Origin of the sequence: Microcoleus sp. PH2017_12_PCY_D_A, from assembly GCF_020738565.1 — a bacterium.
In the GTDB taxonomy this organism is placed as follows: domain Bacteria; phylum Cyanobacteriota; class Cyanobacteriia; order Cyanobacteriales; family Microcoleaceae; genus Microcoleus.
Genome location: NZ_JAEQCI010000034.1, coordinates 1 through 54,633, shown reverse-complemented (window position 1 = coordinate 54,633; position 54,633 = coordinate 1). Strand labels below are relative to the sequence as shown.

The 54,633-nt window shown below is 45.6% G+C and carries 64 protein-coding genes (1 of these 64 only partly in view); 27 read left to right on the top strand and 37 right to left on the bottom strand.

The window, feature by feature from the left end; genetic code table 11:
* From radA to JGK39_RS10745, 7 genes are all read left to right on the top strand, one after another.
* Positions 1 to 1,556, top strand: the 3' portion of a protein-coding gene (gene radA / locus JGK39_RS10775; protein ID WP_293296287.1) for a DNA repair protein RadA. Its footprint begins 1 nt before the window's first position; the window shows 1,556 of its 1,557 coding nt (coding positions 2-1,557); the start codon is cut by the window's left edge — 2 of its three bases fall inside, at positions 1 to 2; the stop codon is at positions 1,554 to 1,556.
* A 45-nt stretch (positions 1,557 to 1,601) separates the two neighbouring features.
* Positions 1,602 to 1,835 carry a type II toxin-antitoxin system prevent-host-death family antitoxin gene (locus JGK39_RS10770; RefSeq protein WP_293322158.1) on the top strand — a complete coding sequence of 78 codons (234 nt, stop codon included), beginning with the start codon at positions 1,602 to 1,604 and terminating at the stop codon, positions 1,833 to 1,835.
* Positions 1,836 to 2,018: 183 nt separating this feature from the next.
* The gene (locus JGK39_RS10765; protein WP_293296284.1) at positions 2,019 to 2,396 is read left to right on the top strand and encodes a hypothetical protein; all 378 of its coding nucleotides are present in this window, start codon (positions 2,019 to 2,021) and stop codon (positions 2,394 to 2,396) included.
* Positions 2,397 to 2,930 (top strand): hypothetical protein, encoded by a 534-nt coding sequence (locus JGK39_RS10760; RefSeq protein WP_293296283.1) that lies wholly within the window; start codon positions 2,397 to 2,399, stop codon positions 2,928 to 2,930.
* 27 nt (positions 2,931 to 2,957) lie between these two features.
* Entirely contained in the window at positions 2,958 to 3,179 is a 222-nt protein-coding gene (locus JGK39_RS10755) for a hypothetical protein (RefSeq protein ID WP_293296282.1), read from the top strand.
* A gap of 238 nt (positions 3,180 to 3,417) precedes the next feature.
* The gene (locus JGK39_RS10750; protein WP_293296280.1) at positions 3,418 to 4,275 is read left to right on the top strand and encodes a TIGR02587 family membrane protein; all 858 of its coding nucleotides are present in this window, start codon (positions 3,418 to 3,420) and stop codon (positions 4,273 to 4,275) included.
* Positions 4,272 to 4,688 (top strand): TIGR02588 family protein, encoded by a 417-nt coding sequence (locus JGK39_RS10745; protein ID WP_293250382.1) that lies wholly within the window; start codon positions 4,272 to 4,274, stop codon positions 4,686 to 4,688. Before JGK39_RS10750 ends, JGK39_RS10745 begins: the two co-directional genes overlap by 4 nt.
* Positions 4,689 to 4,979: 291 nt before the next feature.
* Here the strand turns inward: JGK39_RS10745 and JGK39_RS10740 are convergent, their stop codons facing one another.
* The 9 genes from JGK39_RS10740 to JGK39_RS10700 all read right to left on the bottom strand — a co-directional run bounded on the left by JGK39_RS10740 (position 4,980) and on the right by JGK39_RS10700 (position 11,821).
* Complete coding sequence (locus tag JGK39_RS10740; RefSeq protein ID WP_293250379.1) at positions 4,980 to 5,573, bottom strand: CPBP family intramembrane glutamic endopeptidase; 594 nt, start codon at positions 5,571 to 5,573, stop codon at positions 4,980 to 4,982.
* A gap of 32 nt (positions 5,574 to 5,605) precedes the next feature.
* Positions 5,606 to 6,799 carry a DUF3326 domain-containing protein gene (locus tag JGK39_RS10735; protein WP_293250376.1) on the bottom strand — a complete coding sequence of 398 codons (1,194 nt, stop codon included), beginning with the start codon at positions 6,797 to 6,799 and terminating at the stop codon, positions 5,606 to 5,608.
* On the bottom strand, positions 6,796 to 6,987 hold the full coding sequence (locus JGK39_RS10730; protein ID WP_293180527.1) for a hypothetical protein: 192 nt from the start codon (positions 6,985 to 6,987) through the stop codon (positions 6,796 to 6,798). Before JGK39_RS10730 ends, JGK39_RS10735 begins: the two co-directional genes overlap by 4 nt.
* A 65-nt stretch (positions 6,988 to 7,052) precedes the next feature.
* Positions 7,053 to 7,370, bottom strand: a complete 318-nt coding sequence (locus JGK39_RS10725; RefSeq protein WP_293250373.1) for a 2Fe-2S iron-sulfur cluster-binding protein — start codon at positions 7,368 to 7,370, stop codon at positions 7,053 to 7,055.
* Positions 7,371 to 7,907: 537 nt separating this feature from the next.
* Positions 7,908 to 8,447, bottom strand: coding sequence for a Uma2 family endonuclease (locus JGK39_RS10720; RefSeq protein ID WP_293296291.1), 540 nt, complete (start codon positions 8,445 to 8,447; stop codon positions 7,908 to 7,910).
* Positions 8,448 to 8,726: 279 nt separating this feature from the next.
* On the bottom strand, positions 8,727 to 9,908 hold the full coding sequence (locus tag JGK39_RS10715) for a GTPase (RefSeq protein ID WP_293250367.1): 1,182 nt from the start codon (positions 9,906 to 9,908) through the stop codon (positions 8,727 to 8,729).
* A 355-nt stretch (positions 9,909 to 10,263) separates the two neighbouring features.
* Positions 10,264 to 10,848 carry a Uma2 family endonuclease gene (locus tag JGK39_RS10710; RefSeq protein ID WP_293250364.1) on the bottom strand — a complete coding sequence of 195 codons (585 nt, stop codon included), beginning with the start codon at positions 10,846 to 10,848 and terminating at the stop codon, positions 10,264 to 10,266.
* A 126-nt stretch (positions 10,849 to 10,974) separates the two neighbouring features.
* The gene (locus JGK39_RS10705) at positions 10,975 to 11,286 is read right to left on the bottom strand and encodes a hypothetical protein (RefSeq protein WP_293250361.1); all 312 of its coding nucleotides are present in this window, start codon (positions 11,284 to 11,286) and stop codon (positions 10,975 to 10,977) included.
* Positions 11,287 to 11,377: 91 nt separating this feature from the next.
* The gene (locus tag JGK39_RS10700) at positions 11,378 to 11,821 is read right to left on the bottom strand and encodes a hypothetical protein (RefSeq protein WP_293250358.1); all 444 of its coding nucleotides are present in this window, start codon (positions 11,819 to 11,821) and stop codon (positions 11,378 to 11,380) included.
* Positions 11,822 to 12,036: 215 nt separating this feature from the next.
* Here JGK39_RS10700 and JGK39_RS10695 point away from each other — a divergent pair, with 215 nt between their 5' ends.
* Positions 12,037 to 12,249: a helix-turn-helix transcriptional regulator gene (locus JGK39_RS10695; RefSeq protein ID WP_293250355.1), complete on the top strand. Its 213-nt coding sequence runs from the start codon at positions 12,037 to 12,039 to the stop codon at positions 12,247 to 12,249.
* 52 nt (positions 12,250 to 12,301) lie between these two features.
* Positions 12,302 to 12,514 (top strand): helix-turn-helix transcriptional regulator, encoded by a 213-nt coding sequence (locus tag JGK39_RS10690; RefSeq protein ID WP_293250352.1) that lies wholly within the window; start codon positions 12,302 to 12,304, stop codon positions 12,512 to 12,514.
* 64 nt (positions 12,515 to 12,578) lie between these two features.
* On the opposite strand, the gene JGK39_RS10685 is transcribed toward JGK39_RS10690, so the two are convergent.
* The 3 genes from JGK39_RS10685 to JGK39_RS10675 all read right to left on the bottom strand — a co-directional run bounded on the left by JGK39_RS10685 (position 12,579) and on the right by JGK39_RS10675 (position 13,434).
* Complete coding sequence (locus JGK39_RS10685; RefSeq protein WP_293250349.1) at positions 12,579 to 12,953, bottom strand: hypothetical protein; 375 nt, start codon at positions 12,951 to 12,953, stop codon at positions 12,579 to 12,581.
* Between the two features lie 16 nt (positions 12,954 to 12,969).
* Positions 12,970 to 13,173: a hypothetical protein gene (locus tag JGK39_RS10680; protein ID WP_293180368.1), complete on the bottom strand. Its 204-nt coding sequence runs from the start codon at positions 13,171 to 13,173 to the stop codon at positions 12,970 to 12,972.
* Positions 13,174 to 13,248: 75 nt separating this feature from the next.
* Positions 13,249 to 13,434, bottom strand: a complete 186-nt coding sequence (locus JGK39_RS10675) for a hypothetical protein (RefSeq protein ID WP_293197044.1) — start codon at positions 13,432 to 13,434, stop codon at positions 13,249 to 13,251.
* Positions 13,435 to 13,622: 188 nt separating this feature from the next.
* Here JGK39_RS10675 and JGK39_RS10670 point away from each other — a divergent pair, with 188 nt between their 5' ends.
* Positions 13,623 to 15,197, top strand: a complete 1,575-nt coding sequence (locus JGK39_RS10670; RefSeq protein ID WP_293250346.1) for a hypothetical protein — start codon at positions 13,623 to 13,625, stop codon at positions 15,195 to 15,197.
* Positions 15,198 to 15,243: 46 nt separating this feature from the next.
* Positions 15,244 to 18,432, top strand: coding sequence for a CHAT domain-containing tetratricopeptide repeat protein (locus JGK39_RS10665; RefSeq protein WP_293250343.1), 3,189 nt, complete (start codon positions 15,244 to 15,246; stop codon positions 18,430 to 18,432).
* Between the two features lie 134 nt (positions 18,433 to 18,566).
* On the opposite strand, the gene JGK39_RS10660 is transcribed toward JGK39_RS10665, so the two are convergent.
* The 12 genes from JGK39_RS10660 to JGK39_RS10605 all read right to left on the bottom strand — a co-directional run bounded on the left by JGK39_RS10660 (position 18,567) and on the right by JGK39_RS10605 (position 28,501).
* Entirely contained in the window at positions 18,567 to 19,166 is a 600-nt protein-coding gene (locus JGK39_RS10660; RefSeq protein WP_293250340.1) for a hypothetical protein, read from the bottom strand.
* Positions 19,163 to 19,294, bottom strand: a complete 132-nt coding sequence (locus JGK39_RS10655) for a hypothetical protein (RefSeq protein ID WP_293296279.1) — start codon at positions 19,292 to 19,294, stop codon at positions 19,163 to 19,165. The genes JGK39_RS10660 and JGK39_RS10655 overlap by 4 nt, the downstream gene beginning before the upstream one ends.
* A 234-nt stretch (positions 19,295 to 19,528) precedes the next feature.
* Positions 19,529 to 20,479, bottom strand: coding sequence for a F0F1 ATP synthase subunit gamma (locus JGK39_RS10650; RefSeq protein WP_293250337.1), 951 nt, complete (start codon positions 20,477 to 20,479; stop codon positions 19,529 to 19,531).
* A gap of 307 nt (positions 20,480 to 20,786) precedes the next feature.
* Positions 20,787 to 22,304 (bottom strand): F0F1 ATP synthase subunit alpha, encoded by a 1,518-nt coding sequence (gene atpA / locus JGK39_RS10645; protein ID WP_293250334.1) that lies wholly within the window; start codon positions 22,302 to 22,304, stop codon positions 20,787 to 20,789.
* A 318-nt stretch (positions 22,305 to 22,622) separates the two neighbouring features.
* Complete coding sequence (gene atpH / locus JGK39_RS10640) at positions 22,623 to 23,168, bottom strand: ATP synthase F1 subunit delta (protein WP_293250331.1); 546 nt, start codon at positions 23,166 to 23,168, stop codon at positions 22,623 to 22,625.
* A gap of 3 nt (positions 23,169 to 23,171) precedes the next feature.
* Positions 23,172 to 23,699, bottom strand: a complete 528-nt coding sequence (locus tag JGK39_RS10635) for a F0F1 ATP synthase subunit B (protein WP_293154906.1) — start codon at positions 23,697 to 23,699, stop codon at positions 23,172 to 23,174.
* A gap of 87 nt (positions 23,700 to 23,786) precedes the next feature.
* A complete protein-coding gene (locus tag JGK39_RS10630) occupies positions 23,787 to 24,254 on the bottom strand; it encodes a F0F1 ATP synthase subunit B' (protein ID WP_293250328.1) in 468 nt (155 codons plus the stop codon).
* A gap of 27 nt (positions 24,255 to 24,281) precedes the next feature.
* Positions 24,282 to 24,527, bottom strand: coding sequence for an ATP synthase F0 subunit C (gene atpE / locus JGK39_RS10625; protein WP_193972048.1), 246 nt, complete (start codon positions 24,525 to 24,527; stop codon positions 24,282 to 24,284).
* Positions 24,528 to 24,708: 181 nt separating this feature from the next.
* Complete coding sequence (atpB, locus tag JGK39_RS10620; protein ID WP_293250325.1) at positions 24,709 to 25,464, bottom strand: F0F1 ATP synthase subunit A; 756 nt, start codon at positions 25,462 to 25,464, stop codon at positions 24,709 to 24,711.
* A gap of 39 nt (positions 25,465 to 25,503) precedes the next feature.
* A complete protein-coding gene (locus JGK39_RS10615; RefSeq protein ID WP_293250426.1) occupies positions 25,504 to 25,863 on the bottom strand; it encodes an ATP synthase subunit I in 360 nt (119 codons plus the stop codon).
* Between the two features lie 553 nt (positions 25,864 to 26,416).
* Positions 26,417 to 27,706, bottom strand: a complete 1,290-nt coding sequence (locus tag JGK39_RS10610) for a hypothetical protein (protein WP_293250322.1) — start codon at positions 27,704 to 27,706, stop codon at positions 26,417 to 26,419.
* A gap of 342 nt (positions 27,707 to 28,048) precedes the next feature.
* Positions 28,049 to 28,501 carry a nitrate reductase associated protein gene (locus JGK39_RS10605; protein ID WP_293250319.1) on the bottom strand — a complete coding sequence of 151 codons (453 nt, stop codon included), beginning with the start codon at positions 28,499 to 28,501 and terminating at the stop codon, positions 28,049 to 28,051.
* A 160-nt stretch (positions 28,502 to 28,661) separates the two neighbouring features.
* On the opposite strand from JGK39_RS10605, the gene moaA reads away from it, so the two are divergent.
* The gene (gene moaA / locus JGK39_RS10600; protein ID WP_293250316.1) at positions 28,662 to 29,651 is read left to right on the top strand and encodes a GTP 3',8-cyclase MoaA; all 990 of its coding nucleotides are present in this window, start codon (positions 28,662 to 28,664) and stop codon (positions 29,649 to 29,651) included.
* Here the strand turns inward: moaA and JGK39_RS10595 are convergent.
* Positions 29,648 to 30,238 (bottom strand): Uma2 family endonuclease, encoded by a 591-nt coding sequence (locus tag JGK39_RS10595; RefSeq protein ID WP_293250313.1) that lies wholly within the window; start codon positions 30,236 to 30,238, stop codon positions 29,648 to 29,650. The genes moaA and JGK39_RS10595 overlap by 4 nt on opposite strands.
* 73 nt (positions 30,239 to 30,311) lie before the next feature.
* Positions 30,312 to 30,614: a helix-turn-helix domain-containing protein gene (locus JGK39_RS10590; protein ID WP_293180413.1), complete on the bottom strand. Its 303-nt coding sequence runs from the start codon at positions 30,612 to 30,614 to the stop codon at positions 30,312 to 30,314.
* Positions 30,615 to 30,734: 120 nt separating this feature from the next.
* Here JGK39_RS10590 and JGK39_RS10585 point away from each other — a divergent pair, with 120 nt between their 5' ends.
* Positions 30,735 to 30,959: a hypothetical protein gene (locus JGK39_RS10585; RefSeq protein WP_293180416.1), complete on the top strand. Its 225-nt coding sequence runs from the start codon at positions 30,735 to 30,737 to the stop codon at positions 30,957 to 30,959.
* Positions 30,952 to 31,419: a hypothetical protein gene (locus tag JGK39_RS10580; RefSeq protein WP_293250310.1), complete on the top strand. Its 468-nt coding sequence runs from the start codon at positions 30,952 to 30,954 to the stop codon at positions 31,417 to 31,419. Before JGK39_RS10585 ends, JGK39_RS10580 begins: the two co-directional genes overlap by 8 nt.
* A 178-nt stretch (positions 31,420 to 31,597) precedes the next feature.
* Here JGK39_RS10580 and JGK39_RS10575 read toward each other — a convergent pair whose 3' ends face one another.
* The 3 genes from JGK39_RS10575 to JGK39_RS10565 form a co-directional block, all read right to left on the bottom strand.
* The gene (locus JGK39_RS10575) at positions 31,598 to 32,413 is read right to left on the bottom strand and encodes a class I SAM-dependent methyltransferase (RefSeq protein WP_293250307.1); all 816 of its coding nucleotides are present in this window, start codon (positions 32,411 to 32,413) and stop codon (positions 31,598 to 31,600) included.
* A gap of 52 nt (positions 32,414 to 32,465) precedes the next feature.
* Positions 32,466 to 32,888: a GNAT family N-acetyltransferase gene (locus JGK39_RS10570; RefSeq protein ID WP_293250304.1), complete on the bottom strand. Its 423-nt coding sequence runs from the start codon at positions 32,886 to 32,888 to the stop codon at positions 32,466 to 32,468.
* Between the two features lie 497 nt (positions 32,889 to 33,385).
* Positions 33,386 to 34,609 (bottom strand): class I SAM-dependent methyltransferase, encoded by a 1,224-nt coding sequence (locus JGK39_RS10565; protein WP_293250301.1) that lies wholly within the window; start codon positions 34,607 to 34,609, stop codon positions 33,386 to 33,388.
* Positions 34,610 to 34,846: 237 nt separating this feature from the next.
* On the opposite strand from JGK39_RS10565, the gene JGK39_RS10560 reads away from it, so the two are divergent.
* The 4 genes from JGK39_RS10560 (at position 34,847) to JGK39_RS10545 (ending at position 39,056) form a co-directional block, all read left to right on the top strand.
* On the top strand, positions 34,847 to 35,113 hold the full coding sequence (locus JGK39_RS10560; protein WP_293250298.1) for a hypothetical protein: 267 nt from the start codon (positions 34,847 to 34,849) through the stop codon (positions 35,111 to 35,113).
* A gap of 130 nt (positions 35,114 to 35,243) precedes the next feature.
* A complete protein-coding gene (locus JGK39_RS10555) occupies positions 35,244 to 38,024 on the top strand; it encodes a phycobilisome rod-core linker polypeptide (protein ID WP_293250295.1) in 2,781 nt (926 codons plus the stop codon).
* A 290-nt stretch (positions 38,025 to 38,314) separates the two neighbouring features.
* Entirely contained in the window at positions 38,315 to 38,548 is a 234-nt protein-coding gene (locus JGK39_RS10550) for a hypothetical protein (protein ID WP_293206199.1), read from the top strand.
* Positions 38,541 to 39,056, top strand: a complete 516-nt coding sequence (locus tag JGK39_RS10545; RefSeq protein WP_293250292.1) for a hypothetical protein — start codon at positions 38,541 to 38,543, stop codon at positions 39,054 to 39,056. Before JGK39_RS10550 ends, JGK39_RS10545 begins: the two co-directional genes overlap by 8 nt.
* 141 nt (positions 39,057 to 39,197) lie before the next feature.
* Here JGK39_RS10545 and JGK39_RS10540 read toward each other — a convergent pair whose 3' ends face one another.
* On the bottom strand, positions 39,198 to 40,082 hold the full coding sequence (locus JGK39_RS10540; protein WP_293296277.1) for a LysR family transcriptional regulator: 885 nt from the start codon (positions 40,080 to 40,082) through the stop codon (positions 39,198 to 39,200).
* A 407-nt stretch (positions 40,083 to 40,489) separates the two neighbouring features.
* Between JGK39_RS10540 and JGK39_RS10535 the strand changes: the two genes are divergently transcribed.
* On the top strand, positions 40,490 to 41,170 hold the full coding sequence (locus JGK39_RS10535) for a type 1 glutamine amidotransferase domain-containing protein (RefSeq protein ID WP_293250288.1): 681 nt from the start codon (positions 40,490 to 40,492) through the stop codon (positions 41,168 to 41,170).
* Positions 41,171 to 41,261: 91 nt separating this feature from the next.
* Here JGK39_RS10535 and JGK39_RS10530 read toward each other — a convergent pair whose 3' ends face one another.
* Positions 41,262 to 41,456, bottom strand: a complete 195-nt coding sequence (locus JGK39_RS10530; protein ID WP_293250286.1) for a hypothetical protein — start codon at positions 41,454 to 41,456, stop codon at positions 41,262 to 41,264.
* A gap of 423 nt (positions 41,457 to 41,879) precedes the next feature.
* On the opposite strand from JGK39_RS10530, the gene JGK39_RS10525 reads away from it, so the two are divergent.
* The 4 genes from JGK39_RS10525 (at position 41,880) to JGK39_RS10510 (ending at position 45,376) form a co-directional block, all read left to right on the top strand.
* Positions 41,880 to 43,256: a P-loop NTPase fold protein gene (locus JGK39_RS10525; protein WP_293250284.1), complete on the top strand. Its 1,377-nt coding sequence runs from the start codon at positions 41,880 to 41,882 to the stop codon at positions 43,254 to 43,256.
* Between the two features lie 392 nt (positions 43,257 to 43,648).
* Entirely contained in the window at positions 43,649 to 44,626 is a 978-nt protein-coding gene (locus tag JGK39_RS10520; RefSeq protein WP_293250282.1) for a shikimate dehydrogenase, read from the top strand.
* A 131-nt stretch (positions 44,627 to 44,757) separates the two neighbouring features.
* Positions 44,758 to 45,189, top strand: a complete 432-nt coding sequence (locus JGK39_RS10515; protein ID WP_293250280.1) for a hypothetical protein — start codon at positions 44,758 to 44,760, stop codon at positions 45,187 to 45,189.
* Positions 45,190 to 45,217: 28 nt separating this feature from the next.
* Positions 45,218 to 45,376: a hypothetical protein gene (locus tag JGK39_RS10510; RefSeq protein ID WP_293296275.1), complete on the top strand. Its 159-nt coding sequence runs from the start codon at positions 45,218 to 45,220 to the stop codon at positions 45,374 to 45,376.
* A gap of 119 nt (positions 45,377 to 45,495) precedes the next feature.
* Here JGK39_RS10510 and JGK39_RS10505 read toward each other — a convergent pair whose 3' ends face one another.
* The 3 genes from JGK39_RS10505 to JGK39_RS10495 all read right to left on the bottom strand — a co-directional run bounded on the left by JGK39_RS10505 (position 45,496) and on the right by JGK39_RS10495 (position 46,841).
* Positions 45,496 to 45,783 carry a YggT family protein gene (locus JGK39_RS10505; protein WP_293250278.1) on the bottom strand — a complete coding sequence of 96 codons (288 nt, stop codon included), beginning with the start codon at positions 45,781 to 45,783 and terminating at the stop codon, positions 45,496 to 45,498.
* A 209-nt stretch (positions 45,784 to 45,992) separates the two neighbouring features.
* Positions 45,993 to 46,316 (bottom strand): hypothetical protein, encoded by a 324-nt coding sequence (locus JGK39_RS10500; protein WP_293250276.1) that lies wholly within the window; start codon positions 46,314 to 46,316, stop codon positions 45,993 to 45,995.
* A gap of 156 nt (positions 46,317 to 46,472) precedes the next feature.
* Positions 46,473 to 46,841 (bottom strand): YkgJ family cysteine cluster protein, encoded by a 369-nt coding sequence (locus JGK39_RS10495; protein ID WP_293250274.1) that lies wholly within the window; start codon positions 46,839 to 46,841, stop codon positions 46,473 to 46,475.
* 328 nt (positions 46,842 to 47,169) lie between these two features.
* Here JGK39_RS10495 and JGK39_RS10490 point away from each other — a divergent pair, with 328 nt between their 5' ends.
* From JGK39_RS10490 to JGK39_RS10480, 3 genes are all read left to right on the top strand, one after another.
* Positions 47,170 to 47,454, top strand: coding sequence for a hypothetical protein (locus tag JGK39_RS10490; protein ID WP_293250272.1), 285 nt, complete (start codon positions 47,170 to 47,172; stop codon positions 47,452 to 47,454).
* Between the two features lie 36 nt (positions 47,455 to 47,490).
* Positions 47,491 to 48,144 carry a Uma2 family endonuclease gene (locus JGK39_RS10485; protein ID WP_293250269.1) on the top strand — a complete coding sequence of 218 codons (654 nt, stop codon included), beginning with the start codon at positions 47,491 to 47,493 and terminating at the stop codon, positions 48,142 to 48,144.
* A 178-nt stretch (positions 48,145 to 48,322) separates the two neighbouring features.
* Entirely contained in the window at positions 48,323 to 48,463 is a 141-nt protein-coding gene (locus JGK39_RS10480; RefSeq protein ID WP_293180474.1) for a photosystem II reaction center protein Ycf12, read from the top strand.
* A gap of 506 nt (positions 48,464 to 48,969) precedes the next feature.
* Here JGK39_RS10480 and recJ read toward each other — a convergent pair.
* Positions 48,970 to 51,045, bottom strand: coding sequence for a single-stranded-DNA-specific exonuclease RecJ (recJ, locus tag JGK39_RS10475; RefSeq protein ID WP_293250266.1), 2,076 nt, complete (start codon positions 51,043 to 51,045; stop codon positions 48,970 to 48,972).
* A 32-nt stretch (positions 51,046 to 51,077) separates the two neighbouring features.
* Entirely contained in the window at positions 51,078 to 51,236 is a 159-nt protein-coding gene (locus JGK39_RS10470) for a hypothetical protein (protein WP_293250263.1), read from the bottom strand.
* Between the two features lie 41 nt (positions 51,237 to 51,277).
* Between JGK39_RS10470 and JGK39_RS10465 the strand changes: the two genes are divergently transcribed.
* The gene (locus JGK39_RS10465) at positions 51,278 to 52,183 is read left to right on the top strand and encodes a bestrophin family ion channel (RefSeq protein ID WP_293250260.1); all 906 of its coding nucleotides are present in this window, start codon (positions 51,278 to 51,280) and stop codon (positions 52,181 to 52,183) included.
* Positions 52,184 to 52,582: 399 nt separating this feature from the next.
* Here JGK39_RS10465 and lnt read toward each other — a convergent pair whose 3' ends face one another.
* Positions 52,583 to 54,373: an apolipoprotein N-acyltransferase gene (lnt, locus tag JGK39_RS10460; protein ID WP_293262682.1), complete on the bottom strand. Its 1,791-nt coding sequence runs from the start codon at positions 54,371 to 54,373 to the stop codon at positions 52,583 to 52,585.
* Positions 54,374 to 54,633 lie beyond the last annotated feature (260 nt).

The following is a 54,633-nucleotide window of genomic DNA, read 5'->3' as shown; positions in this document are numbered from 1 at the left end:
TGCCTAAACCTCGAATACAATATATTTGTCGGGAATGCGGCTATGATTCACCACAATATTTTGGCAGGTGTCCTAGCTGTCAGAAGTGGGATTCTTTTGACGAGCAGGTAGAGCAGTCTACTGCTGGTGTGCCACGGGGTGGTTTAACTGGGGTGACAACTAAGACAGTTGGCGGTTCGCCTCCTGATAAGTCGAAGGGTCAACCAAGGGTATCTTTTAGATTATCGCAGATTGCTGACCAAACTCAGTCTCGCTGGCCTTCTGGTTTCGGGGAGCTCGATCGAGTTTTGGGAGGCGGAATTGTTCCGGGCTCGCTGGTGTTGATTGGCGGGGAACCGGGAATCGGGAAATCGACGCTGCTGTTGCAGGTGGCGAATATGTTGGCGCGCAAGGATAGAATACTCTATGTGAGTGCGGAGGAGTCCGGTCAGCAGGTGAAGTTGCGATCGCAGCGTTTGGGCGTGGCCAATCCGGTCGATTTGTCAAGCAACGGCGGACATAAATCTGGCAGCAACGGGGAAGTTAAAACTGATTTGGAAGACAACTCAGCGGAGAATTTCTATTTACTTCCCGAGACGGATTTAGAAGTTGTTTTGCGGGAGTTGGAAGCGCTGAAACCGAATGTGGCGGTGATTGACAGCATCCAAACTATTTATTTTGCTAGTTTAACATCGGCTCCGGGTTCGGTGGCTCAGGTGCGGGAATGTACTTCGGCTTTGATGCAGGTGGCGAAAAGGGAAAATATTACTTTATTTATTGTCGGTCACGTTACGAAGGATGGAGCTTTGGCGGGGCCGAGGGTTTTGGAGCATTTGGTAGATACTGTACTTTATTTTGAGGGCGATCGCTTTGCTTCTCACCGGCTTTTGCGATCGATGAAAAACCGTTTTGGTGCGACTCACGAAATCGGTGTTTTTGAAATGGTAGCACACGGTTTGCGAGAAGTAGACAATCCGTCGGAGTTGTTTTTAGGCAATAAAGATGAATTTTCGCCCGGTACTTCGACGACGGTTGCTTGCGAAGGAACTCGACCGATTTTAGTAGAAATTCAGGCGTTAGTCAGCCCTGCGAGTTTTGGTTCGCCGCGCCGTTCTACTACTGGTGTGGACAATTCTAGATTGCAGCAAATTTTGGCGGTTTTGGAGAAAAGGGTGGGGATTCCTTTGTCTAAGTTGGATACGATTGTGGCGTCGGTGGGCGGGTTGAAGGTGGAGGAACCGACGGCGGATTTGGCAGTTGCGATCGCGGTGGTGGCCAGTTTTCGCGATCGGGTAATTGATGCGCGCACTGTCTTGCTGGGTGAAGTCGGTTTGGGAGGACAGGTGCGGCCAGTTGCTCAATTAGAATTGCGGCTGAGGGAGGCGGCTAAGTTGGGGTTCAAAAGGGCAATTATTCCAAAGAATCAACCCGTGCCAGATTTGGGGATGGAAATTATTCCCGTGGCTAGAGTAATCGATGCAATTATTGCGGCAATTCCGGCTACTCCGGCTCAGTTGCAGTCGGATGATATGGAGTTGCCCTCGATTGATTTGGAGTCAGAAGATTTATCGAATTGAGTGAGAATGGTGATGTTGTAAATTGATATTAAGGAGGCACAAGTTATGTATGAAGTAGACATTGTTGAAGCCAAAGAAAAACTTCTGGAATTGATCGAAGCGGCGATGAGAGGAGAAGAAGTTGCGATTACTCAGGATAACCAGCCTGTTGTAAAATTGGTAGGAATTCCCAAACAAGCTAAACCCAATCGGAAAGCAGGAAGTGCTAAAGGCATGGTTTGGATTTACGGTGGATACGGTATCAGAGACAACTATTGGCGATTCTGTGATGCCGTTTGAGCAAGGATATGCGGTTTGTTTATCACCACAAACTCAGCAGAGCCAAGAATTTAAGGAGTACATGGAATGAGGCTGTTGTTGGACACTCATGCCTAACCACGAGCGAACGAAAAAAAATATCGTTGTTTAGCAACAAACATTATGAGACGATTGCGAATAACCACACTTATTCAAGGCATAGTTATGGCAATCGTAACAATCTATCACGGTACAGATATTGAGAGTGCATTGGATATTTTGAATAACGGGTTAAATGGATCTCGCTTGCTAGCTTTGCAAACTCAGCCTGTACAATTAGGTCAAGGTTGGTATGCTGCGTTAGATCCAGAAGTAGCCTGGTTCTTTGCTGCCCTATCACCAGGTTTGGAGGCGTTAGGCTGCACAGTTATTGAAATGTCTTTGCCTGTGGTAGAATTAAACTATCTGCTGGATAGAGGAGAAGCTAGAATTGAGCCAATTGCCAATGTGATGTTCTCCGCACAACAAATATGGTTTTCAATTAATGCCTTTGAATTTTTAAATGAAAAAGCTGACTTTCAACCTTACCAGGAAGCAGGATAAATGAAAAAAAAATACAACTTTAACGATTTAACAATTCGTTCTACAAATCGCACAACTACAGATAATGGCATTACTGCACATACTCATAGTGTGTTGTTTGAGCGTCCGCTGACAGTTGAAGAACAGGAACAATTCACACAAACATTAAAGAGTGTTTGCAAAATTTTTGATTCATCGCAAGGTTTAGATAATAACTTTTTAGATAAGCCTCATGTGACATTCACTGCTCCTAATCTGGTACATTACACAGTTGATGGGCGCATTTTGGCAGGTTCGTGCAAGGATGAACTATTTGCTAGGTTAGCTGCATTTAGTCAGGAAGTTGCGAGTATTGCTGAACATGATGGCAATCCTGTCTTTAGCAAACTAAGAAAGTTAAAGCAACTGCAAGATTGGGCGCATTCACAGATTGACAATAGTGCCGAACCAGAAGTTAGACCAGATATTGCAATTACAGTGTTGCAGTTAATTGATGAAGTTGAAAGGTTGCAAAACCAAGTTAAGCAAATAGAAACTAAATCACCAACTGTGTAATGTTGTAAAAAACCCGATCTAACAATCATGAAAGCCTACGAGTTTCCTGCAAAAGTCACAGATGAAGGGAAAATCGAATTTCCCGATACCCTCTTAAAATACTTGGCAGCTAACCAAGAAGTCAGGGTTATTGTTTTGGTGGAAGATACAACGGACACCGAAGAGGAAAATGCTGCTTGGCATCGTCTTGCTGCTGAGCAATTATTAGCTGGCTACAGCGAGGAAGATGCTATCTATGACAATATTTGAAATATGCCAACTTATCAATTATATCATGTATATTGGTTTGTAGTGAGGACTTTAGTCCTCTGATTATGAGGACTAAAGTCCTCACTACAAACCGTTTTTATGGCAGGTAATTGGATATGATATAATATCAAATTTACGTCCCGAGTTAGAGAAAGAATACCATAAATATGGTATTCTTTTGAAAAATGTTTAAAAAGAGTTGATTTTCCAATTTTTAGAGGCGCGTTTTGACTCAAACATGAACAAGGCAAAAAAACACCGTAAAAATCCGTGGTTTAACGAACTAAACGATATCATTCGAGGTGCATCGGGCGGATTTTTGTTCGGGATTCCGCTGCTGTATACGATGGAGGTTTGGTGGATAGGTTCCTCTACTAAACCAGCGCAAATGTCGATCGCGATCGCAACTACTTTGATCGCCGTTTTCTTGCTGACTCGCACTGAAGGTTTTCGCAAAACCAAGGACATCCGCTGGCGAGACGCTGCAATGGATACCGTAGAAGCGATCGCCATTGGCATTGTCTGCGCGGCTTTTGTCCTGTTTTTACTCAGGGAAATTACGCCGGAGACACCGCTGCAAGAAACTTTGGGGAAAATCATCTTTGAAGGGCTGCCTTTTTCTTTGGGAGTGGCCCTAGCAAACGGTTTCTTGAGCGGCGATCGCTATCAAAGCTCAGACAGCGACAGCGAACCTGCGATTAACCCAACTTTAGCAGATATCGGCGCTACTTTAATCGGCGCTGCGATCATTGCTTTCAACATCGCCCCTACCGACGAAATTCCCATGCTAGCAGCAGCTATTTCGCCACCTTGGCAATTAGCAATTATCGCCGCTTCGCTGCTAATTTCCTACGGTATTGTATTCGCAGCCGACTTTACTTATCAAGCAAAACGCCAGCAGCAGCGAGGAATTTTTCAGCGTCCCCTCAGCGAAACTGTGATGGCGTACTTAGTATCGCTGGCGGCTTCTGCATTTATGCTGTTTTTCTTCCACAAACTCAGCTTTGACGATCCGTGGTCGATTTGGTTGAGCTATACGTTAGTATTGGGATTGCCGGCGACAATTGGGGGCGCTGCGGGGAGGTTAGCGGTATGACGGAAAGTAAGGCTGAAAGTAATAACGAACAGCCACAAAAAAGAACTTTTGCTGAATGGGTGACATTTGCGATCGCCTGTTTCATCCTGTCTATCATCACCGGACTCGTACTCTACAACTGGGCGACTAAAAAACAGGAACCTCCGGTGATTTCTGTGACTCGCAACGAGCCCATTCGCGAAACCCAAGGGCAATTTTACGTGCCGTTTACAGTTACTAACACTGGCGGCGAAACGGCCGAATCAGTGCAAGTTATTGCCGAACTCCGCGCGGGCGGCGAAGTCTTGGAATCCGGCGACCAGCAAATCGATTTTTTGTCAAGCGGCGAAACTCAAGAAGGAGCTTTTATTTTCAGCCGCAACCCAGCGCAAGGTGAATTGATTGTGCGATCGAGCAGTTATCAATTGCCTTAACAAAAACCGGATTCGGCGGTTTCAATATATCAAAAGTCAATTGAGTGTGTCTCGTAAATTACATCATAAAAAAGGTTCGATCGTTCGGACTTTAGTCCTCTGATTTCTGCGGACTGAAGTCCTCACTACAAACTAATAAAAAAGGTTCGATCCTTCGGACTTTAATCTTCTGATTTCTGGCGGACTGAAGTCCTCACTACAAACTAATAAAAAAGGTTCGATCCTTCGGACTTTAGTCCTCTGATTTCTGCGGACTGAAGTCCTCACTACAAACTAATCCGTGCGATCGCCCTACCGCTTCACCATACTGTGTTCCCACTTCCAAACACAGCTAGAAATCAAATTCGTGCAGACATGAGCAGTAATTGGTACTAACAAATTGCCAGTCGCTAACACACTGTAACCCAGCAACAATCCCACCGCCGTCGCCCAAACAGCATAAGGCCACTGATCCATTCCTCCCAAGTGCAGAATTCCGAAACAAAAACTCGATAAAACTAAACCGGTCACATTCAATCCCAAAGCAGACAGCATCACGCCTCGAAATAGCAATTCTTCGCTAAGTCCCGGCAGCAATCCAAGCCAAATTAAATCCGGCCAAAACAAAGGTTTGAGCACTACTTCTAAGTAAATGTCTGCACTCCGGCGATAACCCGGCCAGAGTTGGTATACGATCGCACTACCGCCTGTAATTGCCAGTCCGATCGCAAATCCTTTGAACAAATCCATGACGCTCAATTTGACTGGCAAAAGCGATACCGATCCAAATAGCAACCACAATTTAGCTACCGCCAGCAACATAATTGCTGTCACGCCCATTGCTACTAAAACTTGAGTGCGAGTCAACGGTTCAATGTCGGGAGTTTCGGGAAGTTTTTCTGCCACTTAATCAAGTTTATATTTTAGGTTTTAGATTGTTAGATTTGTTTAATGGAGTCAGACAAACACCGCAGGGAGGAGATGTCTGCACCCAAGGAAGCTGGACTGATGCCGGCCCGCAAAGCGACCAATACGCCGATCGCCTCTAAATACGAGTTTACCTGCAAAGCTTTGATTCCGAGTTTTTCTGGGGAAGCTTGCATTTGAGTTTTGTTGTCACCCACTGCGATGATTTGTACTGTCGATCGCCCGCTCAAACTCAGAATAGCACTGCCACCGCACGCTGTGGCGGGTACTACCACCGCATCGACTCGATCGGCCCACAAACCCTGGGACTCGAAATCTCGCCTGTTTGCATGGAAGTTCTCTCTTGTGGGGTGGGCATCTTGCCCGCCCAATGCCTTTGTGGTGCGCGCATCTTGCCCGCCCAATACCTGTGGTAAGCAAGATGCCTCCCCCACAGCAGGAGTGACAAACTGCGGTGCTTTGCTCAGCCCCGCGAGCACGCAAGGTAAAAAAGTATACCCGATTTCCTCCGCAGCCGATCGCGGGGAAAGGTGCGGATCGAGGGGAAGCGCAGACAGGGCGGGGGCGTGGGCGCAGGGGATTTTAAACGTTCTGACGATGAGGTGACTGATGACTGCTTCCGCGCCTGCGAGGGGGTCAACTCCTTTACCGCGGCGGTAGTTTTCCAGGGCGATGCTACCTTCATCGTCGGGAAATCTGGCGACAACTGCGATCGCCTGGACTTTGGCTTGTGCGATCAATTTGTCGGCGGCGCGCAGTAAACTGTCGGGATTGCCGATCGTCCCCCAGGATGCCCCTGATTCAGAAATGCGTAATTCTACTTGCAAAGGGCGATCGGTCAAAATACAATCAGTTACCTTCAAACCCAATGTAGCTCTAGCAGCATCAACGGCTTGCAAGTGGCGCAATTGTAACTCGGGTTCGATCGCGCAATCCATGATTAAGCCGATGCGATTTTGATGTACCGGTTGCAGGCCCCAGCATCCGGCGGCAAATTTGTCAAGGGCGTAACCTTCGACGTAGAGGGCGTTTGGTATCGGCCAATAAAGTTGAGCGCCGTTGAGGACATTGGGGTGAGTGATCAGGGTGTCGGAGATTTGGGCGATCGCCCTAGCCACAGGTAGCGCATCCCCTGCAAACCCACCGATCGAGGCTCCAACGCCTGTGGGGACTATCAAAACCACTGTCAAAGGGCGGGGGTTCACGCTGCTACCGGGGATGCTTCCACGAGCACGTAGCCTTCTACCAGAGCTTTTTGGCGATCGACATCCACATCTGTGACGGCCCAGCGCAGGGGTTCGCCGTGCTTTTGCAGTTCAATTTCAATAGCTGAGTGGAGTTCTTCGGCGGTGTCGCGGAGGTCAACTTCTGCGGAAATAAAATGGGTGGTCATAGGGCGAGCCATAGTGGTTTTACCGCGATCGGTACTTAGGTACTTACGTAAATTTTAGCTTAGTCCTAGGATTTACCGAACTGGCGATCGTAAACAATGTCTTCTTTTTCGGTTTCTATCTTCAAATTCGATCGGGGAAAAGAAACGCAAAGCAACACATAACCTTCAGCCTGAAGTTCGGGACTAACCCCCATGCAATCAACCTGCTTGAGTTGACCCTCAACCACCTTAGCAGCGCAAGTAGTACAAACCCCCGAATTGCAAGAGTTGGGCAAATCAATCCCCGCAGCGATCGCAGTTTGCAGAATTGGTTGATCTTCCGGTACTTCTACGGTATAAGTGCTGCCTTGGTGGAGTAATTCAACAGTGTAAGTTTGAGACATATTTCAATTATTGGTTTTAATTCCCAATTCGAATCTACGGTAGATTTGGAAACAAAGCAATCAGTATTTTACCCCTATTAGTGACTTTGTGCAAATTTACATTTTTTTATGTGGCTGGTAATTTTTCTTAAAAAATAATGCAATAAAAAGCCATCTTGTCAAGCAGTTAGCCGCGAAATATTAGATTTTTTTAATGATTTCTTGTCCAAACCGTCCAGTCCTAGGGTGCGTCGCCATAAACAATCTCTAACTAAATATCGACCATCTCCTAGCGACGCACCTGGGTTATTCAATAGACGACTTGCATTCCATTCCCAAGCTTGGCTATCTTAAAAATATCTGCGCTTGCCTGTATTTATCGGCTTTTATCTGCGGTCTTTCTATCAATCAAAGTAGTAATTGTAGGGTGTGTCGCTAAGATAAAATCCCTAAATAATCTCGATAATCTCATAGCGACGCACCTTATATACAAGGGTGGAGACAAAAACAATACTTATTTTGGATAGCAGCTTTTTATAAATCATATAATATTTGCCATCAACCCAACAACTCATCAACAGCAACACTAAAACCAGCCAACACAAGCTGAGTGCTGATTGTAGAACCCAGATTAAAAGTCAACTTTTGAGATTGAGTCACAATCATAATCCAGCGACTTTCAGGAAAAACAATCCAAACTTCCAGACAACCAGAATCCAAATACTCTTCTGCTTTCAAAAAAATCTCTTCCGCCATATCAGTAGGAGAAACAATTTCAGCAATTAACAGCGGACTTTGAGGAAAAGTAGGAACATCGCCATATTCAGCAACAAGTTCAGCAGTCAGATAAGCAACATCAGGGCGGCGCACTCGCCCGTCAGTGCGACAAGGAACTTCCGTATAAACTTCGCCCCCTTGTCCGCTAGATATCTTGTAACTTCTCCAAGAAAAATCTAGTCTAGATTGGATTCGACTGTGTTTTACTGTCATGCCATTTTTCTCCGATATTTGCCCGTCCACCCATTCCATATCGTCGGGCGGACTAGCGATGAAGTCTTCTAGAGAAACATTTTCTGATAAAACGGCTGTCATTACCATAGCCATTGACTCCCTTTTGCAGAATTCAATAATATTATAGCGGTTCTCAAAAAGATAAGGTACGTTGTTGGGCTTGGGCCCTCTTAGTTTAAGCGATTATATAAGCTGTCAGTCATACCTCATCTTTCTGAGAAAGGCTATATATCAATCTTTGGTAATGGATAATTGGTAATGGGTAATTGGTAATGAGTTATGGGAACTAAAAAATAACAATGCCCAATGCCCAATGCCCAATGCCCAATGCCCTCTTTGGCCGATGCCCGATGCCCAATTCCCAATCTACTCAATATTAATTTGATTCGGTGGCTGTGGTTGATTCTGCTTCTCATCCTTCAAAGTTTTACGCCCCGACGACGCATAATCCTTGTACAAATCCACAAACATCTTAGTCAACTGCTGTAAAGAAAGCTGTTCACCATTAACTTGAGCTTTCATATAAACTTTTAGCACTTCAATATAAGCCAAACCAAGAGCCAGCGTCAGAGTAGCCGCCGTTGCACCGGAGATAGCACCACCGACAATTGTACCCGCACCCGGAATCATTTTAATCAAATTAGTCACAATACTTCTACCAACAGCAGTTACCCCACCAGCACCGCTAATAGCAGATAGCATCGCCGAGATAAATCCCTTATCAAATGGCATTCCAAAAATCACAGTAATATTAGCAATCATTGCCGTTTGCATCGTCATCAAAATTGGCGCATCAGCAAACGGCACAGGAGTTGCACCGATAATCGCAGAACCGGCAACATAGGCACTTAAATACTTAAATGCCATATCAGATTTGAGTCCAATATTGGCAATTTGTTCTTTAACAAAGGCTTTTTTCGCTACTTCCGGCAGCAATTGAAAAGTTGCATCTACCAACTTGTCTAAACCGTGAGATTTTACTGTATAATCCTCATCAATTTCTTCCGGTTCAGCCATGACGGGGATGATTTGACTGACTGGCAAATTCATGTGTTCCAGTTGCTTGAAAAACTCGCTCGGCTTTTTAGATGTCGTCTGAGTCAGCACTAAAAGAACTGATACCTCTTTGACTTCCATTTCTTTTAGCCAGCTTTCCTCCACAGATTCTATTCTATTGGCGCTGTGATTGATGCAGTACCAGATGACGTGAATGTGTTCTTTGGGGTGCAGCAGTCTTTGGTCTTCAATTAGTTTAGCAACGTTGAGCTGAATAACTTTAATTTGTTCGGCATTGAGTTCGAGTCCGGGAGTATCGTAGACTGTAATTGGACAATTCGGTTTGGTATATTGGCGGATGCCGTGAGTGACGGGACGGCCGACTCCGGTTTCTGCTAAGCGCTGGCGAAAAACCGAATTGATCAGGGTACTTTTGCCTACTCCGGTTTTGCCGATGACTAAAACATTGCACTGTCCCACATCATTTTCTGCGTCTTTGAACGCATCGTAACTTCTATTTAAAAGGTCGTCGAGGGAAAAGTCGTCTGACATGGCGATTTGCTCCGAATTATTACTAAATAGGACTTACGGAGGGGTAGTCAGAAACCGGGTTTTTACGCAAATCCTTGATGGTAATCGACAAATTCGGTAAAAAACCCGGTTTCTTTGGCCTTCGCGCAGTCAGAAACTGGGTTTTTACGAAAATCCTAGATTGTAATCGACAGATTAGGTAAAAAACCCGGTTTCTTTGGCCTGAATGAGTAAGTCATGTTAAAAATATTGTAGCAATTTGATTTGAGAATGCGCGCAGAATAATAATTTTCGGACAAGATAATTCCCATGCTCGACAAACCAAGTCCGGATGGTGCACGGACTCAAAGAATCATTTGTCTAATAATTTAATATTTTAAGCTAACAATTCATCGACGGCAATGGTAAAACCTGCGAGAATTTGTTGAGTGCTAACTGTTTCGCCCGCTCGAAATCCCAAGATTTGATTTTGTGTCACCGCGAATACTAAATGACTTTCCGGGAAAACCAGCCACACTTCCTGACAGCTAGATGCTAAATATTCCTGTGCTTTGAGAAATACATCTTCAGCAATATCTGTGGGTGAAATTATCTCGGCAATTAAAGGAAAACTTTGTGGCAAAGTTGGAACATCACCGAATTGTGCGACTAATTCGGGTGTTAGATAAGCTACATCGGGGCGGCGAACTTGTCGATTTGTGCGGCAAGGTGGTGAAATATAAGCTTCACCTCCCTGTTTGCTGAAAATCATGTAATTTGCCCAAGTAAAACTCAACCTCGATTGAATTTTACTATGTTTGACCGTAACTCCATTTTTCTCGACGAGTTGTCCGTCCACCCATTCCATATTCTTGGGCGGATTAGCCATGAAGTCTTCTATGGTAAGATTATCCTGTACGGTGGCAGTCGCGAGCAGAGCAGTTTCCTCGATTTTGGGTAATTCGCTGGTAGTCGCGAGCATAGGTGTTGCCTCGATTTTCGATAGTTAGCTGATACTATTATCGCTGATGCCGTGGGAATTGTGGGGATGATTTGAACAGATATTGCTACAGGTAAGGCGCGGAGTGCGAACTCTACAAAGTATATCTTATTGATTTTCTCCCAGTTTTCTGATTAAAAATCTGACTTCTTCGAGCAGGGTATTAAATCTCTGGTCGTTTTCTAATTTGTACTGTTGAAAATCCTCATTCCGCCGCCGCATTTCTTCGTCCCGTTGACTGTCTCTTTCTAAAAGAGCATTAACAGCACCTACAAGCATATCGACATTGCGGTTAGTTTGTTCGATATTCTGAGTCGTTCGATCTACTGTGGAAGACAAATCCTCAACTGTGGAAGACAAATCCTCAACAGTGGAAGCCAAATTATCGATCATTGCGTCTGTCCAGCGTTCAGTTGTCATTGTTTTTTTCCTTTGCTTGTTTTGGAGGCATATTGTAGGTAGTCCAATTATATTTTAGCGATCGCCCGAGTCTGAAGTGTTGTGCTACAAATTAGAAATGTTCCAGCACGTATTTTTCCTGGGCGTAAACATTCCGCAGCGACTCAACGGCGATTTGCGGCAACATAAATTTAATCACTCCCACCAATCGCCCCCAGTCGAACAATTCAGGAACCGATACAGCTTGATGAAATTTCTGTGCATAGAAATCCACCCAAAAATCCGGTGCATTTCTCTCTTTCTTGCTGGCCATCCGCCGCTTCCAGTAACCAAAATCTAAACCTTTGGGCGATTCTACTCCCAAAATTGGCGGTAAGTCGGCGTAGCTGACAAAGCGACTCATTCCTTGGGCGTGCACGTAAAGGATGTGCCGCCACCGCTCGATGCGATATATTTGTTCTACCTTGATTTTGAGGAGACGCGCGATCGACTCTTTAGTCGCAAACCGACTCAAGGGATGAACGGGGGTTGATTTCCGCGAAAAGTTTGCTAACATAGTCTGTAATTGTTTGAGATGAGTAGTTGACCTGTCGTTTGAGATGAGTAGTTGACCTGTCGTTTACGGGTGTTTGAACTCTCGGAAAGCGGGTAGTTGACCTCCTTGAAAGCAAGAATTTGATTTGAACAGGCGATCGTCTTTCAGTTTTCCAGACGTTGGGGCGATCGCTTTTTACAACAAAATTATCGTAAACTAAATCTAGTTGTTTGTCAATGGGTTTAATTAGATTGCGGATTCGAGAATTTGCGGACGAGAAGGGTTGGACGCTCAAAGAAGTGTCCGATCGCTCTGGAGTGGTGTACAGTTCCCTGAGAACCTACGCGCGATCGCCCGGATTAGCAACGATTGACGTAACGGCTTTGCACAAGTTAGCCAGAACATTCGATGTGATGATTGAAGATTTGTACGACATTGTGCAGGAATAGTCGATCGACCTTTACGATAAAATCCTTAAAAACTAAATCTGGTTTTCTGTCAATGGGCTTAATTAGATTGCGGGTGAGAGAATTTGCGGCCGAGAAGGGTTGGACGTTGAAAGAAGTTTCGGATCGATCGGGAGTGATATACAGCACTCTCACAACCTATTCGCGTTCTCCGGGGATGGCAATGGTTGATTTTACGTGCTTGCTAAAGTTGGCGCGGACGTTTGACGTGATGGTGGAAGATTTGGTTGAGGTGGTGAAAGAGTAGCGGACATATTTACATTCAAACAAAGCGTCTGAATTACTCCAGACGCGATCGAACTTTTATCAACTCAATATTGCTCGACAGTTGCCAACATCTGATTCACAGACTCACCCGGTTGCAGCGCTTCCCAATCAGAAGTAATCGGTTGGAAAGAACAGTAGCACAGCACAATTCGCAAGTCAGTATCAAAGGAAGAAAACTGGTGAACGCCAGTAACTATCCAATCTCCATCTTTCCCGTGAGTTACTCCATTACCGGAGTCGGATAGATTGTCGTAGTCGCGGGTTCTGTCTCCAGGCTGGGGAAGAATTGGGTTTTCTTCCCAACTCCAGTTTTCCCACAGAATATCAGTTAAACCGCCCCTCGGCATAAGCTGGCGTTCTTCCCAACCGGGAGCACTCATGGTTTCGGCTTTGTAGACAATCCAGATTTTTTTGGCCATCTTTCCTCCCTTTGCTTTAATCTTGGTAATCTTGCCATGTATCCTGAAACGAGGTTTGTTCTCCATCAAACACGCAGGCCACATCAGGAGGGCTGTTGCGGCTGACTCGGATTTCTTTTAACCGCCAGTTGTATTTTTCGCCCATCTTTTCACAGAGTTCGGGGTTTGTGACATAGTGGACGTTTTCTGGTTTTGGGTTCGGTAGGCGATCGCTCCTCACTGCTCTGTTCCCTTACAGTTTAAAAACTACAATGTTTTGCCCTGTATGCGATCGCACCACTTCTGCACGCAGCAGCTATGTGTTGTTTGGGTTTTGACTGGCTGTTATTTTGGGTTGCTCAGCCTGATTGACGTATTCCTCCATAAATTCAAGCAAAACATCCCTCATATTTTTACCTTCCCTAGCGACGGCTGACTTAAATCGGTTCCGCAGATCGGGTGGCATTTCTACTCTAATAGCCACAGTCTTGTTTTCATCCATACAGGCTCAAGGCTTGACAACATATATATTTTGACATTTTATGAAGTTTGCCCAAAAACCAGCTTTTTGCATACAGGTGCATTAGTTAAACTATATGCTATACTGCATACTAATGCAATAGTGCAAACAACCAAACAAGGCAAAAATTTTTGTTATGGTAATCATCAAAGCTTAGCCACTAACCTCTTATGGAATCGGCAAAATTAACAAAACAGGCATACATCCGCCTCGGTACGTTTAGCACAGCTTTGGCAGTGGGGACGGTTTGTAGCGTACTGGGTGGTATATCGGTGGTGAGTGTACCCGTTGCGGTGGTGGGAAGCATTTTAGCAAGTGTTGCTGGTGGGATTGTGACAAATGACATCAGCGACATTTTAACTGAACAAGGGAAAGATAAAAATATTCTCACAAATAATGATTTGACAAAAACCGTAGGCAAAGCGATCGCCACAGTGATTGTCCTTGCTGTCAACTCACAAGATTTTCCAGAAGCAACGAAAACCAGCTTGCGAAAAATGGCGAAACTGGCAGATGAAAAATGGGAAAATATAGTTAAAGATTTACCGGGGGAATATGCACCTATTCAGGAATCACAATTAACAGAATTTTTTGCTAATCGCCCAGAATATTTTACCAATCTAACTGCCTTAGATATGAGTTTGTGGGAAAGGTTGCTTAATTATTTGCAGTCGGAAGCAGAAGTGACTTTGACACAACCTGTCATAACTGATATTGCCACTCGCCTTTATGAAATTTTCCCCAAAGCGTTGCGGGAAGTCCTGAAAGAGGATTTTCAATCGGACGGAAAAGCTTTTGCCGGGATGGTTTTGGATTTGTTCGGGGTGATGCGATCGCAAATTGACGCACATCACAATCTAATATTGCAACGGCTTGATGAAATTAAACAGCAAAACCCGTCAGCAATTCCGAAAGATTTTAATTTAGATGAATTTGAGAAACGGCTGGAATTGTTGTCTCAAAATAATCAAGAGGAAATCGCTGCGGAATTAAAAAGCGTTGCCAGACAAATTGATTCTGGTTTTCAGGAGGTTTTACAGAAAATGGGGTTGATGCAAACTGGCATCACGGAGTTATTAGAAAATAATAACACTATTCTCGATCGCCTTAAAAATTTGAGCGAACAATCCCAACGGCAATATAAAGAACTGGTCAGTCACATCGCAAATATCACCGATCTTAAAACATTGCAAACTAACTTTTGGCAATTCTTGCAGCAGAAACAATCTAAGGATTCTCCTAATTGGCTAAAGTTTTTAACAAAGGAGGATGAGGATGCAGCCCTGGTAGTAGGAAATGATAAAAGTTCATATTTTGAACCGCCAATACCATCGGAGATTCCGCCAACTATTTCTGCTCATAAGTTGCTTTGGATGGTGATTAATTTAGAATATCTTAATTATCAATTGCTGTTGTTTAACCGTAGCAAACAGGGGGTGATTGTATATTGTCCGTCTTTCGGTTATGCTATAAACCCGATTATCAAAACCCCCCAGTTTTTGCTACCCCAAAAGGATTCTTGGGCTGAGAAAACCGGGCAAAAGTTTCTATTTAAACAAACGGGAAAGGAAGAGTTTTTAGCAATTGTCTTTGAGAAACATTTGGAATTACCTTGGCTGAGTCCAAAACGAGAAGAACCGTTACCAGAATTGAATGCTGAACGAATTAAGGAGTTATCTGAACAATTGCAACAGCAAGACAATTGGCACGTTTTTTATAAAAATTTTCAGGTAGTGGAACAATAAACTTCGGTGTAACAGTCTCAATTACAAAAAAGGTCAAAAAATAACAATGGACGACAATCGCATGAATGCCTATTTACAACTCATCAAAAAAATGCGCGAATGCACTAGCGGCAAAGAAGAGCAAATCTTAAAAGAATATTCTGAGTTGGTGGAACCAGAACTTTTGGCAACAATAATCGCACTGATTAAAGAGTCAGATGATAACGGCGACCAGAATGAGGCTAACTGTTTAAAAAACCTTGTCTTGCAAGTGATCGGAGAATTTATTGGTAGCGATCGGCAATCAAACGAAATCAGAAAAAAGGCTGCAAATATTGTATTCAAGTGGGGAGAAAAGCAATTTCACAGCCAAAAATTTACCATTGCTTCTGATTGCTGGCAAAACTGCCTTATCATATATAAAGCCATTTACGATTGTGAAGGAGAAGCTAGTTGTTTAGTAAATTTAGGTCATGCTTCCTACTCTCAGAACTCTAACAAAGAAGCGCTAGGTTACTATCTAAAGTCTTTACGCATTTGTCGAAAAATCAAAAATAGTAAAAAGGAAGCGGTTGCTTTTCAAAGTTTATGGAATCCCTATAACTCTCTAGGTATTGCTTACCTCTTGCATGGAGAATATAAAAAAGCGATTAAGTACCACAAAAAGTCTTTAAAAATCAGTCACAAAATCTCAGACCGAAAAGGGAAAGCTAATTCTCTAGGAAATTTAGGCTGTGCTTACAACTGTTTAGGACAATATGAAGTAGCCATTGATTACCACAAACAGCAGTTTGAAATTAGTAGGGAAATAAATGACGCCAGAGGGCAAGCAAATTCTCTGGGCAATTTAGGTAATGCTTACGACTCTCTGGAAGAATATGAAAAAGCGATTGATTGCCACCAACGGCAGTTTGAAATTAGCAAGGAAATAAATGACCTCGGAGGGCAAGCAAATTCTCTGGGCAATTTAGGTAATGCTTACAACTCTCTGAGACAATATGAACAAGCAATTGATTACTACAAAAAGTCTTTAGACATTACTCATAAAATCAAAGACCGTAGAGGGGAAGCAGCTTGTCTGGGAAATTTAGGCTTGGCTTACAAATTTTTGGAACAATACGAGCAAGCTATTCACTACTATGAAAAGTGTTTGGATATTAGTCAGAAAATCAAAGATAGCAGAGGAGAAGTGGCTGCTCTGGGAAATTTAGGCTTAGCTTACCAGCTATGGGATCAAACAGATAGAGCCATTAAGAACTTTTGCGACTGCCTCAAAATTGCCACCCCTGAAACTATGCCAGTCGAATGCTTCACAACAGGTCGTAGCCTGGGTCATATTGGTATTATAAAAGGCGACTGGAAACTCGCCTTAAAAGGATACGAATCAGCTATGCAAGCTGTCGAAAATCTCCGTCAAGGAGCGACCACCGACAAACGTCGCCAAAAAATCATTAAAGAAGCTATCTCCGTTTATACCAATACTCTTCAGTGCTACATTAACCTCGAACAATACGATAAAGCCGTTGAAACCGCAGAGCGTTCGCGTTCCCGCCACCTCGCCGACTTATTCTTCGCTAGTAAAGACCTCTACCCCAAAAGCGAAATTACCCCCGAAGTAGAAGAATACTATGACCTACAACAGCAAATCTATCGTTTGCGTTTCTCTGAAAATGAGAGTGTGAAAGCACTTGCTGCCACTCCCCAGCCAACCCCCAACGGCGATGCTATCCTCCAAAATATTCAAGAATTAGAAGCAGAACAACAGAAAACTTGGCTGAAAATTCGCACTAAAGACCAAGTTCTGGCGGGTCAATTGCAACCAGAACTCCTCACTTTCAAGAATATGCAAGAGTTAATTCCCGATACCGAAACCGCCATCCTCAATTTTTACACCACCGATAAGCATACCCACATTTTCATATTGCGGCCAAATCAACCGCTACAACTGCACACCTGCGAAGGTCAGGGACTTAAAAAATTACAAAATTGGCTATTAAATAACTGGCTAACACCTTACTATCACCTCCAAAAAATGGCCGCTCTCGTAGCAGCTAAACTTCTCAAGATTAAATTAAATGACCTTGAGAGCATCAACATAAAAGCCGAAAATATTACCGTCAAATTAGCAGGAGGTTCTGAGCGAAAACTAGATCGACAACAATTCGATATAGAATCTAACCAAATGAAGCTAAAAATCAAGAACGTTTGGTTGAAGCGAATAAGCATGGTTCTACCAAAACTTGCCAACCGCCTGCAACTCAAGAAACTGATTGAGTCACATCTCAAGGACATCAAAGAACTGATTGTAATTCCTCACCTGTCCCTGCATCAAATCCCCTTTGCCGCCTTACCTTTAAACAATATTTCTATTCCCCACATCGAGACAGCATCCGATAAAACACGTGGCTCAAGCCTTGATATGAGCGAAATCACTGACACCCCTGCCAAAACCCCACCCCAACAACCCGAATACCTCAGCGATCGATTCCGCATTCGCATCGTTCCCAGTTGCCAAATACTCAACTTTTGCCACCAGCGCGGCAACCTCAAACCTGCCAAAATGGGAATCGTGGAAAATGCCACAGGCGACCTCGTTTTCACAGGCTACGAGTGTGAAACCCTCGCAACTATGCACCAAGTCGATAAAAATCATCGCCTCCAATACCAGCAAGCAACTATTAGCAACTATCAAAATTTACTCGATCGAGTACAAGGCATCCATTCCAGCCATCACGCCAGTTCCGACCTGAATAATTCCCTGGAATCCAAACTGCTATTATTTGACGGCAACATCAACCTCGGTCGTATTTTTACCTGGAGATTTTCGTATCTAGCGGAAGTCTTCCTCTCCTGCTGCGAAACCAATTTAACCCTCACCGAAATTACCGATGATCCGCTCTCCATTGCCACCGGTTTCCTATGTGCAGGTGCGCGAAATGTGGTCAGTACCTTGTGGGCTGTGGACGATTTAGCAACCGCTTTGTTTTGCATTTTATATTATCAGGAAAAGCAGGACAAGAGTCGATCGGAAGCGATGCGCCAAGCACAATTTAAGCTGCGTAACTTGACAGGTGATGAGTTATCTGCTAAGTATAAACGGCAGTTAGAATATTATTTCGATCGACAACCCAGCGGAGAACAGCAAGCAGAAATTGTCAAAAATGTGCGAGTGCGATTAGATTTGCTGTGTCGGGAAACATTGCCCTTTGTCAGTCCCCATTATTGGGCGGGGTTTGTATCCCAGGGTTTGGCGTAGGAGAAACAACAGCATAGCGTCAAAAATATCATTCTCGGTAAACCGTCTGGAGAAAGTCAAAAGTCTTTTCAGCGGTAGTTGGAAGAACGAGCGAACAAAATTTAACATAAAATCCGCCTGCTGAAGAGGTTTTTCTAGGGTAGTTTCTCTCGCAACGCAAGCCATGTTTTGATTTCTTCATCTAACACATACTTATCGCTTTTAGAGAGTGCTGTGATAACTTTCAAACGATTTTTAAGCTGTCTTAACTCTCGAATTTCTTCAATAGGAAGCGTTTTCCAATTAGCAGCCTTTTGTTCCACATCTTCCCGCGAATCTTTGATGTTATCCCAAAACCACTGTAGAATTAAGTTAACATCCAAAACTGAATCGTTGGGAACTATTCCGTATTTTGCGATCGCCCCAGCCCGCAACATCATTGAAGAAATCCTCACAGACTCGCCACTACCCGGTTTTTTCTGTTCCGCGGCTTCAGCTAGTCGATCGTAAATTGCCGTTGCTACTTCTGCCCAAGCGCGATCGAACAAACCCGCATTATTTTCACCTTTTCGAGCCTTCGCAGAGGAAATATCGGCTAATAAAAGCCAGTTAAAGTCTTGCGGTGCGGTGGTTTGAGGCGATAATGTATTTTTGACCCAAGCCAGTGCGGATTCAGGATTTTGTTCCAGGATGCGATCGATCGATTCCGGCGAAAATTCCTGGTTTAAATATTCATCTAACTGTGAGAAAATCATCTGAGTAATATTGTGGAAACTGGCATCGGAATCATAATTTTTATTAGTGCAGTGCGATCGTCCCCGATCGCGATCGTCGTGACTTCCGGGAGATTATCGCGGTGCGTCGAAGAGTGAATCGCTGTCAATAGCCAAAATAGTCACAGCGACGCACCCTACAATTATAAACCCTCGTATTATAGAGGCTGTGTAATACCAAATCCGGGTTTGAGGCACCCGTTATTTTTCAGTCGGCGTAGGCCGACTTTGTTTGTATAGACGCGATTTCAATCGCCCAGTCATAAAGGGATATCACGCTAAAAAAATAGCGCCTGAGTTCCCCCAGACGCATACCATAAAACAAACAAATTGTCAACCCTAACTTAACCGTTCAAAGCCTCAGCACCGCCGCAAACTTCCAGAATTTCCTGAGTAATTGCCGCTTGCCGCGCCTTGTTATAAGTCAGCGTCAAACTACCGATCAAATCGCTAGCATTCTCACTAGCATTGTTCATCGCCGTCATCCGCGCAGCCAACTCGCTAGCAGCAGACTCTTGCAAAGCCCGCAGCAATTGGTTGTTCAAATACAAAGGCAAAAGTGCCTCCAGAATTTGCGCCGGATCTTGCTCGAAAATCATGTCGCGCGGCAAACTCTTCGTAGGCTTAGAAACTTTTTCCCGCGATACTTGAAACTGTCCGCCTTTCGTTGTCAAGCGGAAGATTTCATCATCGGGAGTTTCAAAACCTTGGGGGTCGAGGGGTAACAAGGTTTGAATTACTGGGCGCGAACTAATTAGCGACACAAACTTAGTGTAGACTAGCTCAACTCTGTCCACAGTTCCTGACAGGAACAAAGACAGCAATTCGTCAGCAATTTGCGCTGCTTCCGGTGCTGTGGGAATTTGTTCTAAGTTAGTGTAAGTAGCATCAATTGGCTGTTCCCGGCGCTGGAAATACTGAGTAGATTTGCGTCCTACCAACACGAATTTGTAGTTTAAGCCTTCAGCTTTGATTTCCTTGGCGCGATTTTCGGCGTATCTAATGATGTTACCGTTGTAACCGCCGCACAAACCCCGATCGCCCGAAACGACCAAAAGTCCGACTGTTCTGACTTCACGTTTTTTCAGCAGCGGTAAATCCTGGCTTTCAAACTTCAAGCGTTCTGCCAAACCGTACAATACTTCTGCCAGTCGATCGGCAAAAGGACGAGTAGCAGTCACCTGTTCTTGAGCGCGGCGCACCTTAGCAGCAGCCACCAAGCGCATTGCTTCTGTAATCTTTTTAGTGTTCTTGACCGACTTAATGCGATCGCGAATAGTTTTCAGATTTGCCATAACTTTCTCCTTTTTTCTTAGCCTTTATTTCTGAGTTCTTAGCCGCGGTAGGGAGACTCCAAGAGCCCATTGGTTTCAAAAAACACGTTAAACCCACAGTCCGGCAGGGGTTAAAACCCCTGCCTCAAAGCTAAAGTCCTCTCAAAGAGGACTAATGAGCTATTCAGTCCTCTTCAGAGGACTTTCGCTATTAGACAGGGGTTTAAACCCCTGTCGGACTCCCGGGTGATCCAGAGGATTTGCTGGACTGACAGCTTAAGTTGACACGCCTTGGGCATGGCCTAAGTCCCTACAGACTTCGTGCTAATTACACAGAAACCAAGAAAGTTTGCTTGTATTCCGCGATGCCTTCTTTCAGCAGCTTCTCAGCTTCATCAGTCAAAGCCTTACCGCCTTGAACGATTTCGCCGTACTTCGGCTTGCTAGTCCGCAAATAGTCGCGCAAACCAACAGTAAACTTGCTTACTTTGTCCACATCGATATCATCCATGTAGCCGTTAATGCCAGCATAGATCACAGCCACTTGTTCGTTCATCGGCAGAGGAGAACTTTGCGCCTGTTTCAAAAGTTCGCGCAAGCGTTGACCGCGGGCCAATTGATTTTGAGTAGCCTTATCCAAGTCAGAAGCAAACTGAGAAAATGCTGCCAGTTCTTCAAACTGCGCCAATTCCAATTTCACCTTACCGGCTACTTTTTTCATTGCCTTAGTTTGAGCCGCCGAACCTACCCGCGATACCGAAATACCGGGGTTTACAGCCGGACGCAAACCAGAGTTGAACAAGTCAGAAGAAAGGAAGATTTGACCGTCGGTAATCGAAATTACGTTGGTAGGAATGTAAGCAGAAACGTCGCCTGCTTGGGTTTCAATGATTGGCAAAGCTGTCATGCTACCTTCGCCCAAATCGTCGCTCAATTTAGCAGCGCGTTCTAGCAAGCGAGAGTGCAGATAGAAAACGTCTCCGGGATATGCTTCGCGGCCCGGCGGACGGCGCAGCAACAAGGACATTTGGCGGTAGGCCTGTGCTTGTTTGGAAAGGTCATCGTAAATGACCAAGGTGTGCTTGCCTTTGTACATGAAATACTCGGCCAAGCTGGCGCCTGTGTAAGGTGCCAAATATTGCAGGGTGGCGGGGTCGCTAGCGTTGGCTGCTACGACGATTGTGTAGTCCATCGCGCCCTTTTCTTGCAGGACGTTGACGATGTTTGCTACTGTGGAGGCTTTTTGACCGATCGCCACATACACGCAAACCACATCTTCCGATTTTTGGTTGATGATTGTGTCGATCGCGATCGCAGTTTTACCAGTTTGGCGGTCTCCAATAATCAGTTCCCGCTGTCCTCTTCCCACAGGAATCATCGCATCAATAGCGGTAATCCCAGTTTGCATCGGTTCGTAAACAGAACGGCGAGAAACGATACCAGGTGCCGGAGATTCAATCAAGCGAGACTCAGTAGTTTTAATATCGCCTTTACCGTCGATCGGACGGGCCAAAGCATCAACTACGCGGCCCAACATTGCTTCACCAACGGGGACTTCAGCAATTCTGCCAGTAGCAGTAACTGCGGAACCTTCTTGAATGCCTAAGCCTTGGCCCATCAACACTGCACCGACGTTATCTTGTTCGAGGTTCAGTGCGATACCTACAGTGCCGTCGGCAAATTCTAGCAATTCGCCGGACATAGCCTTATCCAAGCCATAAATCCGGGCAATGCCGTCGCCTACTTGCAAAACAGTACCGACGTTAGAGACTTTTACATCTTGGTCGTACTGTTCAATTTGCTGGCGAATAATGCTGCTAATTTCGTCAGGTCTGATTGCTGCCATGTCAGTTATTATTTGTCAGTTGTCAGTTGTCGGTCAGTCGATTTTAGATTTTATATTTTAGATTTTAGATTTACTCGCAGCATTGAATCTGGGAGTTTGAACCTACTCTAAAATTTTTATCTTTCCACGACTTTAAGTAGAGTTCTTCTACCCATTTTTGAGCGGGTGGATGTTTTTGGCAAGAAAGAATTGAGATTTGGTAGTAAGTATTTGGGACTAACAACTCAAAAACAGAAATTCATTGATTTCTGCCTCCTGTTTCATTCTTCCCTCTTACTTCTTCCTTACTTCTTCCTTCCTTCTTCCTTCTTCCTTCGTTTAAGAACTCAAGCGAATTCCCAGACGGCGCAATTGTCCCCGCAGACTAGCATCAATTACTTGAGAGCCTACTTTAATTACCACACCGCCGATTAAATCTGCGTCAATTTTGGTTTCAATTTCTACGCTTCGAGCGCTCGTCATCGCCTGTACTTTCTCGCGTACAGTCTGCTGTTGAGCGTCTGATAGCGGGACTGCTGATGTAACTTCAGCCAATACTGTTTGGTTGAGTTCTCTCAGCTTTGCCAAGTATTGTTGACCAATTCCTTCTAAAAAAAGAATTCTTCCTTTATCTACTAAAAGCTTCAGAAAGTTGTGCATCAACGGGTTCATTTCGTCACCCGCTATTTGCCCAATTACGGCTTTTTTAGCATCAGCTTTAATCAGCGGATTGGCTAAAAATTGACGCAATTCTTCCGAACCTTCTAGCAGGCTAAGCAAAGAACGAATGTCTTCGCCGAACTTTTCTGAGAGATTGCTGGACTGAGCCAGTGACATCAAGGCAGATGAGTAAGGCTGTAAGACTGCTGTGCTAACGATACTCACTTTTTAGCCTCCCAGTAACGCAATGCTGCGATCGATTAAGTGGTTTTGGGCGTTGTCGTCCAAGCTAGTTTTTAACTCACCTTCCACTTTTGCTAATGCCAAAGATACAACAGTCGATCGCAGTTGGGCGATCGCTCTTTCCCGCTCCGCTTCCAACTCTTGACCTGCTGTTGCTTTCATGCGTTCAACTTCCTGCGCCGCTTGAGCTAGAATTGCTTCTTTTGCTACGATCGCATTTGCTTCAGCAGCGGAGCGAATCCGTTCCGCTTCTGCTTGAGCCTGAGTCAATTTTTGCTGTTGTTCTGCTAAAGCTGCCGCTGCATCTTTTTGGCGAGTTTCTGCATCTTTAATCGCCTCTTCGATGGCGGAACGTCTTTCGCCTAGGATATTTCCTAAAAAGCCGCGCCCGAAGTAAAACAGCAATCCAATAACAATGCTCAGGTTAATCAGGTTGGTTTCTAAAATATCGAAATTTAAACCGAAACCACCTTCCCCGCTAGCTTCTGTGGCTAGCAATAAAACAGTCCCCATGATTCTCTTCCATAATTGCGCGTGCAGGTTGGATGAACCGATTTAAGATTTGAGAATTCACCCAAAATCTAAAACTGTTCGATCGAGCTATTTGGCCAATGCTGTGCCCAATAGCTTTTCAAGAATTTGTCGGCTCAGAGTATCTACCTCTTGTTCTAGCGAGCGCATTGCCTCTTGTTTTTGCTGCTCAATCTCTTGGCCTGCCTTTTCTCGCGAAACTTGAGCTTCTTTTTGAGCCTCAGCTACTTTTGCCGACGCGATTTTTTTGGCATCCGCTTGAGCCGTAGCAATTACTGCTTGAGACTGTTTGCGAGTTTCTCCCAGTTTTTGGTCGTATTCCTGCGCTAATTTCTGGGCTTTTGCCAAGCGTTCCTGAGCTGACACTTGAGCGGTACGAATGTATTCGTCCCGATCGTCCAGAACCTTAGTCAAGGGCTTATAGAAAACCGCATTGAGGAGTACCGTCAAAACTAGGAACTGCAATGCCATCAATGGCAAAGTTGCATCAAAATCAAACACTTTTAGTTCCTCCTTGTTTTTGGGGCGGAAAGACATCCGCCCCTTTTTGGCAATCCTTCAATATTAAGCGAAGGGATTAGCAAACAGCAGCACCAATGCAATAACCAGACCGTAGATGGTCAAGGATTCCATAAATGCTAAGCTGAGCAGGAGAGTACCGCGGATTTTGCCTTCTGCTTCCGGCTGACGGGCAATACCTTCTACTGCTTGACCTGCGGCATTACCTTGACCGATACCAGGTCCGATCGCGCCTAAACCAATAGCTAGACCGGCGGCGATAACAGAAGCAGCAGCAATTGTCGGATTCATGATAAATTTCCTTAATCTTTGTGTACAGAGTTCAAGAGAGATCTTGGGTAATTAGTCATTAGTCATTAGTCATCAGTCATTAGTCATCAGTCATTAGTGAGAGCGTCCTCGCTCGCGAACCTAATTACTCGACTGCCGATCCCTGACTTTTTACTATTAGCCTTTACCCAATTTTAGAGTGTTAATCGTGATGATCGTCGCCGTGTCCTTCCAATGCTTCGTGAATGTAAGCTCCTGCCAAGGTGGCAAATACCAAAGCTTGAATCGCACTGGTAAACAGACCCAACATCATTACGGGCAAAGGTACGAACAGGGGAACTAATAACACCAACACCGCCACCACTAATTCATCCGCTAAGATGTTACCAAATAAACGGAAGCTCAGGGAAAGAGGTTTGGTGAAATCTTCCAAAATTGCGATCGGTAACAAAATTGGGGTGGGTTCGATGTACTTAGTAAAGTAACCCAAACCCCGCTTACTGAAACCTGCATAAAAATATGCCAAAGAAGTCAGCAATGCGAGTGCTACCGTCGTGTTGATGTCATTAGTCGGAGCAGCTAGTTCGCCCGCTGGCAATTTTATTAGCTTCCAAGGAACCAAGGCTCCCGACCAATTCGATACAAAAATAAACAGGAACAATGTGCCAATAAATGGCAGCCAAGGACGGTACTCTTTCTCGCCGAGTTGATTTCTAGCCAAGTCTCGAACGAATTCTAAGGCGTACTCCATGAAATTTTGCATTCCGCTCGGAATTCTCTGCACATTGCGAGTGGCCGCGAGGGAAGCTATCAGGAGGAGAGCAATCACAATCCAGGAGGTAATAAATACCTGTCCGTGAACTTTGAGACTGCCTATGTGCCAGTAGAAATGCTTTCCTACTTCCAACTCAGCGAGGGGAAAAGCATTAAAGGCAGTTAAGACATTTAGCATTTCCATTCACAAGAAGTTCACACAGTGGAGGGTTCACCGACTGCCTCACCCATTGGGCGGGTCGGTAACAAACAGGCTTTGCAGCATATAAAAGACGATCGCGCCCTTATACGTCAGAAATCCCAAAAATATGGGCAAAATCTGTAGCTCTTTCAACTGAGTTGCTACTACAATCAACCCAATAAATACAGCTAACCTATTTTTGCTCAGACTCGTCTTTTGCGGGCCGATGCGTTCAACGTCTTTAGCCAACATTCTCAAGTAAACCACACCGGCGATCGCCCCAAGCATATAATTTAGGGCAATGTTGAGTGAATAAAAAATCCACACCGAGATAAAAATTATTCCCGTGAAAGCGAGAGTGACCACAAACAACTGTTGCTGAAGTTTGTAGAAATCTTGCATAGTGTCGGTGGACTCCGGTTCGGACGAACCTGTCTGAGAGATGTCCCCCGTTTCAGCGATGGATGCGCGAGATTGATCTGACAAGGTTACTTGACTTTTAAAGCAGTCGGTGTTAGTTGACTCCCACTACAATTGATTCGGTTGAAACCGTCTTGTAGCGACAAGTGTGACAAAAGCTACAGCTCGTACACTTCAGATCGAATAATACCACGCGCAGGTAACATAACTTAAAAAAAAATGAATTTTTTGATTGGTTTCTGAGAAACCTGGATTCGAGGCATATCCTCTAGATTTGCTCTGCCGGGCACAGTCTGGGGGTGAAATGCCTATTGGGATTTCGGGCTGTTGGGCTATTGGGATTTCGGATTGTCGTGCTGTTGGGTTGTCGGATTGTCGCACAGGCCGCCAGGGAATTAATTCCCTGTCTCATAGCACAAGTCGGTTAAAAACCGACTGAAATCAGCAATCATTTTCAATTAGTCGTCTTCAGACGACTTTAGCTATGAGACAGGGGTTTAAACCCCTGTCGGACTGTCGGGTTGTCGGCTAACTGTTAAAAGTCCCCATTCAATGTGGTAAAGTTACCTGCGCTTAAAGCCGCAGGTTGAATTCCGGTAACAATCCCTAAAATTTGTCCAGTAGCAACAATCCGAATCGCTGTATTGCTACCCGCAGCATCTAAAGCAATTCCTGTAAAGGTCAGTCCGTTGGTAAGGCCGATCGCATCTTGACCCGCCGTGAAATCGGCAATAACATCGGCTTCAGATACGCTGGAGGCGGCTGCATTCACGCGCAGTACAAAGAGATCGTTTCCAGCTTCACCCGTCAGAGTGTCTCTACCCAAATCACCTACCAATTGGTCGTTACCTTCTCCTCCAAAGAGCGCATCGTTGTTTTGTCCGCCACGTAGGATGTCATCGCCCGAACCGCCAAAGAGCGTATCATTTCCCAGGTTTCCAGACATCGAGTCATTGCCGGCGTTGCCCTCGATGCGATCGTTATCGCGACCGCCCCAGAGCGTATCGTTGCCGTTGCCTCCTAATATAGTATCGTTGCCGGCATTGCCATTCACTCGATCGGCAGATGGCGAGCCTTGGATAAAATCGTTGCCATCTAAACCTCGAACCAAGAGATTGCCGACTCTCGCTGGATCGATCGTAAAGTTATCAGCATTGATAGAAAGGTTGAAAAAAGAGCCATCGGGGCCAAACGGAATAGAAGAAATGGTTCCAGGTGCGAAACCATATTGAAGATGATCGACTTCCCAGTTATTTTTACCCGGCATGGACAATCGAATTGACGAGATCCCGTTTGGATTCACCACTCCAAAGAATCTATCTTCTGAGGTAGTACGCGAAATACTCTGATCGCCCAGCGAAAAAGGGCCGATAATCCCCAGAGATTCTCCCGATGGCCCAAACCCCTCAAACAAAGTGTTATTTACGAGATCGCCAGACAGGGGTGTACCCCCACCATTCCTGCCAATATCAGTCCAAACGATGCCAGCATGGGTTGGCAATTGACCCCCAAGTGCATTAGCCCGAAAGTCGAAGGTAAAGCTGCTAATCCTGAAATTCGAGAATAAGCTGCTCGTGTTTCCTCTCGCCTGACCATCAATGACACCGTCATCACCGTCCACCGAGTCACTGAAAGCTGTTGTAATATTTGTTGTGGCAAGCTCGCGAACAGTAACACCCGGTGTATTTAAAGCACCATCTTCAAAGTCTTCTAAATGAAAGTAAGTGAAGTTCACCGAGCTAAATGGGCTAACGGCAGTTCCCGCCGATGGATTGTTGAAAGCTGAGTAGGGCAGTGGACCAAAAAACTGAGGATTGTTGGACATGAGATGTTTTACTAAAAGTGTCGTGACGGAAATTGAACTTTCCCCAAGAGGTTTGGCACAAAAGAGCTGGGCGAAAGTCAGATACTTCTAAGTTAGTACCGCATCAAGCAGTATAGCCAAGAAATCTGACATCGGCATCTGGTAGAAATCAATCCAGTAAAATTTAGTTCACCACCTTGATAACGGTTCAACTTTCCCAGAGTGAGTTTTATGGTCTAATTCCTAAATCGCTCTTTCAAGATGGTTGAAAGTACAATTCTCGACGATCCCTTTAGTTCTCACAAAAACTTTTTGTAGCTAAGCCAGAGGATTGAATACCTCCATAATAACTTTTTGCCGGGATTATTCAATAAGATGAAATTCTCGAACAGCGGGGAGAAAGTTTTTATTCTCGTGGCTCGATCGACTAAGTTTGATTAAAGCAAATCGCTGTAGCGGCTGCAAACCGCTCCACTGGGCATCGGTAACAGTCAATCCGAGCTCTTGCGCTTTTGCTGTGACGGATTCTGGTATGGTTGCAGCATCCATCCAGGGGGGATTTTGGTCGATCGCCAAATCAGTTCCACATTTCCCAGTATGTTTGATTAATACTTGGTTTAGCTGTTCTCGATATTGGAGAATTTCCGGACTTGTCAAACAAGGAAGTTCTACAAGTGTTTGGCGTTCTGTTTGAGTAAAATGATTCCAATCTTGCAACTTGAGTTTAATGCCGCAAGTATCTAACTTGAGGCGTACTTGCATTGGAATGCAGCGCAGTGCTTCTACAAAATCGGCTTCAAATTTAAAGAATGTCATAGATATATGGATTTGCAAACTAGATTTTTTTATTAACCGCAGAGGGCGCAGAGAGCGCAGAGTAAGAGAAGACAGAAAAATCTATGCAGGCTTTTTTCTTTCTATTTTTGCAGAAAATCCAGTCTGCATTTATAATTAAATAATATCACAAACTATTGACATGAACGCCGTAGACTACCTCCGGATTAGCTTGATAGACCGCTGCAACTTCCGCTGTCTCTACTGTATGCCGGAAGGAAGCGAGTTAGACTACGTATTGCAGCAGCAGTTGTTAACCCACTCCGAATTGCTAACTCTGCTGCGGGAAGTTTTTATACCCGTGGGATTTACCAAATTTCGCTTGACTGGAGGGGAACCGCTGCTGCGGCCTGGGGTGGTGGAATTGGTAAGGGCGATCGCATCTTTGCCCGAAACGCGAGATTTGTCAATGACAACTAACGGCTTTTTGCTGGCGGGAATGGCGGAAAATCTCTACAGTGCAGGTTTGCGCCGGATTAATATTAGTTTGGATTCCTTGGAACCAGAGACTTTTGATAAGATAATTGGTAGTCGCGGACGATCGCGCTGGATGCAGGTTTGGGATGGAATTCAAGCGGCTTATCAAGCAGGATTTGACCCGCTGAAACTTAATGTTGTGGTAATTCCCGGTGTGAATGACGGCGAAATATTGGAGTTAGCAGAGTTAACAATTAACCGGAATTGGCACGTGCGATTTATTGAGTTTATGCCGATCGGCAATGGCGACTTATTTGGCGATAAAGGTTGGGTAGCCTCAGCAGATTTGCGGCAACAAATTAACGACAAATACGGGTTAGCCGAGTCGGGTGTTCGCGGAAATGGGCCGGCGGATGTGTTTCAAATTCCGGGGGCGAAGGGCACTTTGGGGTTTATTAGTCAGATGTCTGAGTGTTTTTGCGATCGCTGCAACCGGATGCGTTTGTCTGCTGACGGGTGGCTGCGGCCTTGTCTGCTGAACGAAACGGGGCAAATTGACTTAAAAACTGCTTTACGGAATGGGGTGTCTACGGTTGAATTGCGCGATCGAGTGCGGGAAATATTAGACATTAAACCGGAGATTAATTTCAAGCAGCGGGATTCGGGAACTAACGCCGGGAATTACAGCCGCACCATGTCTCAAATCGGCGGCTAAAACTCCCCTCCCAAGACTTGTCGGGCCGTCAAATTCAACTGCGGAAAAGTCGGCGATATCAGCGCTTGTTCCCCTTGAAAAACCCCAACTTCGACATACTCACCTGATTCTAGTCGTAGTACCGCTACTATCTCCTCTTGAGGGTCAACAATCCAATATTCAGGGATACCCCGCGCTGCATATTGAGCTCGTTTACTAATGTAATCGCGATCGCGCCCAACTCTACCTGGACTAACAACCTCGACAACCAACTGAGGAGGTGGCATAGTTTGGGTGATGGTTAGCCTGGTTGCTGTCAGCAAGATGTGTTCGGGGCGCAAAACCACTAAGTCGGGGTAGCGGTTAGCTGCGTCGCCCTCCCGCAGGATCGGAACTTGGATTTCGCACATATGTGTTTTGATACACCGCCAAGGGATTCCACTATTGACAAGGACTAAAAACAGATAGCTGACAATGGCGTTGTTGGGTTCGGATTCTGGCGGCAATGTTATTAACTCTCCGTCAATTAGTTCATAGCGGTTGTCGGTGTCGTCCTCGTAGGCGAGGTATTCTTCAAAGGTAAGTTTTGACTGGTGGACTTGTATCATCTTTTGCCTTCCAGGATTGCTAAAGTTTTTAAGGCCATGCTTAAGTATAATTGTGACATTATTCGATTCTAACTCAAGGTAAAATTGAGCTATTTTCCGTATCTTCATTTCCTGTCAAATTAATCGGGCCAAAATCATCAGGAACCTCATCAAAAGATTGAATCTGCAATAGGCGCATCATCAGTTTCCACTGACGGGGTGTTGGTTTTGCTTCCGTTTCACCCGAAATCCAACGCTGGTAAGTACGCAGCGGAATCCCGCAATGCACGGCAAATTCAGCCTGAGATAGCTTTGTTCGCTCAATTCTCAAAGCCTCGATCGGCGATGCGCTCTCTTGTGGTCTTGTATCTTTTTTCGTCAAATATTGGCGCGTCATATTGACGTATTCTCCGAAATAACTCTATCATATCGGGTACGCCTTGGCGCAGTGCTCGAATCACTACACCAAAGCGATTCCCCCAATGTTGTCAACTCAACACTCGGAGTAATATCAATAATGCCAAAAAAACCAACTTGGTTGCGTTATGACCCAGATGAGGATATTTCCCGTCACGCAGCCGCCGATGATGAATGCTGCTACGAAATGGAGGCTAAATATGGATGGACACTCAAGAGGATAGAAAAACTTCAGGGTGACACCTTGAGGGCCGATTGCGTGTTCGAGGGTAAGACAGAATTTCCTCAGCCGTTTCACGAACAGGAAGATGACGACGATGCGTAAATACATTGTTTTTAGAGCCGAAGGGCGGCAACCGGGATGGGAAGATAGAATGCTATCTCACACTCATTCTCTGACTCGCATTCTTGCTGAATACTTTGATTCGTCCGATCGCCCGATCCCGCAACCAGGATACAGGCCAACTGAGTTTGTCAGGGTTGAAGCCGAACACGAACCAAATTTCCACGGTTGGAGTACCCATTACAAAACCGGAGATTGGGAAGTTGCGAGAGTGGAAACCTACACCTCTGATACTGAAGGTAGTTCGAGCGAATTCGGCACTGAAGGTAGTTCGAGCGAATTCGGCATGGTAGTTATCTGCTATTGTCGCTACAATCCGATCGGCTCACAGCTCAAACCAATGCCCGATCGCCTGGTGTCGATAGATAGTTTCGGTGGCGACAGGGAAGCCTACGAAACTTGGTTAGAATCTCAAAAAGATCGGCAACCTGCTGAAGTATAGTTAGGTAAATAGAAGGGCGATCGCTCACTCTTTGATTGACCAATTTCAGTCAAGGAATCTCGCCCTTCCACCAACCAATCTAACTAAAGGGAGATGATTGATTTTCAATTTGGGATTGGCGATTCGGTATGTCGGGCGATCGCTACGCACCTGATAGTGCTAACTAACAGTAGATTCATCATTTCTGCGCTACAGCGTACAAGACATTTACATCTAGTGCAGAAACTTCATTTGTTCGCAGAAATTGCAGATTTACTTGTCGCACACGTTCCCTGGTAGCTGGATCGAGTTGGTCGATCGTACCCCGGAATCCTGCACCTAAAACTATTGTCCACCAATCCTCTGGAGAAGTGAGTTCGTGAGTGCCAACTTCTTCAAAAACTTTTACGTTTGTCGCGCCACCTGATTCTAGTAGTGCTTGCAGCGAAGCAGAATTATTAATCCGATCCCACGGCGTAAATTTCCGATATAAATCTGGTCGTTCAGCCTCAATTGCACTCCAAAATATTTGATTTGCAGGTTCAAATACCTTTGTTCCCCAAGAGGTAATGGCGAGTTTCCCGCCTGGGCGAACCATACGCCAAAGTTCTTGAACTGCTGCTAGCATATCTGGAACAAAGAAAATCCCAAAAACGCAAACAATTGCATCAAAACTGGCGCTGGGGAAACCTAGATTTTCAAAATCGCCATATCGAAACTCAATATTTTCAAGCCCTTGTTGTTGTGACTTGTGACGTGCCAGTGCTAGAAGGGATTCGGCCAAATCTACCCCCAACACTTGTCCGTTAGCGCCTGCACATATGGCTGCGGGAATTGCAGAAGCACCACTCCCGCAACAAACATCCAAAATGCGATCGCCCGGACAAAGCGAAAGTCGATCGATTGTTTGCTGTCCGAAGCGATTCCAGAAAGATAAAGCTGGATCGTCAAAGCGATCGGATGCTGCATTAAAAACATTTTCTATTCGGGCGATCGTCTCTTGTTTGTTAAGCATCGATCGAACGGCTCCTTACTTTCAATATTTCAGTCAGTTACTCTTACACAGACTATAACAACTTTTCCATAAATATATCGCATGAACTATCGTTGTATTTCTCAATTGGGTAAAAGCCGAGCCTCTTGTAAAGTTTAAGTGCCTGTGGTTGTCGCTCCTCTTTTGCGAGGTCAAGTCTCACTTTCCTATAACCTACCTGTATTGCAAAATCAAAGAGCATTTGAGCCATTTTCCAGCCCCATCCTTGTCCTCGATACTCTTTAAGGAACCACATACGTTTAAGTTCGCAGATTTCAGCGTTGAGTTTTCGGATTGCTCCAGTACCTACAACCTTCTCGTTGTCCACCAGTACCAAGAACACACCACTATTATCGAAATAGTGCGATCGCAGATCCTCAATATCGGACATTGAATCATAGCGCCTCAAATCTTTTTCAGTGAGGATATCTTGCCAAATCTCTAGAGAAACTACCATAACGATTTGCTTGGCTTGTTCGATCTCATATTGCTGGATTAATCTAATCTCAACCCTTGGGATAACCGTAGTTAGTAGCTGTAGGGTGCGGATCCGTCGAAAATCCCTAACAAAAGATGGACAATCTCGCCCGCGACGCACCTCACACAATCGTTAAAAAAACAACAAAACACTTTTTGGACAGCACTTTTTTGACTAATTGTACTATTTTAGGTTGATATTACCCGAAGTTGGTAACTTAAATTTGTGAGGTGCGTCAGTTCGGAGATTGTCGATTTTTAGCGGGAATTATGCGAACTGACGCACCCTACGACTTAACGGTGCGTCAGTTTGGAGATTGTTGATTTTTAGCTGAAATTTGTGAGGTGCGTCAGTTCGGAGATTGTCGATTTTTAGCTGAAATTATTTAAGCTGAGGCACCCTACGACTTAACGGTGCGTCAGTTCGTAGATTATCGATTTTTAGCGAAAATAACACTAACTGACGCACCCTACGACTCAACTCGGTGTTAGCAAAATTAGCTGTTTGGATAAGATCGATCGCACTTCATCCAATCCCACCTCCACATCCACCAAAATTTCCCCCACTGTCTTCCCACCACCTTGTAGGGGCGGTGCCCCCGTGCCCGCCCTGTCTGGGGGTGAACAACCTTGCAAAAACTCAAATTCCGCACTTGACAAATTGACCAATTGGTAGTTGCAATCAAACACTTGTTGACTCGGCCAACCGTGCATACAAACACTCAACTCTGGAATTGCCGCCAAAAGTGCTTTATCGTCCGACCAATCAATCTTATTAACAGGCTTTTTGCCCAAGAAAAACTCGTAATGAGTGATTTCCGTATCCAACAATTCAATTAATCGATAAAGTTCCCGTTCCGTCAAACCCCGAGCTCTTTCTATCAATTCCGGCGCTTTCCCCAAAAGTCTTTCTAACTGCCAATATCCCGGATTTGAAAACCCAATAAATTCCAATCCCGAAGCGTCGATTAACTCGAACAAAGTCTCGATATTGTAGTCAATTTCCTGCGGGTGAACGTACATATCCGCAAAACATTCGTCTCGCTGATTTTCTCCCGCCCAACGCTGTTTTTCGTACTTGACAAGACGGTTGTTTTCTGGTAAAGAAGCAAAGATATCACGACCGACTTTCACACCATCAGGATAGTCGCCTTTTTGCTTTCCTTGAAGAAGCGCGATCGCCCTTTGCATCAGTTGAATCTCCCAGCGTCCGAGTTCAGCATACACAAACACGTGCATCAAACCGCCCTCCGCCAACTTCGCCGCCAGCGATTGAATGCCCCGGATCGGATCGGGTAAGTGGTGCAGCACGCCCACGCAGTTGATCAAATCGAACTCGCCTTCTAACTCGGCGGCATCATAAATGCTGAGGTGGCGAAAATCTGCTTCGCGCGCTCCGGATCGCCTACAGCGTTCTTGTGCTACCTTCAAAGCACCGGAACTCAGGTCGATCGCCGTTACCGACGCTTCTGGGTTAAGGTGAATCAGATAATCCGTACTCGAACCCGTGCCACAGCCAGCATCTAAAATTCGGATATCGAGTTTTTGGGGCTTTTGACCGGTGCAAAAATTGTAAGCATCAGGCCAACTCCAGCGCCAGTTGTAGCCCGGGGGCGGTTCGTCGGACAAAGGATCGGGCGGAAAAGGGAAAGTATCGTAAAGCCGCCGCACGGCAGCACTGATATCGGGCGTAGTATCCATAGGTGAGCGATTAAGTGAGCGAGTTTTGAGATTGCCACGAACTCCGACAGAACGGCGCTAAGCGGTGCACTCCTTTTGCTTCTAGGCGAGTCAATCTAAAATCTAAAATCTAAAATCTAAAATCGACTGACAGCTTCCGCGTAATAAAACTTATCATTTTTTCTCATATAAGCTCTCTTAAATCTATACAATAAATCTCGGCAGGCTTTTTAACAAACGAGGACTGTCAATCACCCAATGCTGAGCTTTCGGGTAAGGCAGCGGCGTCTTTCGGCAGAAAGTAAAAAGCCCAGAAAAAGGCAGAAGGAAATTTTGGATTTTCTTTTTCCTGAATTGAGGGCACTTGCTGCGATCGTCGCAGGAGTCAGCTATCCTGCCTTTGTATTTTTTCCAGAAATGTACGGGCGAAGCAAGGGCGGAGCGACTGCCGGCGCCTGTCTTCGGGTCGGACATTTCCCGGCAGGACGAAAGATGAAACCAAAACATTTTAATCTAAGAAAGTAAGCGCCCTAACCTCGTGATAGGTCAAGGCAAAAAGTAAACAAAGCAAAAATACCTAATTTTACCTGCATGAGAAGGCAAGGTTAGTCTGGGTAAATGCTGCAACGATTTAGATAGGGAGCGAAGGAGTCTAATGACTGTAAAAGCAAGTGGTGGAAGCTCAGTTGCGCGTCCGCAACTATATCAAACTGTACCAGTCGCAACGATTTCGCAAGCTGAACAGCAAGACCGCTTCCTACAGCGGGGCGAACTCAGCGAACTGGCAAGTTATTTCAGTTCCGGTGCTCTTCGGATCGCGATTTCTGAGACGCTGACTAGAAACTCGGAACTGATAGTATCCCGCGCAGCCAACCGGATTTTTACCGGCGGTTCCCCGCTGGCATTTTTGGAAAGACCAGCAGAACCTGTGATGGCTGTGGCGGGCGCGACTCGCGGCGGCTCGGCGAATGTCTCTGAAGGCATGAAACTGGGAACTGTTACCTACGTTGAAGGTCGCGCAGGTGGCGGCGGTAACGGCTCGGGCGGGGGCGGCGGATTCTTGGGCTTGGGAAATCTGTTTTCTGCTAACGGCGGCGGCGGCGGCCCAATTCCACCAGGATTCCAGCCGATTAATGTCTCGCGCTACGGCCCGAGCAACATGACTAAATCTCTGCGGGATTTGAGCTGGTTTTTGCGCTACATTACCTACGCGATCGTCGCTGGCGACCCGAACATTATTTCGGTGAACGTGCGCGGATTGCGGGAAATTATCGAAAATGCTTGCTCTTCGGCGGCTACAATTGTGGCAATGCAGGAAATGAAGGCTGCATCGTTGGGCTATTTCAAGAATGATGAGGCCTCCCGCGCGATCGTCGCACAGTATTTTGACGTAGCAATTACTGAATTCAAAGCTCCGACACCTTCAGACAAGGTGCGCCAGCGCGAAAGCAACGACCAACAAGGGCTGCAACTGCCTCAAATCTACTTCAACGCGGCGGAGAGACGATCGAAATTCGCGATGAAAACCGGTCTGTCTTCGAGCGAAAAGCAAGAAATAGTCAAAGCAGCTTACCGCCAAGTATTCGAGCGCGACATTACCCGCGCCTACAGCCAAAGCATTTCTGACCTTGAATCTAAGGTCAAAAACGGCGAAATCTCGATGAAAGAGTTTATCCGCCGTTTGGGTAAATCTCCTCTGTACCGCCAGCAATTCTACGAGCCGTTTGTTAACAGCCGCGCTGTAGAACTGGCGGCCCGCCACTTCCTCGGCCGCGGTTTGAGCTCGCGGGAAGAGTTTAGCAAGTATTTTGCGATCGTCACTAAAGGCGGCCTGTCAGCCCTCGTAGACGCAATGGTTTATTCCCAGGAATATTCCGACTACTTCGGCGAAGAAACAGTGCCTTACCTGCGCGGTTTGGGCCAAGAAGCTCAGGAATGCCGCAACTGGGGCCCGCAAATTGATTTGTTCAATTTCAGCGCTCCGTTCCGCAAGGTGCCTCAGTTCATCACCTTGTTCGCAGGCTACACCCAGCCGCTGCCAGACCAGCACGTTTACGGTGTGGGCAATGACCCGCTGGAAATTCAGTTTGGTGCGATTTTCCCCAAAGAAACTCGCAACCCCAGGAACCGTCCGGCTCCCTTCGGCAAAGACACTCGCCGGATCTTGATCCGTCAAGGTGCGGGGATTGAAAATCAATTGAGCAACCCGGCGGCTCGCGGTAAGAACCCCGGTTCTCTCGGCCCCAAGGTCTTTAAACTAGACCAGTTACCAGGCGGCTATGTGGCTTCCAAGAAAACTGCCCGCGGTGTCTCTAGCAGCTACAGCAGTGCTTCCAGTGTCAAATTTAGCGAAAGCTCCACCCAAGCGGTGATTCGGGCTGCTTACCTGCAAGTGTTCGGTCGCGAGGTGTTCGACGGCCAGCGCCAAAAGGTCGCGGAAATTAAGCTGGAAAACGGCGACATCACGATGCGCGAGTTTATTCGGATGTTGGCGAAGTCTGATGTGTTCCGCAATATGTACTGGAGCAAGCTCTACGTTTGTAAGGCGATCGAGTACATCCACCGCCGACTCCTGGGACGCCCTACCTACGGCCGTCAGGAAATGAACGCTTACTTTGACATTTGCGCTAAGAAGGGTTTCTACGCGCTGGTTGACGGCATCATGGACAGCATGGAGTACAACGAAGCTTTCGGGGAAGATACTGTCCCCTACGAGCGCTACGTGACTCCGGGCGGTTTGTCGATGCGGACGATGCGATCGAGTTCCTTTGGCGAGAAAAAGGTCAATCTTGAGCCGGCGACAGAAACACCTCGGTTTATCGAACTCGGTGTTGCGAGCAATCTCGGCGATATCGAGTTGCAAAATCGCCTCGCTCAAGGTGTCAGCAAGCGGCGCGAACAAACTAAGATGTTCAAGCTGACAAGCACTCAAGACAAAGTAGCTTTGAAAAATTTAATTCAAGCTGCTTACCGTCAAATTTTTGAGCGCGACATCAACTCCTATGTTGTGAAGAATGAATTCACAGCGCTGGAAAGCAAACTGGGTAACAATGAAATCAATCTCAAAGAATTCATTGAAGCTTTGGGCTGCTCGTCGCTGTACGTCAAACAGTTCTACGCACCTTATCCAAATACTAAGGTGATTGAGTTGGGAACGAAGCACTTCTTGGGCCGCGCTCCCCGCAATCAAGCTGAGATTCGGACTTACAACCAAATCCTGGCAAGTAAAGGGATTAAGGGCTTTATCAACGCGATGTTGAACAGCGTTGAATATGCTGAGGCTTTTGGTGAGGATGTTGTTCCTTACCGCCGCTTCCCGACTCTACCGGCTGCTAATTTCCCGAATACGGAAAGGCTGTACAACCAGTTGACTAAGCAGAATGCTGATGTGGTGGTTCCGAGTTTTGAGCCTGTGGCTGCTACTGACAGAAGCTAGATTGTTTTGAGGTTTGAGATGTTAAGTTACTTGTAATTTAATATCTCAAATTAGTTGAAGGGCTGGTGTAATTACTAGCCCTTTTTTTGTATGATTTGGACGTTTTTTTACCGCAGAGGGCGCAGAGAGCGCAGAGTGAGGAAAGAGAGTGTGTGCTGGGAGTTGTTTGCTTCATATAACTTGGCATTTCTATAATATAAATTATGTGAATGCGCCCCGGTGAGTGAGGACACACTCAACCGAGACGACTTCTCCAAAGTCCGACTATCCGAACTAGGAGTAACTTAAGTATGCCAAAACCCAGATACGACGAGGAGAAAGATGAAACCCGCCATGCGGCAGCGAATGAAGAATGCTGCGAGGATATGGCAGATAATTACGGGTGGACGCTGAAGCAGGCAGAGCTAGTCGCAACTGATGTTTTACCTGTTGATTGCGTTTTCGATGGGTACTGCGAGTTTCCACCCTCTCGCATGGATTTAACGCAAGGCGACTACTTCAAGGAGGACAAAGAAGATGCGTAAACTGATTCTGTTCAAAGCGGATAAAGGTGAAATTGAAAAGTATCGTCAGAAGACTGAGACACAAATCGGAAAGTCGTTTTACCGCATTGCAAATGTGGATTCAGTACCCTGTTTGATCAACACCATTGCAGAACACTACGACTCTAGCGACAAACCTGCTCCTGCGATCGGACACCGACTGACGGAAACAGTGCCAGAAAACCGGGACTCCTTTCGAGATAGTGGCTGGGAAGTTGTTCGGGTGGAAGAATACACCCCTGAAATTCCGCCTCCCTATGGTGCAGGGTTTGATACAATTTGCATTTGCTACTGCGCTTATAAGCCTTTAGTACCTGAAGATGTCTGGATGAAAAAGGCTCACCGCCTTGCTCCATCCCTAGATTCTTTTGGTGGTGATGAAAAGGCTTATCAGGAGTGGCTAGCTACTCAGTCGGAGGAAGCGCAGGCTGAATCGAAATCGGCAACGGAGTGGCTCAAGACTCAAGAAAAACAGCCGGCTGAGGTGTAGTAAAAGAGTCGATACCCGCTCTCCTCTAGGGCGGATACCACTTCGAGATATAGAACCGATTTGACCTCTTTTCGCGATCGCCCTACCCGGAAATCCCAACTGGGGATGCAAATCCAGAGGCTCTGTTTCGTGTTTATAAAATTATTGAAATTTGCAAATTTCTAACATCCGTTTGATTTTTGGCAACTGTCTTTCAGATTTCCGAAAAGCCAGCCAGAGGCGATTTTTGACTGTTGGTGACGGTTTAAGCACAAGTGTTAATCGATTTTCTTGCAACCAATCTACACACAAGTAGTCGGGAAGAACGCTTAATCCAAATCCCGCTGCAACGGCTTGTCTGATTGCTCTTAAATCGGGAATAATTAGTTTGGGTTGAACGTCGATTCTTTTGCCAAATACCACGCGCCAAAAGCGGCGGGCGATCGGCAATTCTTCGCTGTAAGCAATCCACGGTTGGGTTAGCAGCCATTGAGCGATCGCATTTAAGTCTGTTTGGCTGATTTCTTCGGCAATCGGAACTTCCAAATTTGGCGGGCCGACGAGCCAAAAAGTTTCCTCGAATAATAATTGACATTCTATATCGGATAAAGTAATTTTTTGAGTGGCAATTACAATGTCGAGTTTTCCGGCTTTGAGTTGTGGGATTAATTCTGATGTTAATCCAAATTGCACTGTGTAAAAAGTGCGATCGTCCTGCGGCAGCCGATCGAGCATTCGTTCAGTAAAATATTCTGGCGGCGTACCGATTCTGATGGTTTGCGGAGTTTCGGCTGTGGAGTTTTTGTGGGGGACTGATTCGAGTTTCTCGATCGCGCCAGCAACTTGAGTATACAATCTTTGTCCCGCTTCCGTGGGAACCATCCGCCTCGGAGTCCTTTGAAACAAAGGATTTCCCAAAGCTGACTCCAAGGCTGCGACGTGTTGGCTGACAGCCGGTTGCGTGAGGTGGAGAACTTGGGCGGCGCCCGATACGGTTCCCACGCGGTAAACCTCGATAAAGCTGCGATACCACTCAAAGTTAATCATAGCGAAGGCACCGATTTGGACACGGATACACGGATTGATTGTTGAAGATTGGCATTTGCCATAAATTATTAGTGTCAACTTCAGCTTTTAGTCCATCACTTCTACTGCCCACCCGATAGTCCGCCAGGGGTTAAAAACCCCTGTCTAATAGCTAAAGTCCTCTAAAAGAGGACTAATGAGTTGAAAAATTATTCTTCTCATTCCTCTAAAAGAGGACTAACGAGTTGAAAATTCTTCTCTTCAGTCCTCTTTGAGAGGACTTTCGCTTTGAGGCAGGGGTTTAAACCTCTGCCGGACTACTATAACTATATTTATAGTTACACGAAACTTTTATAATTTGTATTTTAGATGAATTCGACCTAGGATGAAAACAACAAGCACAAAGACATCCGCAAAAGGAATCGAATATGACTAGCCAAAAAGTTCTGATTGTTTTAACCAGCCACGATACACTGGGCGATACTGGTAAAGAAACTGGTTTTTATCTCCCAGAGGTGACGCACCCGTTGGATGCTTTTACTCGGGCTGGATTAACCGTAGATTTTGTGAGTCCCAAAGGCGGCAAAGCCCCGATGGTTGGCATTGATTTGGAAGACCCGCTAAATAAGGCTTTTTTAGACGATTCCGAGCAGGTTTTGCGAGTCGAAAATACCCTCAATCCCGCACAAATTGACCCCGCAGAATACGGCGCTATTTTCTATGCTGGCGGACACGGGACGATGTGGGATTTCCCAAATAACGATCGACTGGCTGAGATTGCGGCTGCTATTTATGAAGCAGGCGGAATTGTTGGTGCTGTCTGTCACGGGCCTGCGGCGTTAGTCAATATTAAGCTGTCTGATGGCACATACCTGGTTGCTGACAAGACTGTGGCTGCTTTTACTAATGAAGAGGAAGCTGCTGTGGGACTGACTAATATAGTCCCGTTTTTGCTGGAGTCAACATTAATCGAACGCGGGGCGAAGTTTACCAAGGTTGCTAATTTTGAGGTTTGTGTGGTGGCGAGCGAGAGACTCGTCACAGGGCAAAATCCGGCTTCCGCCGCAGGTGTAGGCGAAGGAATGGTAGAATTAATTAATGCAAAATAGCACTTTGAAATCTGGTGAATCGGTACAGCTAACAGTTTCGGCAAGTTAATCTTGCTCGGTGAGAAATCTGTTGCGGGATTTGCTGATGCAATTAGATTTGAGGTTGGATATTCCCGCCAATCTTAACTGGATAATCCATCGGGGCGGGTGCAAGTGCTCGCCCTTTCTCCATTCGGTTAACCGTACTCAAATACCCAATTTTACTGGAGAACATTACCGCCCACTGTTCGTCTTTGATTCTAGCAGACAAATTCGCGATCGCCTGCTTCAGATCCTGTTCGGCCAATTCCCCGCAATCAATGTGTTAGTGGTGAGGACTTGAGTCCTCGGATTTTGGAGATAACTCAAGTCCTCACGCTCGAACCAATCAAGTTATTACTGATTTTTGTTCATTCCGTGACTGCAAAAAATAAGTAGGATTTTTGCTGGCGGATTCTGAGATACATCTAGATATTGACAGACAAATCAAACATCAAAAAAAACTAGCAATTTGTGCGGAGCGGTCAAATAGCTAAATGAAGAAGGTATTATACCAATTTAATGGATCGTTGCACATATCTAGATCCCCCTCGCATCCCCCTGATTGTCGGGGGACTTTGAGCGGAATCTTTTCCCCCCCTTATTAAGGGGGGTTAGGGGGGATCGGATTCTATGCAGCCTCATAAAAAATTGGTATTAGGGCATAATATTATAAAACACAGAACAGGGTATGGAACTAAATTTACAGAAATTTTATACGGCCTGCAATCCCAGCTACACTCTGGCTGTAGCAAATCAAGAAGACCGACAATACTATATCGATTTTTCGTCAGTGCGGGGCGGCACAATCGTAGAACAATTGGAGCGTACCATCAGCCGTCTCTCGCCGGATGTACCTACCTGTCAATTATTTACCGGTCACATCGGCTCGGGGAAATCCACAGAATTGCTGCGGCTGCAAGCTCAATTGCAGGAGCAAGGTTTTCATGTGGTTTATTTTGAGTCGAGTAAAGATTTAGACATGGCTGATGTTGATATCACTGACATTTTGTTGAGCGTGGCGCGTCAGGTGAGCGAAAGCATTGAGAAAATGAAAATCAAGCTGCAACCGACGGGTTTTAAAGCTTTGCTCAAGGGGGTTGCTGATGTTTTTCAAACTCAAATAGATCTGAAAGCGGGAGCTTCTGTCCCCGGTTTGGGTGAGGTAAATGCTAGCACGGATGGAGAGTTTTCTTTGTCTTTGGGTATTGGCAAAATTACTGCTAAGGCGAAAGATGCTCCGAATTTGCGATCGGAGTTGAGGCAATATTTGGAGCCCAGAACTAATGTAATTTTAGATGCGCTCAATAAGGAGTTGCTGGAACCGGCCAATCAAGAATTGAAACGCCAAGGTAAACAGGGACTTGTGGTAATTATCGACAATCTCGATCGCATACACCTGTGCGCGAAACCGACGGGGCGGTTGCAGCCGGAATATCTGTTTGTCGATCGCGGGGAGCAGTTGGCAAGACTGAACTGTCATGTCGTGTATACAATTCCTTTGGTGCTGATTTTCTCTAACGATTTGGGCCAGCTTAGCAATCGCTTCGGGGTAGATCCGAAGGTTTTGCCGATGGTGCCGGTGCAGTTGCATGACGGTTCTGAGTGTGGAGAGGGTGTGGAATTGCTGCGTCAGATGGTTCTGGCGCGGGCTTTTCCGACGGTGGAGGCTTCTGGGCGCTATGCTTTGGCGGGCAAAATTTTCGATTCTGGCGAAACACTCGATCGCCTGTGTCGAGTTAGCGGGGGTCATGTCCGCAATTTGTTACAACTACTTTATAGCTGTCTGCAAAAACAAGACCCTCCTGTGTCGCGGGAAACTTTGGAAAATGTGATTGTTCAACGCCGTCACCAGCTTACTTTGGCGATCGAACCTGATGAGTGGAATTTACTGCGGCAAGTATCCGCTACCAAAACTGTCAGCGGGGAAACTAAATACCAAATTTTGTTACGCAGTCTCTGGGTGTTTGAATACCGTTACGGCGAGGATTACTGGTTTGATGTCAATCCGATTTTGGCTGATGCAAAGGAGTTTCGGGAAACAGAAAATGTGGCGCAACAGCTTTGAGTTGTAAAATACTCACAACTCCAATTAACTAGGTTTGTAGTGAGGACTTTAGTCCGCATAAATGAGCGGACTAAAGTCCTCACTACAAACCCTATTATCTTTGTGCAAATCAATATTTTTATTTAACTGAGTTGAATAATAAGTTCAAATCTCTGCTCGAAAAAGCTGTACAATAAATTCACAAGAATTAGTTTAATTCTTCCTTGTTCCTTCTTACTTATTCTTTCAAAAGGTAGTATCTTATTTTTGCATTTATAGTGCTGTCGAGAACTCGCGACAGCTCGCACGGAAGATAAAAAATGCTTCTTGTAAAAATGAGATACTCCCTTTCAAAATCCATCCGTTAAATCCGTTAAAAAATCCGTTGCCGAACTTCCTTCTTCCTTCAAACTATGATTAAAGGCACTACTAAACTGCTCGGAGTAATCGGTCATCCGATCGCACATTCTCTGTCCCCGGCGATGCACAATGCTGCCATTTCCCACTTGGGCGTCGATTTTGTTTACCTGCCATTTCCGGTAAAACCAGAGGATTTAAAGGCTGCGCTGGCAGGATTTGGGGCGATCGACCTTCGGGGATTTAGCATCACGATTCCTCACAAACAGGCAATCTTACCGCTGCTGGCCGAGGTTTCTCCCATTGCTAGGGCGATCGGGGCAGTCAACACCGTCTACCGCACTGACAAAGGTTGGTGCGGCACAAATACCGACGTAGAAGGCTTTCTCGCGCCCTTGCAAACCCCCCCAACCCCCCCTTGCCAAGGGGGGGCTAAAGACGCGACCTTTCCCTTAGAAAGAGACAATACGGCTGTTGGATCCTGTCCCCCCCCTTACCAAGGGGGGGCTAGGGGGGGTTCCGATTGGAGTCAGAAAGTAGCGGTAATTTTGGGGAATGGCGGGGCGGCGAGGGCTGTGGTGGCTGGATGCGCTCAATTGGGATTTGCAGAGATTCACGTTGTCGGCCGCAATACCCAAAATTTAGCCGAATTTCAGCAAAGTTGGGTGAATTCTCCGATGCCGGTGCAGAATTTGCAGGTGCATACTTGGGATAATTTGTCAATGTTGATTTCGCAGGCGGATTTGCTGGTGAATACAACTCCTGTGGGAATGTACCCGCACGGGGAAAAGTCGCCGGTTGCTGCTGCTGCGCTCGATCGAATGAAAGCAGGTGCGATCGCTTACGATCTCATTTACACCCCGAATCCTACTCAGTTTCTCAAAGATGCACAGCTTCGCGGGGCGATGCCGATTGACGGACTAGAAATGCTAGTTCAACAAGGAGCAGCAGCCTTGAAAATTTGGCTGGAGACAGAATCCGTCCCTGTGGATGTGATGCGCCAAGCCTTGGGCCAGCATTTAGGCTTAGACTGATGCCGTTTCCCTACAGCAAAGCAGTCTCCTCCTGGAGCCGGACACTCAAGATGCCGTTTCCCGGAGGAGGTTAAGAATTTGACCTTGAATTCGCGCTAAGCTGAGTAAAATATACTTACGCTGCAATTGTTATGAAATTTCGAGCTATCAGTCTTTTTTTTGCTACTTGCGCGATCGCAATTTTGAGTTTGGTAGTCACTCCACCAGCTTGGGCGCTCACGCCCATTAAACTTTCCGATCTTTCCTATCGCGAATGTCCGGCAGAAATGGCAGAAGGAACAGTTACCAGCGGTAGCTCTATGGAAGCTAATTGCTTTTTGATTACTGGGAAAGCTGAAAATACGAGCGGCAAACCTGTCGTTAATGCTGATATTTTTGGCCGCATTTATGATGCAGATGAAAATCCAGTGATGCAAAACCGGACTCGCTTAGGTTCTATCGAAGAAGTTCCTCCTGGAATTAGCGATTTTCAGCTCAGAATTTCCGTTGCAGCCAATCAACGAACACCTTTGCAGCTCAAGCAGTTTAAAGCTACAGGTTTTACTGGCGTGGTTCGCCGCTAAGGAAACTATGTGAGATTTTAGATAGTAGATGGCTGAGTTGCTTTCAATTTCTCAACTCTCATCTACGACAAACTCCCCGGTGCAAAAGCCGGGGAGTTTGTGTGAAAATCTCAAATCTCAAATTTTGTTGGCGGTGATATCTGCCAGCAGTTGGGAGCATCTCAGTTTGGCAATAACCATTTTTTAAAGAGCGGACTGAAGTCCCTACTACGAACCTTTTTTGATATCCCGACAGCACTGTAAATGCAAAACTGAGATGCTCCCCAGCAGTTCACGCTAGATGCTTAAAAATTTAAGCTTTTCTAACTAAAAAGCGGTTTGCAAGCTGCCCAAAAGACCGATCAGAATTTGCGAGCCAAACTGAAGTACAAAAAACGCAATCATTGGAGAAAAGTCAATCCCTCCTAAGGGGGGAATAATTGAGCGGAAGAGATTGAGGTAAGGATCTGTTAACTGACTCAAAATCGAAAACGGGGGGTCGTACCAATTGATGTTGGGGAACCAGCTTAACAGTACCCTAATAATCATCAGGACTAGATAGATTTGCAGAAATTGCGCTAGCGTGTTTGCCAAAAGGCCTATTGAATAAGTCATAAATTTTGGTTATCGTTTGGGTAAAGTTTACAGACACTTTAACTTTCAGTTTAGCATAGCTGTGGGTGAGGGAAGGCACAGAGGGTAGAGGGAGAGCAATTTTGTGGTTCCTTTTTGCTTTTGCCTTCGTTTTTAATGGGAAAAATGTGTGACAGCTAGTCGATCGCCCGCATTCTACTCCCCGACTGCTCTAAAATATTCAATCTTATTCAGGAGTCAGGGGCGATCGAACCCTCGCTATTGTGGGCTGGCGCGTTCCCGTTGACATCGCCGAGTTGCAGTCGCACGTCATCAATTGCCTGATTTAGCTGGGCAATTTTATCTTCCAAACTCAGCCTTGCTACTTCCATCCCTTCGGCTTCGAGTTGGCTGGCTTTCCTCTGGCGCATCTTTCTTGCTTTGGCGTCGGAAGGATCGCTCAGCAAAGCTTCAGCAGCCCGCCGCGACAGCACCGCACCCAAAACTGCCCCCACCAAGCCCCCAACTGCGGCTCCGGCAATAAATCCGCCTGTAAAACCCTCTCGATTGCTCATGGCTCAACTCAACTGCGCGATATTTCCTTGATTTGTCTATTTTTACACTCTCTGGAGCGATCGACCTGGAGAGGATTTGAGATTTTAGGTTTGAGATTGAAATACGATCTCGAAAAATGCTTCGGAAGCACAAAGCCCACAGGGGCATCAAGTCCGTTAATTGTCGGGTAAGGCGATAATTCCGACTTCAGAGTTGAAGCGAATCATCTCCAAAGATCGATCGCCATACATATCTTCAATGTGCTCCAAACAGCAGTCGATCGCAAAATCGTTCAACTCAGCAGGCTCAATGCCGTACATATCCTGAAACACTTCCTCGTCTACCCGACAAAAGCGCGGGCGATCGGCATAAATCCCGCATTCCCTCGTTTTTTTGTCAAAATTGATACACCAACCGTCATCTCCCACTAAGCTCAAGTAGACCGCTAATTCGTTTGTAGATAAATACTCGTCAAGGTCAGGGCGTTCTGTTGGGTCTAGGTAACAACAAGCACCGCACTGCTTTACGCAACGCCAAGTAGCCATAATTCGATTTTAGATTTTAGATTTTAGATTTTAGATTTGGAGCATTATCTCGAAAATGCCCAACTTTAATAGAAATTAAAGCCTTTCAAGTATATCAAGTGCCAGCCCCGCAGAAGGAGTTCGCGAAAAGATGGTTCGATTTTTGATTGCGAAAACTCTCCGGGAAAGGCATCCAGCCCTGGTTCCTGTACGGATGACTGTTTTATGCTTGGGGCTGGCTCTTTTTTGGCTGTGAGCTTTATCAAAATCTACAAGTACATCACTTGTCAAGTATGATGTACCTGATGGTAAATTGAAGCCTCGGTAGACAGTCGCGGATAATGTTGATATGTATAGACAACCGCGCGATATGGCTACCAAGCGACCAAGAACTACCATCAGCTTTGACTTTGACGAGTACAAGGAGTTAAAAATTTGGGCTGATTCTGAATTTCGTTCCATTCCTCAACTGGTTCTTGTCTTGGTCAAGAAAGCCTTGATAGAGAGGAATAAACGATCGTCAGATCCAGCCAGCGCACCTCCGAGTGAACCTGATAGCTCCGGACTCACAGAAACCAAACCCCCGCCAACTACCAAAGCTAAGCGGGGCAAGGAAAGTAAGGAAGCTGGCTAATATCTAGTATAAATCTAGCAAAGGAGGAACAACACCATGATCCAAGCCCAAACAATCCCCAAAACAGTCACTTTTGATGAGTTCGCAGCCTGGTATCCAGAGAACTCAGTTCACCGCTACGAACTACACAATGGAGTAATTGTCGAAATGCCTCTAGGAACTGGCCGCCATTCCGGTGTTACAGGTTTTATCAGCTTAAAAGTAGGAGTTGAAATTGACCGACGCGAATTACCTTACTGCATCCCTGGTGACTGCCTGCTTAAACCCACTCGCGATGAGGCTGGTTATCAGCCCGATGTAATTGTCCTAGATCAAGCATCTCTGGCAAAGGAACCGCGCTGGGAAAGGGAGTCCATCATCACGATGGGGTCTTCGATCCGACTGGCTGTAGAGGTCGTCAGCACGAACTGGCGAGATGATTACCATTTCAAATTTGCTGATTACGAAGAAATTGGCATCCCTGAATACTGGATTGTGGACTATTTGGGTTTAGGCGGCCGCAAGTTCATTGGGAATCCCAAACAACCCACCCTTTCAGTTTGCCAGTTAGTAGATGGGGAGTACCAGGTAAAGCAGTTTCGGGGCGATGACACTGTTGAATCGCTGGCTTTCCCAGAATTGAGGTTGACTGCGGAGTTGATTTTTCTGGCCGGCTTGCCTCCAAGCAGGCCTCACGATGAACCGGGCTAATTGCGATCGCCCAAACTCAGGGTTTTTTAGCCGAATTTGCGATCGCCCGCAGGTCGATCGTTCTTTACATTTTGTTGAATTTTGTAAACTTCCTTAAAAAAGAGGGCCGATCGCCCGGTAAAATCAGAAGCGGATTTTCTCATCAATCTAGACTTACTCACTACAGTCAGGAGGACACATGGACTTTATAACGGATCTTTTTAACGGCGGAGGCCCTGTAAACTTGCAACTTATTGTTCAGGTAGCTTTACTGGCAGCAGTCGTGCTTTCTGGCCCGATCGTGATTTTTCTGTTGGCAGCTAAAGGCGGCGACCTGTAATTATACCACGGCTGGCGATCGATAGTTGGGAGTTTTGGGTTTTAAATGTGATGCAAAATTCCCAAAGCTCGATCGCCACTCAAGTCAATTTGAGATTTTAGATTGTAAATTAGACTTCTTGCAAAAATAGTTAGGACGGGCTAGAAGCCCATCCCACAAAAATCTTTTTTCTTGTGGGATGGGCTTCTAGCCCGTCCCAAAATTTGATTAAAAGGACTTTTGCAATCTTGTCTATTGACTTGCAGCGCAGTAAATCTGCGACGTTGAATTTTGATCTCAAATTGTCGATTCGATCCTAACCTTCGTGTTGGGGGCTTGTACCTGTTTTTGGGCAGACTAATTTTCCCTAAATTTCACCCCGATGAATTAGGTTTACCAGAAAGAATTGGTTGAAAGCCGGAACACGAGTGAGGGAGAAATTAAAATAAGACTATTCATTGCTTCAATCCTCGGACTGACCGGAAGAGGTAGCTGTCAACTGTCAACTGTCAACTGTCAACTGAAGATCAAATACCGAGGGCGTGTTTAGCCGTTTGAATCAAATTCTCGAAAAAAGGTAGAGATACATCGACTTCCCTAGCATCCTGGCGGGAGTTACCCAACAAACCCATGCTTTGTCCAGGTTCAACAACCAAAACTTGCCCTTGAGAATTGCGAATTCTCAATTCCTCTTGAGAACCGGCGGGAGACAGACTACAAGAATAAGTGCGATCGCAATAATCAAACTCAACTTTTCCGAACACCGACGGCCTCGAACTAGCAGCACTTGCCGGTAGGCGGACACCCAACAATTCCAACTCAACCGAAGTCTTGCCATTAAAACTATTTTCCCGCAAGCGGTAAGCAATATCAACCCGCCGAGGCAACGGAAAATATTCGCCCCAACGCCACGCAATCCCCTTCAAACTAGCCGAACCTTTTTCATCTTGAGTTGCAGTTAGTTTAACATGACCTCCCTTACCAACAATTTTTTGTTCAGTAATACAAACATTAGGCGTCCAAAATACCGGAGACTTATTTTCAATCCCGCAAGGTTCGAGAGCATCTATTTGTCGGTAAAGGTCGAGATTAATCTCACCCAAATCCGCTCGCACATCTACTGAAACCAAGGGTTTGAGGTGTTCCGGCTGCAAACATTGATTCGCAAAAATTGACAGTTGCTTGCGGAATTGTTCAAGATTCTTGGCAGGCATCGAAAAACCGCCAGCCGCCTTATGTCCGCCAAATTTAGTTAATAAATCCGCGCAAAAATTCAGTCCGTCAAATACATTAAACTCAGGAATTCCCCTCGCCGAACCCCGGATGATATTACCCGTTTCGCCACCCTCATCCTCAAAAGTACCGATAAAAACGGGTACGCCGTAACGTTCGAGCAACCGAGATGCTACAATCCCAATCACCCCGTGGTGCCAACCGGGCTGCACGACAACTAAAACTCGTTCCTGCTGTAAATTGAGCGCACTTTTCTCGCACCAAGCAATCGCTTCCTGCTCAATTTCCTGGCACAACTCCTGTCGGTGCTGATTGATTTGTTCGCACTGCATCGCATTTTTAAGTGCCAATTCGCGATCGTCCGTTGTCAGCAACTCTATCACAATTTGAGGGTCAGCCAGCCGCCCCACAGCATTAATCCGCGGGCCCAGCCGAAAACCAATATCTTCAGGTTTTAAGGTATTGTTAGCTTGACTTTTTGAATTAAAAAGAGGTAAATTTTCCGCACTTGCAGGCTGCACTCCCGCCACCTGAATCAAAGCTTGAACTCCGGCTAATTGCGAGTGAGGCAAAAGTCGCAAACCCCGCTTTACCCAGCGGCGGTTAACTCCTGTCAGAGGCGCCAAATCTGCAATAGTTCCCAAGGTAAATAATTCCAGCAGCGGATTCACCAAGCCGCCAACTTTCTTCAAATCTTGAGCCAAAGTAATCGCCAAAACATAGGCAACGCCTACTCCAGCCAAACCCCGATAAGGCGAAGATTCTGCAATTAATTTTGGGTTGAGAATAGCATCAGCCGGGGGCAGTTTTGGCGGCAAATCGTGGTGGTCTGTAATAATAACTTTTACACCGAGTTCTCGTGCTCTTGCAACTGGGCCATAGGCTGCAATCCCGTTGTCTACCGTCAGAATCAGAGCCACACCTTCGGCATGAAATTCTTCTACAATGCGATCGTTAATTCCGTAACCTTCGTGCATCCGGCTGGGAATAGCATAATCAACATTCGCGCCCAAAGCCCTGAGAGCTCGCAGCAACAAAGCCGTGCTCGTCATTCCGTCAGCATCGTAGTCGCCGCAAATCGCAATTTTCTGCCCTGTCGCAATCGCCTCCCGCAACAATTTGACACTCGCAGCCAAATCGGGAAATTCATCCAGCGGCGCCGGCAAAACCAGAGATTCCGGTTCGATAAACCCTTGCACTTCTTCGAGAGAATCGATACCGCGATTAATAAGTACCTGTGCTAGCAAGCATGACAAACCGATTTCATTGGCAAACTGTTCGGCTTGCTGTGGTTGAGGCGAATAAATTTGCCACCGTTGGTTCGGCAATCGGGGAGAATGCGGGGGTACAGATGTCGGTAGCTCTGGCACGGAAGCTGAGGTCTAAAGATACATAACCAATCTTACCTAATTAAGTGTCTAATGAAATCAATATTAGATTGGCGATCGATCGCAAAGATGAGTTTTTTCGGTAAAATCCGAAGGTTGTTCGGATAAAGGCAGTGTCCCCAAAGTGCGATCGCATCTGAAAACAATGGCTGGCAGGCACTTGTCAAGTCCATACAGTGTCCAGTGCTAGATTTTATTTTAACAGGAGATTGTGATGATTTCAGAAAAGCGGCCCTGGTTTAAAGTTGCCTTCCAGTTTCAAGGGTCGATCATTTTTTTAATCTTGCCCCGCGTCATGCTGTGCGCTGGTTTTGGGTTGTTAATTTCGATGCTGTACTTTTTTAACCTCCCAGTATCCCTTCCCATCTTATCAACCATTGTTCCCAGTATAGTCCTCGGCTTATTGTTAGTTTTTCGGACAAATACGGCTTACGATCGATTTTGGGAAGGCAGGAGGTGCTGGGGAACCTTAATTATTGCAGTCAGAAATTTGGCGCGTCAAATCTGGGTATCTATTAGCGATCGAGAACCGGATGATTTAGAGAACAAAAAGTCTACTTTGCGATTATTAGTGGCTTTTGCCATAGCAATGAAATTGCACTTGCGCCAAGAACCCATTAGCTCAGAAATAGAGCCTTACGTACTGCCCCAACAGTATGAAAATCTCAAGAGAATGAACAATCCTCCCCTCGAAATTGCTTTTTGGATTGGGGATTATTTGACTATACAGTACGAGGCAAACAACCTCGATGTCTATCGACTATCGGCTATGAATCAATTAGTAAATAACATGATTGAGGCCTTGAGCGGTTGCGAGCGAATTTTGAGAACTCCTATACCTCTGGCTTATGCGATTCATCTCAAACAGCTACTCTTGCTTTACTGCTTGGCACTGCCTTTTCAAATGGTGAAGGATTTAACTTGGGGAACAGCTCCTGTGGTAGGTTTAATTAGTTTTGCTTTGTTCGGCATCGAAGAAATCGGCATTGAAATCGAAAATCCTTTCGGACACGATGCCAATGATTTACCTTTGGATAATATTTGTGCTACTATGCAGCGCAATATCAACGATTTAATTACTTTATCTCCTAGCGTTCATGCTAGGGTAAAAGAGCATTAGAGTCACTGGTCATTGGTCATTGGTCATTAGTCATTAGTCATTAGTCATTAGTCATTAGTCATTAGTCATTTTAGTCATTAGTCATTAGTCATTAGTCATTAGTCATTAGTCATTAGTCATTAGTCATTAGTCATTAGTCATCGGTCATTAGTCATTAGTCATTAGTCATCGGTCATTAGTCATTAGTCATCGGTCATTAGTCATTAGTCATTAGTCATTAGTCATTAGTCATCGGTCATTAGTCATTAGTCATCGGTCATTAGTCATTAGTCATTAGTCATCAGTCATCGGTCATTAGTCATTAGTCATTAGTCATTAGTCATTAGTTAACTGTAGCAGCACGTTCACTAATAACTCTGACTGTGCCAACAGATTTAATCAACTAGCTTCCGCCTAACATTAATTTCTAGGAATCAACCACATTAACCCAGCTAAAACTAACAATAAAGGCGTCAGCCAATCTCCCCACCGCACGTACAAAGTCCGAGTTTGCCGCCGATAAATAGTAGCATCTCGGACTTCATAGGTATTAATTCCAGACTTCCAAATCGTCTCGCCGCGAGGATTGACAAAAGCAGAGTAACCTGTATTAGTTGCGATCGCAGCCCATCGATCGGTTTCAATGGCTCGCATCACATCCAAAGCGTGATGCTGAGCCAGCATCGGCGGTTTGTAATGGGCATTATTGGAAGCTGTCAGCATAAATTCGCCTCCCTGGGCCGCCTGATATCGGAAAACTTCAGCAAACGCTGAATCGTAACAAATTCCGACAATGGCGCGGCCAAAGGGCGTATCAAACAATTGTTTTGAGTTTCCGTGTACTAAATGAGCATCTAAGGGGGACAGACGATTGATAATCCCGCCTAAGATTTCGTAAAAAGGGATGTATTCGCCTAAGGGTACTAGCTTGAGTTTATCGTAGCGGCTGATAATCTCTCCCGTGCGATCGATCGCCAATAAGCTATTTGTGATACTATTCTCTTGCTGTCCGAATCCTCCAACCCAAGCCAGGACACCGCGTTGGAGAATCGCTTGGTAAAAAGAAAGAGTAGAACGTTGATACTCATTTGTCCAGATAAAAGGCAAAGCCGTCTCTGGAAGTAACACAGCATCAACTTTTTTGTCAGCTAACTGTTTGTATCCAGCCGTATAACCTTCCAAAGCGCGCCGCCAACCACCTGAGTCAAACTTAATCTCGTTAGGAATATTGCCTTGAATAATCCCAATTTGTAAACCTGTTCCCGCCTCTTGAATTAAGGGGCGATTGTACAAACTCCAGCCGACAATATGCAAAACTAAAAATAAACCCGCAGGCAAAATATAAGCAACCCACTTCTTCCATCTTCCTTCTCCCTTCTTCTTTCTTTTTACCTTGAGCGAAGCCGAAAAGCCCTCCTCCTTTTTCATCCCATCCATTACATCCGTTACATCCGCTACACAATCCGTTGCCGAACTTCCCTCTTCCTTCTTCCCTCTTCCTTCAAGAAAAGCTTCGGCAATTAAGCCATTTACTGCTACAATTCCCGCTGTTACTGCGCTGGGCCCGGAGAGTTGACCGAGGTGCAATATGGCTAAGTTGTGCGGGCTTTGGGTGTATGATAGTGATGTCCACCACAGCGAACCGGTACTCCAAATACTTTCTAAGGCGCACCACAAAGCTGTACCAATTAACACGCGGGTTAACGCTAATAATTGAGTTCTACCCCCCCCAGCCCCCCCTTGTAAAGGGGGGGAGTTAAGAAGAGGATTTTTTATGAGTAAAGGGGGGGAGTTAAGAGTAAGAAGAGGATTTTTTATGAGTAAACTGAGGGAGTTTAGAATTACAAACAGCCACGCCCAAAGGGTAACTAATGCGGCTCCCCAGAGGGTGATGAAGGCCCAGCAAAAAAGTGCGATCGCCAAACTCGGCCACCAAGGAACTCCCAACCAAGTCATCGGGTGTATTCCCATAATCCAAGATAGGGCTAATCCGTGATAGCCGATTCCCCAGAGAGAAGGAAGAAGGAAGAAGGAAGAAGGAAGAAGGAAGAAGGAAGAAGGAAGAAGGAAGAAGGAAGAAGGAAAAAAGAGGATTTTTTTTTGTTTTTCTTCTATTTCTGGTCGTTCATAACTGACAATCAAAACCCATAGGGGAGCGAATGCTACCCAAGCTAACGGGCAAGCATTGAATGGTGCTGTTGTCAATGCCATCGAAATGCCGCCGAAAAGCGCGATCGCCCGGCCTAATATTGGAGATTTCTCAACCGCAAGTTTTTCGAGTTTAAGTCTTTTAAATATCGCCACTTTGATGATTATCAATTAAATATAATAATTCTTAATCAAGATATCATATCATAAAGGTTTGATCGTTCGGACTAAAGTCCAATGGCACTGCTCAAGTGAGCAAAAAAAAATCTGTAAGGCAATATCTACATAGATAATTGCCTTACAAACCAAAATATCTCCCTCTA

Bases quoted from the DNA above. Each gene is read 5' to 3' on its own strand.
- JGK39_RS10605 (WP_293250319.1), bottom strand. From the start codon at position 28,501: ATGACATTCTTTAAATTTGAAGCCGATTTTGTAGAAGCACTGCGCTGC.
- JGK39_RS10690 (WP_293250352.1), top strand. From the start codon at position 12,302: ATGGGCTTAATTAGATTGCGGGTGAGAGAATTTGCGGCCGAGAAGGGT.
- atpE (WP_193972048.1), bottom strand. From the start codon at position 24,527: ATGAATCCGACAATTGCTGCTGCTTCTGTTATCGCCGCCGGTCTAGCT.
- JGK39_RS10755 (WP_293296282.1), top strand. From the start codon at position 2,958: ATGAAAGCCTACGAGTTTCCTGCAAAAGTCACAGATGAAGGGAAAATC.
- JGK39_RS10730 (WP_293180527.1), bottom strand. From the start codon at position 6,987: ATGACCACCCATTTTATTTCCGCAGAAGTTGACCTCCGCGACACCGCC.
- atpB (WP_293250325.1), bottom strand. From the start codon at position 25,464: ATGGAAATGCTAAATGTCTTAACTGCCTTTAATGCTTTTCCCCTCGCT.
- JGK39_RS10465 (WP_293250260.1), top strand. From the start codon at position 51,278: ATGATTTCAGAAAAGCGGCCCTGGTTTAAAGTTGCCTTCCAGTTTCAA.
- JGK39_RS10520 (WP_293250282.1), top strand. From the start codon at position 43,649: ATGATTAAAGGCACTACTAAACTGCTCGGAGTAATCGGTCATCCGATC.
- JGK39_RS10665 (WP_293250343.1), top strand. From the start codon at position 15,244: ATGGACGACAATCGCATGAATGCCTATTTACAACTCATCAAAAAAATG.
- JGK39_RS10695 (WP_293250355.1), top strand. From the start codon at position 12,037: ATGGGTTTAATTAGATTGCGGATTCGAGAATTTGCGGACGAGAAGGGT.
- JGK39_RS10590 (WP_293180413.1), bottom strand. From the start codon at position 30,614: ATGACGCGCCAATATTTGACGAAAAAAGATACAAGACCACAAGAGAGC.
- JGK39_RS10535 (WP_293250288.1), top strand. From the start codon at position 40,490: ATGACTAGCCAAAAAGTTCTGATTGTTTTAACCAGCCACGATACACTG.
- JGK39_RS10660 (WP_293250340.1), bottom strand. From the start codon at position 19,166: ATGATTTTCTCACAGTTAGATGAATATTTAAACCAGGAATTTTCGCCG.
- JGK39_RS10585 (WP_293180416.1), top strand. From the start codon at position 30,735: ATGCCAAAAAAACCAACTTGGTTGCGTTATGACCCAGATGAGGATATT.
- JGK39_RS10495 (WP_293250274.1), bottom strand. From the start codon at position 46,841: ATGGCTACTTGGCGTTGCGTAAAGCAGTGCGGTGCTTGTTGTTACCTA.
- JGK39_RS10610 (WP_293250322.1), bottom strand. From the start codon at position 27,706: ATGTCCAACAATCCTCAGTTTTTTGGTCCACTGCCCTACTCAGCTTTC.
- JGK39_RS10575 (WP_293250307.1), bottom strand. From the start codon at position 32,413: ATGCTTAACAAACAAGAGACGATCGCCCGAATAGAAAATGTTTTTAAT.
- JGK39_RS10615 (WP_293250426.1), bottom strand. From the start codon at position 25,863: ATGCAAGATTTCTACAAACTTCAGCAACAGTTGTTTGTGGTCACTCTC.
- JGK39_RS10500 (WP_293250276.1), bottom strand. From the start codon at position 46,316: ATGAGCAATCGAGAGGGTTTTACAGGCGGATTTATTGCCGGAGCCGCA.
- JGK39_RS10560 (WP_293250298.1), top strand. From the start codon at position 34,847: ATGCTGAGCTTTCGGGTAAGGCAGCGGCGTCTTTCGGCAGAAAGTAAA.
- JGK39_RS10770 (WP_293322158.1), top strand. From the start codon at position 1,602: ATGTATGAAGTAGACATTGTTGAAGCCAAAGAAAAACTTCTGGAATTG.
- JGK39_RS10550 (WP_293206199.1), top strand. From the start codon at position 38,315: ATGCCAAAACCCAGATACGACGAGGAGAAAGATGAAACCCGCCATGCG.
- JGK39_RS10705 (WP_293250361.1), bottom strand. From the start codon at position 11,286: ATGACAACTGAACGCTGGACAGACGCAATGATCGATAATTTGGCTTCC.
- JGK39_RS10715 (WP_293250367.1), bottom strand. From the start codon at position 9,908: ATGTCAGACGACTTTTCCCTCGACGACCTTTTAAATAGAAGTTACGAT.
- JGK39_RS10700 (WP_293250358.1), bottom strand. From the start codon at position 11,821: ATGTTAGCAAACTTTTCGCGGAAATCAACCCCCGTTCATCCCTTGAGT.
- JGK39_RS10675 (WP_293197044.1), bottom strand. From the start codon at position 13,434: ATGGATGAAAACAAGACTGTGGCTATTAGAGTAGAAATGCCACCCGAT.
- JGK39_RS10490 (WP_293250272.1), top strand. From the start codon at position 47,170: ATGTATAGACAACCGCGCGATATGGCTACCAAGCGACCAAGAACTACC.
- JGK39_RS10565 (WP_293250301.1), bottom strand. From the start codon at position 34,609: ATGGATACTACGCCCGATATCAGTGCTGCCGTGCGGCGGCTTTACGAT.
- JGK39_RS10710 (WP_293250364.1), bottom strand. From the start codon at position 10,848: ATGCTCGCGACTACCAGCGAATTACCCAAAATCGAGGAAACTGCTCTG.
- atpA (WP_293250334.1), bottom strand. From the start codon at position 22,304: ATGGCAGCAATCAGACCTGACGAAATTAGCAGCATTATTCGCCAGCAA.
- JGK39_RS10670 (WP_293250346.1), top strand. From the start codon at position 13,623: ATGGAATCGGCAAAATTAACAAAACAGGCATACATCCGCCTCGGTACG.
- JGK39_RS10540 (WP_293296277.1), bottom strand. From the start codon at position 40,082: ATGATTAACTTTGAGTGGTATCGCAGCTTTATCGAGGTTTACCGCGTG.
- moaA (WP_293250316.1), top strand. From the start codon at position 28,662: ATGAACGCCGTAGACTACCTCCGGATTAGCTTGATAGACCGCTGCAAC.
- lnt (WP_293262682.1), bottom strand. From the start codon at position 54,373: ATGGCATTGACAACAGCACCATTCAATGCTTGCCCGTTAGCTTGGGTA.
- JGK39_RS10510 (WP_293296275.1), top strand. From the start codon at position 45,218: ATGGCTGAGTTGCTTTCAATTTCTCAACTCTCATCTACGACAAACTCC.
- JGK39_RS10635 (WP_293154906.1), bottom strand. From the start codon at position 23,699: ATGGGGACTGTTTTATTGCTAGCCACAGAAGCTAGCGGGGAAGGTGGT.
- JGK39_RS10725 (WP_293250373.1), bottom strand. From the start codon at position 7,370: ATGTCTCAAACTTACACTGTTGAATTACTCCACCAAGGCAGCACTTAT.
- JGK39_RS10650 (WP_293250337.1), bottom strand. From the start codon at position 20,479: ATGGCAAATCTGAAAACTATTCGCGATCGCATTAAGTCGGTCAAGAAC.
- JGK39_RS10545 (WP_293250292.1), top strand. From the start codon at position 38,541: ATGCGTAAACTGATTCTGTTCAAAGCGGATAAAGGTGAAATTGAAAAG.
- JGK39_RS10720 (WP_293296291.1), bottom strand. From the start codon at position 8,447: ATGGTAATGACAGCCGTTTTATCAGAAAATGTTTCTCTAGAAGACTTC.
- JGK39_RS10480 (WP_293180474.1), top strand. From the start codon at position 48,323: ATGGACTTTATAACGGATCTTTTTAACGGCGGAGGCCCTGTAAACTTG.
- JGK39_RS10505 (WP_293250278.1), bottom strand. From the start codon at position 45,783: ATGACTTATTCAATAGGCCTTTTGGCAAACACGCTAGCGCAATTTCTG.
- JGK39_RS10525 (WP_293250284.1), top strand. From the start codon at position 41,880: ATGGAACTAAATTTACAGAAATTTTATACGGCCTGCAATCCCAGCTAC.
- JGK39_RS10760 (WP_293296283.1), top strand. From the start codon at position 2,397: ATGAAAAAAAAATACAACTTTAACGATTTAACAATTCGTTCTACAAAT.
- JGK39_RS10485 (WP_293250269.1), top strand. From the start codon at position 47,491: ATGATCCAAGCCCAAACAATCCCCAAAACAGTCACTTTTGATGAGTTC.
- JGK39_RS10750 (WP_293296280.1), top strand. From the start codon at position 3,418: ATGAACAAGGCAAAAAAACACCGTAAAAATCCGTGGTTTAACGAACTA.
- JGK39_RS10630 (WP_293250328.1), bottom strand. From the start codon at position 24,254: ATGTCTTTCCGCCCCAAAAACAAGGAGGAACTAAAAGTGTTTGATTTT.
- JGK39_RS10515 (WP_293250280.1), top strand. From the start codon at position 44,758: ATGAAATTTCGAGCTATCAGTCTTTTTTTTGCTACTTGCGCGATCGCA.
- JGK39_RS10580 (WP_293250310.1), top strand. From the start codon at position 30,952: ATGCGTAAATACATTGTTTTTAGAGCCGAAGGGCGGCAACCGGGATGG.
- JGK39_RS10765 (WP_293296284.1), top strand. From the start codon at position 2,019: ATGGCAATCGTAACAATCTATCACGGTACAGATATTGAGAGTGCATTG.
- JGK39_RS10745 (WP_293250382.1), top strand. From the start codon at position 4,272: ATGACGGAAAGTAAGGCTGAAAGTAATAACGAACAGCCACAAAAAAGA.
- JGK39_RS10570 (WP_293250304.1), bottom strand. From the start codon at position 32,888: ATGGTAGTTTCTCTAGAGATTTGGCAAGATATCCTCACTGAAAAAGAT.
- JGK39_RS10685 (WP_293250349.1), bottom strand. From the start codon at position 12,953: ATGGCCAAAAAAATCTGGATTGTCTACAAAGCCGAAACCATGAGTGCT.
- JGK39_RS10555 (WP_293250295.1), top strand. From the start codon at position 35,244: ATGACTGTAAAAGCAAGTGGTGGAAGCTCAGTTGCGCGTCCGCAACTA.
- JGK39_RS10470 (WP_293250263.1), bottom strand. From the start codon at position 51,236: ATGGACTTGACAAGTGCCTGCCAGCCATTGTTTTCAGATGCGATCGCA.
- JGK39_RS10595 (WP_293250313.1), bottom strand. From the start codon at position 30,238: ATGATACAAGTCCACCAGTCAAAACTTACCTTTGAAGAATACCTCGCC.